Below are 55,894 nucleotides of genomic sequence, written 5' to 3'. Positions count from 1 at the left end.
CTCGCGCGCCTGGTGCGCCAGTTCGTCGTCTTCCGAACGGCCTGCGCCCGTGTCGAAGCGCGGCAGGATCGGCTTGTGCGTCTTGACCAGGAAGGCGCAGCGGCGGGCGATCTGAATGGTGTTGTCGCAGGCCTCGGGCAGGTCCGCGAACAGTTCGCGCATCGCCTCGGCCGACTTGAACCAGTGCTCGCCGGTGACGCGGCGGCGGTCCTCCTGGCCCGTGAAGGCGCCGTCGGAGATGCAGAGCAAGGCGTCGTGCGACTTCGCCTGGGCCGCCTTGGCGTAATAGACGTCATTGGTCGCGACCAACGGCGCGTCGTTGGCGTAGGCCCATTCAACCAACCCGCCCTCGGCCACCGTCTCGCTGGACAGGCCGTGGCGTTGCAGTTCGACATAGAAGCGGTCGCCGAAGACGCGCTTCATTTCCGCCAGGGCTACGGCGGCCTCGACCGGCTTTTTCTGTACGAACAGGGGGTCGATCGGACCGTCCGGGCCGCCGGACAGCAGGATTAGCCCCTCCGACTTATCCACAACCTGTCCCCAGGGCACGCCCGGCTCAGCCATCTCGCCTGCATCCAGATAGGCGGCGGACGACAAGGCGCACAGGTTGAGCCAGCCCTGCTCGTTCTGGGCGATCAGCACGACCGTCGGCGTCTTGGCCCAGCGCTGAACGACCTGCCCGCCGATATCGAGCACCGGCAGGGCGCAGGCGACGATGGGCTGGACGCCCGCATCCTTGGTCGTCTGGCTGAACTCAAGGGCGCCGAACAGATTGGCGCGGTCCGCCACACCCACCGCCGGCATTCCAGCATCGGCGGCCATCTTGCCGATCTTGCCGGCCTTGATCGCCCCTTCCAGCAGCGAATAGGCGCTGCGGACCCGCAGGTGGACAAAGCCCTGACTGTTCACCGCATCCGCCAATCGAAAACCCCGCATCGCAGCGCCCGATCACACGGGCGCATCGTCATCATGCAGGGAGTCGCGCTTCAATGGGGCGCGGTCATGTCACCAGGAAGGCCGCCTGCCAGACCATCCAGACGAAGCCGCCGCAGGACGCAAGCGACAGCAGATCCCTCACCCAACGCGTCATTGATTTTATCCCCAGATCAAATGTTGCCCATTTGTTCTAGGTTGCCTCTTTGTTCTCGTCAACCTCAATTCGCGAGGAAGCCGAGCCGGGTCAGCGCCGAGGCCAGCGCGGCCGAGTTGGGCGACTGCGTCTTGCGCAGCAGGCTGGCGCGAAAGAACTCGACCGTGCGCGGGCTCAGCTCCAGGTTCTGGGCAATCTGCTTGGTGGTCAGCCCCTCGACCAGCATCTCAGCGACCTGACGCTCGCGGCGGGTGAAGGTCAGTTCCTCACGCGCCGGCGTGGACGCCAAGGCCTCCGCCCCGCGACGCAGGGCGCGCACCAACTCATCGATCGTCGCGGGCTTGGGCAGAACATCGTCCACGCCCAGGCGCATGGCGTCCACCGTCGTCCGCACGTCCACGAAGGCGCTGACGACGATAACGGCATGTCGGTTCAGGGCGCAGAAGGCGGCCACCAGATCCAACCCTTCGACACCCGGCATCTTCAGGTCGGCGACAAGGCAGGTCGGATCTGCGTCGGACGCCCACATCAAGGCGTCGAGCGGTTCATGAAAACCGACGGCGGAGAACCCCGCCTCACGCACCGCCAAAAGGGTCAGCTCCAGCAGCGCCCGATCATCATCAATGATGGCGATTTCAGCGATAGCGCGCCCAACCCTTTCCGCATCTTGTTCATTTCGACCGCCGTCCACGCCATCACGCATCATGTCGTTGAAACTACGCAAGGCTTAGCGCGGGAAAAACCTCGTAGTCCCACGCAGTTGATCCCGTGTGAGCATACGCAGAACGATATTTCAGTTACGCTGAGGCGAACATGGAGGCTCGCTGTGTTGCAAAGCGCCGTATTCCTGACCCAGCCTCCGTCAGGATTCGCGCAAGGCGCACGGTGACCGGCCCTGATCGACATGCGACGCGACCAAGCCCGGTCATTGGGGCTCGCCGGCGTGGCCGCCAGCGTGGATGACGTCATCATCTACGCCATGGAAGGGTCGCCCGGCTCTCTTGACGGCTTCCTTCAACTGCTCGGCGCCAGTCCCTGCGAGACGGCGTCGACGGAGGCCTGGCGGCAAACGGTGCAGTTTCGTATCCACCGTGTCCTGGCGCTGTCTCAACCGCCGCTCAGGCCGGACGAGACAGCGGTCCTGCGTCGCGCGATCGACCCGGTTCATCCCCGATATGCCGACGTCCCGCCGCTGCTGGGCGCAGCTGCGCTGCATTGGACCATGATGCCCTATCGCACGCCGCTGCAGGCGACGACGCGGCTCATCGCCTCCTAGTAGGCGTGGCTTTCGGCCGCCCGCTGTTCCAGGTGGCCGTCCTTCAGGGCGAAGACGCGGTCCATGTGACCGGCCAACTCCATGTTGTGCGTGGCGATCAGGGCGGCGACGCCCGTGGTCTTGGCCAGTTCGCGCAGGGATTCGAACACCGCCTGGCTGGTGGCGGGGTCCAGGTTGCCGGTCGGCTCGTCCGCCAGCAGCAGGCGCGGGCTGTTGGCCAGGGCGCGGGCGATGGCGACGCGCTGCTGCTCGCCGCCCGACAGTTGCGCGGGCTGGTGCGTGACGCGCTGGCCCAGACCGAGCGCCGTCAGCTTCTCGGTCGCGCGACGCCGCGCCTCCCCTTCCCCTACGCCCGCGATACGCATGGGCAGGGCCACATTATCCAGAGCATCGAACTCCGGCAGCAGGTGGTGGAACTGATAGACGAAGCCGATGCGGTGCAGACGCAGGCGCGTGCGCGCCCGCTCGTCCAGGCCGCCGACGTCCTCGCCGTCGATCAGCACCTGGCCGCTGGTCGGCCGCTCCAGCAGACCCGCCGCGTGCAGCAGGCTGGACTTGCCCGACCCCGAAGGACCGATCAGGCCGACGACCTCGCCCGGCATGACCTCCAGATCGACGCCCTTCAGCACCGTCAGCCCGCCCTGGGCGGTCGGATAGGTCCGCGTCACCCCACGCAACGACAGGATGGCGCCGTTCGTCTCGGCGGCGACGGCGGGCTTCTTCTTCAGCAACCTATTCAAAGCGCAAGGCCTCCACCGGATCGATGCGCGACGCATTCCACGACGGCGGCAAGCTGGCCAGGCAGCTCATGAAGAAGGAGAAGACCGCGACCCAGGTCACGTCCCACGGGTCCACCTTGGCCGGAACGGAATCCAACATATAGACCTCGGCGTTGAACAGTTGGACGCCCAGCAGGCCCTCGAGGAAATGCTGGATCGCCCCGATGTTCCAGCAGAACAGCAGGCCCAGAACCAGGCCCGCGATGGTGCCGCCGATGCCGATGGCCGCGCCCGACATGAAGAAGATGCGCAGGATGGACGACTGGCTGGCGCCCACGGTGCGCAGGATGGCGATGTCGCGAGTCTTGTTCTTCACCAGCATGACGATGCCGCTGATGATGTTCATGGCGGCGATGGCGACCACCATGCCCAGGATGATGCTCATGGCCGTGCGCTCCACCTGAAGCGCGCCCCAGATCGCGGCCTGACGGTTGCGCCAGTCGGTGACGGCGTTGCCCGACCCGGCGGCGCGCTGAACGGGCGCCAGCAAGTTCTCGACCTTATCCGGCTCGGCTACCTTCATCTCGATGATGTCCCAGACGCCATCCTTGCCGAAGAAGAGCTGAGCCTGCTCCAGAGGCATGAAGATGAAGGCGCGATCGTAATCGGCCGCGCCTGACGTATAGATTCCGCCAACGATATAGGTCTTCTCCAGCCCGCCCAAATTGCCGAAGGCGCTGTCCGCGCCGGTCGGAGTGTAGAGCGAGATCGGATCCCCCTCGCGCAGCCCCGCTTCCTCCGCCAGGGTCTTGCCGATCAGGACGTGATCGCCGCCGTACTCGCCCTTGCCGAACCGTTCGCGCGCCCCCGGACTCAGGCTTTCAAAGACGAACTTCATCGAGGCCAAGTCCTGGGGCCTTACGCCGCGCACCATGCCGCCGGTCGCCAGATTGCCCGCGCGGAACATGGCGGGGCTTTCGGTCAAAGGCGTCACAGACACGACGCCCGGCACGTCGGCGATCCGCTTCAGCGCGGCGTCGCGATCGGGCGCATAGAGCACCGGCCCCTGCACATACATATGGCCGTTGAACGACAGGATCCGATCCATCAGCGTGCCGCGAAAGCCCGCCATGATGCTCATCACGCTGATCAGCACGGCGACGGCCAGCATGATGCCGATGAAGCTGATCATGGCGATCAGCGCCACCCCGCCCTGCTTGCGCTTGGCGCGCAGATAGCGGAGCGCCAGCCCGATCTCCCAGCTGGAGAACGGGCCGGCCGGCTTGGGCGCGGGCTGCGGGGCGGAAGCCGTCGCGGCGTCGGTCATTTCGTCAGCAGCTCCAAGGCGGCGTCCAGCGACAGGCTCTGCTTCTCGCCGGTGGCGCGGCGCTTCAGTTCAACCACGCCGTCAGCCAAACCCTTGGGCCCGATGGTCAGCTGCCACGGCACGCCGATCAGGTCGGCGGTGGCGAACTTGCCGCCCGGCCGCTCGTCCGTGTCGTCGTAGAGGACGTCCTTGCCCAGAGCTTCCAGCTTGGCCACGGCGTCTTCACACGCGGCCGAGACGGCTTCGTCGCTGGCGCGCAGGTTGATCACCGCCACGTCGAACGGTGCGACCGAGTCCGGCCAGATGATGCCGCCCTCGTCATGGCTGGCCTCGATGATGGCGCCCAGCAGGCGCGACACGCCGACGCCGTAGCTGCCCATGTGGACCTCGGTGTCCTGGCCGTTCGGCCCGGCGACCTTGGCCTTCATGGCGGCCGAGTATTTGGTGCCGAAGTAGAAGATGTGGCCGACCTCGATGCCGCGCGCCGACAGGCGGTCGCCCTCGGCGGTCTGGGTCTCGAACTGGGCCGCGTCGTGCATTTCCTCGGTCGCGGCGTAGAGGGCCGTGCGTTCGTTGAACACGCCCTCCAACTGCTCGACGCTGAGATTGTGGCCGGGCGCAGCCATCTCGACCAGCTTGCGGTCGCAGAAGACCTCGCTCTCGCCGGTCTCGGCCAGAACGATGAACTCGTGGCTCAGGTCGCCGCCGATCGGGCCGGTATCGGCGCGCATCGGCACCGCCTTCAGGCCCAGGCGGGCGAAGGTGTTCAGATAGGCGGCGAACATCCGCTTGTAGGCGATGCGGGCCGAGGCCTCGTCCAGATCGAAGGAATAGGCGTCCTTCATCAGGAACTCGCGACCGCGCATGACGCCGAAGCGCGGGCGGCGCTCGTCGCGAAACTTCCACTGGATGTGGAAGAGGTTCAGCGGCAGGGCCTTGTAGCTCTTCACATAGGCCCGGAAGATATCCGTGACCATTTCCTCGTTGGTCGGTCCGTACAGCAGCTCGCGCTCATGACGGTCGGTGATGCGCAGCATCTCCGGGCCATAGGCGTCGTAGCGGCCGCTCTCGCGCCACAGGTCCGCCAGTTGCAGCGTCGGCATCAGCAGCTCGACGGCGCCGGCTTTGACCTGCTCGTCGCGGACGATGTTCTCGATCTTGCGCAGCACCCGCAGGCCCAGCGGCAGCCAGGCGTAGATGCCGGCGGCCTCCTGCTTGATCATGCCCGCGCGCAGCATCAGCTGATGCGACACGATCTGGGCGTCGGAGGGGGCTTCTTTCAGGATCGGCAGGAAGTAGCGCGACAGGCGCATGGGAGGATTCTCGGCAAATTCAGTCAGGCCCGAGGTTTAACCGGGCGAAGGGGGCGAAAGCTAGAGCGCGTTGGCGTGGGTGATGTCGGGCACGGGGGTCCAGCCGATCCAGACGATGGCGACGATGATGAGCCAGACGATGATCGACACCCAGGTCGTGGTGATGAACTTCTTCTTGAGGTTGGGGTTCTTCGGCGCTCCCCACTGGGTGCCGTCCGTCGGCGGATCCTTGATCTGGTCCGACATGCCCAGCGGCAGAATCGCGAACAGCACGATCCACCACACCGTCAGAAAGGTGGCGACCAGGGTGAAGGGGCCAAGGGGCATCGTCTCTAAAGTCCGTTCATCGCAATCATCGTCGCGGCGCGATAAGGAGAGGCGCCGCAACAAGGACGCCCTGAATGCCACAGATTACGCTGGAACACTCCACCCATTTCGACGCGACCGACTGGCGCGCCCTGGCGCTGGAGATTCATCGCCTCTGTGTCGAGACGGTCGGCGCGACCCTTCCCGCCTGCAAGACGCGCATCGTGCGCTGCGGCCGCCTGATCATCGCTGACGGCGACCCGGATCAGGCCATGGTCCACTGCGACCTGCGCATCCTCAGCGGCCGCACCCAGGAACAGAAGACCGCCCTGGGCGAAGCCGTGCAGGCCGCCCTGTTGGCCGGCGTGTCCAGCTATGACGGCCCGCGGCAGGTGTCGGTCGAGATCGGGAATCTCGACCGGGATAACTATCGCAAGGTCACGCTGGGGAGTTGATTCCCTCTCCCTCCCCTTCATGGGGAGGGTGGTCGCGAAGCGACCGGGTGGGGAGGGCGAGGCGATCCTGGCCTCCGCGCCTGAACAGCCTTGCCGCCCCCACCCGGCTTCGCCCTATCGGGCTCAGCCACCCTCCCCATGAAGGGGGGGAGAAAGAGGCGCTCCTTATTCCTCCCCACTTTGTGGGGAGGGGGACCGCGAAGCGGTGGAGGGGCTTAGCGACAGCGGAACCAAGCAGCCCCTCCGTCTCGGGCGCTCACGCGCCCGATCCACCTCCCCATTTCATGGGGAGGAGAAGGCCTTACGGATGCGGTCGCCCGATCCCGTAGCGCGCGGCCCAGTACGGCAGGATAGCGTCGTCCTGCAGGAAGCGCGCGCCGGTCTCTTCGCTGACCTGGGCGTCGGGCCAGTCGAACTCGCCGTCCAGCACCAGCAGCGGGCAACTCTGGTTCGCCTCGCCCACTTCGGCGATCACGGCCGGGCGCGGGCGCGGGTGGTCCAGGTGGGTCACCGTCAGATGCTCGCGCAGGCGCGGATACAGGCCCAGCACCCCCTCGATCCGCGCGCCGGGCGGGCAGAACCACGGCCCGCCCTGATCGTCGAACCAGTCGGCGTTCAGAAGATACAGACGATCCGCCATCAGAGCCTCAGCACCACGGTTTCCACGATCGGACGACGATCCCAGATCTGCTGGCTGGCCTTCTTCAAGGTCCGGCTGACCGCCTGTTCGATGACGGCTTCGTCCTCCAGCGCCTCGCCCTTCAGGCCGCGCACCGTGTTCTCGACGCGCTCGGCCATGTCGTCCAGCACATCGCCCAGCGGACGGTCGGCGTCGCCCGGCAGGCCGATGCCGCGCACGTCGATGTCGCTGGCGATCCGACCGCGTTTGTCCAGGGCGAAGCTGACGATCAGGATGCCGTTGCTGGCGGCGTGCTTGCGCTCGCGCAGGGCCTCGCCAGCCTCTTCCACCAGCATGCCGCCGTCGACGAACAGACGGCCCGAGGGCACTTCGTCGATGATGGCGGCGGGTCCGGGCGCCAGGCGCACCATGTCGCCGTTGCGCGGCGTGACCGTCTCCGGCACCTGCATGTCCTTGGCCAGGTTGCCGTGCTCGATCAGGTGGCGACGCATGCCGTGGGTCGGCACGGCGATCTGCGGCCGGGCCCACTGATACATCTGGCGCAGTTCGTCGCGGCACGGGTGGCCCGAGACGTGGATGCCGGGGTGATCCTTCTCGGTGTAGATGCGGATTCCGCGCTCGGCCATCTTGTCCTGCAGACGGCCGATGGACAGTTCGTTGCCGGGGATGACGCGCGACGAGAAGATGCAGTGATCCCCCTCACCCAGCTTGATGAAGGGATGCGTCCCTTCGGCCACGCGCGACAGGGCGGCGCGCGCCTCGCCCTGGCTGCCCGTGCACAGGTACAGGATTTCGTCGGCCGGCCAGACCTTGGCCTCCTGCTCAGACAGGAAGGGCTTGATGTCGTTCAACATGCCGACCGACTTGGCGGCGGCGGTGATGCGGTGCATCGAGCGCCCGGCCAGGGCCACGCGGCGCCCAGCGGCCTCAGCAGCGCTGATGACGCTGTGCATCCGCGCGACGTTCGAGGCGAAGCAGCCCACGGCGACCCGGCCCTTCAGGCCCTGGATCAGCTCGGCCAGCTTGACCTTCACATCGCCCTCGGATCCGGCGACGCCGTCCACGAAGACGTTGGTGGAGTCGCACACCATCGCCAGGACGCCCTCGTCGCCCAGCTTCTGGATGAAGTCGACGTCGGTGCGCTCGCCCACGACCGGATCGTTGTCGATCTTCCAGTCGCCGGTGTGCAGCACCGTGCCCAGCGGCGTCTTGATGGCCAGGCCGTTCGGCTCGGCGATCGAGTGGGTGATGGTGACGTAGGTCACCTCGAACGGGCCCAGGTTCACCGTCGAACCCAGCGGCGCCTCGTGCAGTTCGACATCTTCATAGATGCCGGCGTCGCGCAGCTTCTCGCGGATCAGGAAGGCGGTGAAGGGCGTGGCGTACAGGGGTGCCTGGATGCGCGGCCACAGCCAGCCGAGGGCGCCGATGTGGTCCTCGTGCGCGTGCGTCAGCACGATGCCCAGGATGTTCTCGCCTTCCAGGAAGCTGGGGTCCGGCACGATGACGTCCACGCCGGGCGTGGACTGGTCGCCGAAGGTCACGCCGACATCGACGATGATCCATTTGCGGTCATGCGCCGGGCCGAAGCCATAGGCGTTCAGGTTCATACCGACCTCGTTCGAGCCGCCCAGCGGCAGGAAGACGAGTTCGTCGTTTTGATTTTGCTTTTTCATACGGCCTTACAGATGGGAGTTCCGCCGCCAGATTTCGAGTAGGCCGCGGATGGTCAGGTCCGGATCAAACCGGTCGATAGAGTCGGTTGCGCCCTCGAACAGGGAGGCGACGCCGCCGGTGCCGATGACCGTCATGGGCTTGCCCCACTCGGCCTTGATACGGTCCACCAGCCCTTCGATCAGGGCGATATAGCCCCAGAAGACGCCCGATTGCATGGAGGTGACGGTGTCGCGCCCGATCACGGTGTCGGGGCGCTGAATGGCGATGCGCGGCAGCTTGGCCGCCGCCTCGTGCAGAGCCTGAAGCGACAGGTTGATGCCGGGCGCGATCAGCCCGCCTTCGAAGGCCCCAGCCCCCTGCCCGTTCGCGCCGGACACGACGTCGAAGGTCGTGGCCGTGCCGCTGTCGATCAGCAACAGATCGCCCTCATAGACCTGAAGCGCGCCGATGGCGTTGACCAGACGGTCGGCCCCGGCCTCGCTGGGCTTATGGATGCGCACCTCGATGCCCAGTTCGACGTTCTCGCCGATCACCAGGGGTTCGACGTTCAGATAGCGCCGCGCCAGGTTGCGCAGGTTGAAGATCGACTGCGGCACCACGCTGGAGATGATGCAGCCGTCCATGTCGGCCATGGTCTGGCCCTGGCCGCGCATCTCGAACAACTGATGCAGCCAGACGGCGTATTCATCGGCCGTGCGCATGGGATCGGTGGCGGTGCGCCACTGGAAAATCCACTCTTCGCCATCGTGAACGGCGAACAGGGTGTTGGTGTTGCCTTGCTCGATCGCCAGCAGCATCAGGCGGCCTCTCCGAAGAAGACGTCGCCGGCGGAGATGACCCGCAGGCTTCCGTCCGGCAGTTTCAGACGCAGGGCGCCGTCGGCCTCGACGCCGTCGGCGATCCCGCTCAGGGTTTCATGGCTCAGCCGCGCCGTGCAGGGGCCGAACAGGCCCGGCGTGCGCGCGACCCAGGCGTCCAGCACGGGCTGAAAGCCCAGACGCGTCCAGCGTTCCAGCCAGGCGTCGAAGGTTTCGGCCAGCGCCCTCGCCCCCTCCTCCATCGACGGCGCGGCGGCCACGTCGTGACGCAGGTGCTCGGCGATGCAGGTGGTCGGGCGCTCGGTCCCTTCGGGCGCGTGGGACAGGTTCACGCCGACGCCCACAGCCAGCCACAGGCCGCCGGAAGGCGCAGGCCCGGATTCGATCAGGATGCCTGACGACTTGCGCCCGTCCAGCAGCACGTCATTGGGCCATTTGATGCTGACCAGCGCGGGTGGGACATAACGGTCCAGCAGATCGGCCACCGCCAGCGCGGCGGCGAAGGTCAGTTGCGCCGCCTCGGCCGGAGTGCGGTTCAGCGTCAGCAGCAGGGTCGTGGCCAGATTGCCCTCCCGGCTGTCCCAGGCGCGGCCGCGACGGCCCCGCCCGGCGGTTTGACGCCGAGCCGCGATCCACAGCGGCCCGGCCTCGCCCGCCTCGGCGCGACGGCGCGCCTCGGCGTTGGTGGAGTCGGTCTCTTCGAGGATCAGGACCGGAGCCGCCAAGGCCCCTTATCCGATCCCGACGCCCGCAGCAGCCGCGCGCGTCAGCGGCTCCAGCCAGGTCAGGGCGATCAGCAGCACAGGGAAGCTGAAGGCCGCAGCCGCCCAGCCGATCCACTGTGCGCCGGCCGGCGCCTTGTCGGTCGTCACGTCGAACTCAGGCGTGTCGAACCAGATCACCTTGATGATGCGCAGATAGTAGAAGGCCGCGACGACCGAGGCCACCAGACCCGCAGCGCCCGCCATCCAGTAGCCGGCATCGGCGGCGGCGCCGAAAACGTAGAACTTGCCCCAGAAGCCCGACATCGGCGGAATACCGACAGCCGACAGCGACAGGATCGTCAGGGCGACGGCCGTCACCGGACGGTCCTTCTTCAGACCGGCCAGATCGGCGATCTTGCGGATCGGACGACCATTGCGGCTCACCGACAGCAGGATGGCGAAGAAGCCGATCTGGTCCACGACATACAGGGTCATGAACATCAGGGTCGCCTGAACGCCGACCTGGGTGCCGGCCGCCACGCCCAGCAGGGCGTAGCCGATGTTGATGATGGACGAATAGGCGAGCAGGCGCTGGATGTCTTTCTGCATCAGGCCGCCGAAGGCGCCGACCGCGAAGCTGATCAGCGAGATCAGGATCAGCACCTGGGCCCACTGCGCATGGGCCAGGCCGAAGCCTTCGACCAGCACGCGGATGATCAGCACCATGGCCGCCACCTTGGGCGCGGTCGAGAACAGGGCCACGACCGGGGTCGGGGCGCCTTCATAGACGTCGGGCGTCCACATGTGGAACGGCGCGGCCGAAACCTTGAACGCCAGACCGCAGATCAGGAAGACCAGGCCGAAGATCAAGCCCGGACCGGGGTTGGCGGTGGCGAAGGCGGCGATGTCCTCGAACCGCATCGAACCGGCGAAACCGTAGATCAGGCTGGCGCCGTACAGCAGCAGACCCGACGACAGGGCGCCCAGGACGAAATACTTCAGGCCTGCTTCCGAGGCCTTCAGGTCGTCGCGGCGATAGGCGGCCAGGACGTAGAGGGCCAGCGAGTGCATCTCGATGCCGATGTAGAGCGAGATCAGGTCGCCCGACGACGCCATCATGCCCATGCCGACCGAAGCCAGCACGATCAGGATCGGATATTCGAACTTGGCGATGTTGTTGCGATGCATCCAGCCGTCGCCCAGCACCACGGCCACGGCGGCGGACAGGAAGATCACCGCCTTGCCGAAGACAGCCAGCGGATCAGCCACATAGGCCCCGTTGAAGGCCGAACCCAGCGGGCCGACGACGGCCAGAGCCGTCGCCGCCAGCAGCAGCAGCACCGACAGGCCCGAGACCAGGCGCGTCGACTTCTCGCCGGCGAAGGCGCCGAGCATGAGCAGCACCAGCCCGCCGACCGCAAGGGTCAGTTCCGGGGCGGCGAGTTGGAGAGCGGAGGACAGATCAGGCATTATGGTCTCACCCGCCGATCGCGGCGCGATAGGCGCTGGTCAGGGCTTCAACAGTCGGCCCGGTGTAGTCGAGAACGGCGTTGGGATAGAGGCCCAGCCAGATGGTGCCGACGACCAGGGGCACGAAGATCAGCAGTTCGCGCTTGTCGATGTCGGTGATGTTTTCCAGCGCCGGATTGGTGATCGGGCCGTACATGACGTTGCGGAACAGCGTCAGCGCATAGACCGCCGAGAAGATCACGCCCGAGGCCGCGATCAGGGCCGCCCAGGTCGAGACCTGATAGGCGCCCGTCATCGTCAGCACTTCGCCGATGAAGCCCGAGGTGCCCGGCAGGCCGACGTTGGCCATGGTGAACATCAGGAAGATGGCCGCATACCAGGGCATCCGCGCCGTCAGGCCGCCGTAGAAGGCGATCTCACGGGTGTGCATCCGGTCATAGACCACGCCGACGCACAAGAAGAGCGCGCCCGAGATCAGGCCGTGGCTCAGCATCTGGAAGACGGCGCCCTGAACGCCGGTGTCGTTGCCGGCGAAGATGCCCATGGTCACGAAGCCCATGTGGGCGACCGACGAATAGGCGATCAGCTTCTTGATGTCCGTCTGACGGAAGGCGACCAGCGAGGTGTAGACCACGGCGATCACAGACAACGTCAGCACCAGCGGCGTGAACATCTGCGACGCCAGCGGGAACATCGGAATGTTGAACAGGATGAAGCCGTAGCCGCCCAGCTTCAGCAGGATGCCGGCCAGGATGACCGAACCCGCCGTCGGCGCCTGAACGTGGGCGTCGGGCAGCCAGGTGTGCACCGGCCACATCGGCATCTTCACCGCGAAGGAGGCGAAGAAGGCCAGCCACAGCAGCGGCTGCACCGCCGGGTCGAAGGCGTACTGCTTCAGTTCCGGAATGCTGGTGGTGCCCGTCGTGTGGGCCATCCACAGCATGGCCAGCAGCATCAGGACCGATCCCAGCAGGGTGTACAGGAAGAACTTGTACGCTGCGTAGATGCGGTTGGCGCCGCCCCAGATGCCGATGATCAGATACATCGGCACCAGGGTGCCTTCGAAGAAGATGTAGAAGAGGAACAGGTCCAGCGAGGTGAACACCCCGATGACCATGGTCTCCAGGATCAGGAAGGCGATCATGTATTCGACGACGCGCGTCTCGATCGATTTCCAGCTGGCCACAATGCAGATCGGCAGCAGGAAGGCCGTCAGCAGGACGAACAGGATCGAGATCCCGTCCACGCCCAGGTGATAGCCGGCGCCCGCGAACCAGGCGTAGTTCTCGACGAACTGATAGGCCGGGTTCGACGGATCGAACTGCGCGACCAGCAGGACGGACACGGCCAGCACCACCATTGTGGTGATCAGGGCGATCCAGCGAGCGGCCGGGGCCGCGGCGTCCTGACCGCCCTTGTTCAGCAGGCGCGCGACCAGGATCGCGGCCGCGCCGAGAAGCGGCAGGAAGGTGACGATGCTCAGAATGTGAGGCACGAGGCTCAGGCTCCCCACGTGAAGATAGCGAAGGCAAGGAACGCAGCCACGCCGATCAGCATCACGAATGCATAGAAGTAGACGAAACCGGACTGGAACCGGGACAACCAGCCGCCCGACTTCAGCGAAGCCCAGGCCGCGCCGTTCGGGCCGAGGCCGTCGATGATCTTCACGTCGCCGATCTTCCAGAAGAAGTCGCCGATCGCCTTGGTCCCCTTCACGAAGACCGCGTCGTACAGCTCATCGAAGAACCACTTGTTGTAGAGGAAGGTCCACAGCGGGCCCTTGCGGTCGGCCCACTGCCTGGCGACGCCTTCCTTCAGGACGTAGACCCAGAAGGCGATGGCGGTGCCCAGCAGCGTCACGATCAGCGGCGCCCACTTCACCCAGGTCGGGACGTTGTGGCTTTCGTGCAGGACGTGGTTCGCGCTGCCGACGAAGATGGCGCCGCGCCAGAACTCAGCCTCATGATGGCCGATGAAGTGCGGGGCGAAGATCATGCCCGCAAACACCGCGCCGACCGACAGCACCAGCAGCGGCACGACCATGGCCAACGGGCTCTCATGCGGCTTCAGCGGACCATGGTGATGGTCGTCGTGCGCATGATCGTCATGGGCATGATGATCGTCATGAGCGTGGGCGTCCGCATGGTGCGCGCCCTCCTCTTCCTTCCACACAGGCTTGTTGTGGAAGGTCATGAACACCAGACGCCACGAGTAGTAAGCCGTCAGCAGGGCCGCCGAGATGCCGATGACGAAGGCGAACATGCCCGCGGCCGAGTGGCCGGTCGTCGCCGCCGCATAGGCGCTCTCGAGGATGGAGTCCTTGGAGTAGAAGCCGGCGAAGCCGCCGACGCCGGGCATGCCCAGGCCGGTGATGGCGATGGTGCCGATCATCATGGTCGCATAGGTGACGGGCAGCAGCTTCCACAGGCCGCCCATCTTCCGCATGTCCTGCTCGTGGTGCATGCCGTGGATCACCGAACCGGCGCCCAGGAACAACAGGGCCTTGAAGAAGGCGTGCGTGAACAGGTGGAACATGGCGGGCTGATAGGCGCCGACGCCCGCCGCGAAGAACATGTAGCCCAACTGCGAACAGGTCGAATAGGCGATCACCCGCTTGATGTCGTTCTGCATCATGCCGACGGTCGCGGCGAAGATGGCCGTGATGCCGCCGATGATGGCGATGAACTGCGACGCGACGGGCGCGTGCTCATACAGCGGCGACAGCAGGCAGACCATATAGACGCCCGCCGTGACCATGGTGGCCGCGTGGATCAGGGCCGACACGGGCGTCGGGCCTTCCATCGCGTCCGGCAGCCAGGTGTGCAGGAAGAACTGCGCCGACTTGCCCATCGCGCCGATGAACAGCAGCAGACCGGCCAGATCCAGCGCCGACCAGGTGTGGCCCAGGAATTCCCAGCCCGTCCCGGCCTTGCCCGCGATCAGCGGGAACAGCTTGGCGAACTCAATCGTGCCGAACATCCAGAACACGGTCATCATGCCGAGCAGGAAGCCGAAGTCGCCGACGCGGTTAACTACGAAGGCCTTGATCGAGGCCGCGGTGGCCGAGGGCTTCTTGAACCAGAAACCGATCAGCAGATAGGACGCCAGACCCACGCCTTCCCAGCCGAAGAACATCTGCAGGAAGTCGGCCGCCGTCACCAGCGCCAGCATCATGAAGGTGAACAGCGACAGATAGGCGAAGAAGCGAGGACGGCTGTCGTCCTCCTTCATGTAGCCCCAGGAATAGAGGTGAACCAGCGAGGACACCGACGTCACAACGATCAGCATGACAGCCGACATGGCGTCGACGCGGATCGACCAGTTCGACTGGAACTCGCCCACGTGGATAAACGGCGCCAGGTGCACGGTGAAGGCTTCCAGCCCGCCCCAGGTCCACTGGCTGAACACGATCCAGGAGACCGCGCACGAGAAGAACAGCAGGCCCGTGGTGACGGCCTGCGAGGCGACGTCGCCGATCCGGCGACCGAAGAAGCCGGCGATCATGGCCCCCAGCAGGGGGGCGAAGACGCCGAGAGTGACGAGAGTCTGGATAGTCACGGTTCCGATCAGCCCTTCATCACGGAGGCGTCGTCGACCGCGATGTCGCCGCGGTTACGGAAGAAGGTCACGAGAATGGCCAGGCCGACGGCGGCCTCGGCCGCGGCGACGGTCAGGACGAACATGGCCATCAGCTGACCCGACACGTCGTTCAGGTGAGTCGAGAAGGCCACGAAGTTGATGTTCACCGCGAGCAGGATCATCTCGACCGACATCAGGATGATGATGACGTTCTTGCGGTTCACGAAGATGCCGAAGACGCCGATGGTGAACAGCATGGCGGCGACCGCCAGATAATGCTGGAGCGAGATATCCATTACAGAAGCTCCTCGGGGGTGACGCCCTGGCCCGTGGTCACGGACTTGATCTCGACGGCCTTGGCGCGTTCGCGGTTGGCCTGGGCGGCCAGATCTTGGCGATGCACGCCCGGACGGTGGCGCAGGGTCAGGACGATGGCGCCGATCATGGCGATCAGCAGGACCACGCCCGCCGCCTGGAAGAAGTAGACGTAGTCCGTGTAGAGCACGCGGCCGATCGTCTCGATGTTGGTGACGTCAGGCCCGGCCGGAACCGGCGCGGTTGCGTCGCGGGCGGCCCCGCCCTGAACGACGGTGATCGACACCATGATCATCTCGGCCAGCAGCACGCCCGCCACGATGCCCGCCAGCGGCAGGTAGCGCGCGTAACCCTCGCGCAGCTTCACGAAGTCGACGTCCAGCATCATGACGACGAACAGGAACAGCACCGCCACGGCGCCGACGTAGACGACGACCAGCAGCATCGCCAGGAACTCGGCGCTCAGCAGTACGAACAGACCGGCCGCCGAGAAGAAGGTCAGGATCAGCCAGAGAACGGAGTGCACGGGATTGCGCGCGGTCACCACCAGCAGGGCGGAAACCACGGCGACCGTCGCGAGAAGATAGAAGGCCAGGCCTTGCAACATGTGCGGGACGACGCCCCTCTTCAAAACCAATGGCCCGAGGGGAAACCTCGGACCCTTCCAAAATCGGCCCCGGCCCGAAGGTCAGGGTCAGCGTGGCGGAATCGCCGCTCCGTTTAGCGATACGGAGCGTCGAGTTCCAGATTCTTCGCGATCAGACGCTCCCAGCGGTCGCCGTTGTCCAGCAGGCGCGCCTTGTCATAGAGCAGTTCTTCGCGCGTCTCGGTGGCGAACTCGCTGTTCGGTCCCTCGACGATGGCGTCCACCGGGCAGGCCTCTTGGCACAGGCCGCAGTAGATGCATTTGACCATGTCGATGTCGTAGCGCGTCGTGCGGCGGCTGCCGTCGGCGCGCGGTTCGGCCTCGATGGTGATGGCCTGGGCGGGGCAGATGGCCTCGCACAGCTTACAGGCGATGCAGCGTTCTTCGCCGTTCGGATAGCGGCGCAGCGCATGTTCGCCACGGAAGCGCGGCGACTGCGGGTTGCGCTCGAACGGATAGTTCACCGTCGCCTTCGGCTTCATCATGTACTTCATCGACAGGCCGACGGCGCCGAACACGTCGGTCAGCATCGCGCCCTTGGCCGCCTGAACGATACGGGTCAGCATTACGATTTCACTCCGGCGCACTCGCGTTCATAGCGGGCGCTTTCCTTGTCGAGGGTCTGGCAAAGGCGCTGGCGTTCCGCCTCGCGCCGTTCGATTTCCTGCACCTTGCGCTCCCACTGATAGACCGACACCGGGTCGGCCTCATAGGGCGCACAGGCCGACGCCAGCATGGGCGCGGCCAGGGCGAACATCAGGGCTGCGGCTTTCGTCTTCATCCACCGATCCGGCGTTCGCAGCCGTCCCTGTCGAAGCGCGGATCGTCCCGCGACAGACGTTGGCAATAGGCGCGCTTGTCCGCCTCCTCCGCCCGCTCGCGGTCCAGCCGCTCGAGACGCGCGGACGCGGTCTCGGGCGCAGCCGGATCCATCGGCTTGAAGGTGCAGGCCGACAGGCCGGCGGCGAGCGCCAGCGCGATCAGGACTGTGGCGCGAGCGCCCATCACGCCCCCACCGCGAAGACGCGCCACGCCGCCACGAAGACCACGGCGACCAGCGAGGCCGGCAGGAAGATCTTCCAGCCCAGACGCATCAGCTGGTCATAGCGGTAGCGGGGGACGAAGGCCTTCACCAGGGCGATCATGAAGAACCAGAAGACGACCTTGGTGATGAAGACCAGCAGATAGAACAGGTTGGCGACAAAGGCCGGGACGCTGTTCAGGAAGTCAGTCGGGAAGCCCGGATTCCACCCTCCGCAGAACAGCAGGGTGATCATGGCGCACATGAAGACGATGTTGGCGTATTCGCCGATCATGAACAGCAGGTAGGGGGTCGAGGAATATTCGACCTGATAACCGGCCACCAGCTCCGACTCCGCTTCCGGAAGGTCGAACGGCGGACGGTTGGTCTCGGCCAGGGCCGAGATGAAGAAGACGATGGTCATCGGCAGCATGACGATGATCGTCGGCAGGGTCTCAAGGCCACCGCCGAAGGCGTTCCAGTTCCAGAACCAGCCGGACTGCTGGGTCACGATCTGGGTCAGGTTCATCGTCCCGGCCAGCAGGATGACGTTGATGATGATGAGGCCCATCGAGACCTCATAGGACACCATCTGCGCCGCCGAACGCAGCGCCCCCAGGAACGGGTACTTCGAGTTCGAAGCCCAGCCGCCCATGATGATGCCGTAAACGCCCAGTGAGCTGATCGCCAGAATGTACAGGATGCCGACGTTCAGGTCCGCGACCACCCAGCCCGGCGCGAACGGGATCGCCGCCCACGCCACGAAGGCCAGCACGAAGCTGATCAGCGGGGCCAGGATGAAGACCACCTTGTCCGACCCGGCCGGAATGACGATCTCCTTCAGCACGAACTTGAAGAAGTCGGCGAAGGACTGCAGCAGGCCGAAGGGGCCGACCACGTTCGGACCCTTGCGCAGCTGAACGCCCGCCCAGATCTTGCGGTCGGCCAGCAGCAGGAAGGCCAGGGAGATCAGGATACCGACCACCACCAGCAGGATCCCGCCGACAGTGGCGAGGGTCCAACCCAGAGGCGTAGTCCAGAAGGAAGTCGCAGCGTCCATGATTTACTCCGCCGCCAGGGCGACCGGCGCCGTCCGCTCAGCGGACAGTTGGGCCATGGTTTCACTGGCGCGCGCGATCGGGTTGGTCAGATAGGGATCGGCGATGACGGAGACGAAGGCGACGTCGCCCAGGTCTCCCTTGGCGCCCAGCTTGGCGACGTCGAACGTCGCGGCCGGGGCCAGATAGTCGATGCGGCCGAAGGTCGGATGGTCGCCCATCAGCTTGGCGCGCAGTTGCTCAAGCGTGTCGAACGGCAGCTTGTGGCCGACGCGCTCGGACAGGGCGCGGATGATGGCCCAGTCGTCCTTGGCTTCGCCCTTCGGGAAGACCACGCGCTCGGCCATCTGCACCCGGCCTTCGGTGTTGACGTACAGGCCCGACTTCTCGGTGTAGGCCGCGCCCGGCAGGATCACGTCCGCGCCGTGCGCGCCGCGATCGCCGTGCGAGCCCAGATAGACGCGGAAGGCGCCCGATGCGTCCGCGTTCACCTCATCGGCGCCCAGCAGGAACAGCACGTCCAGCGCGCCCGGCTTCAGCATAGCGGCGACATCCAGACCGCCCTCGCCCGGCAGGAAGCCCATGTCCAGACCGCCGACGCGCGCGGCGGCGCTGTGCAGGACGTTGAAGCCGTTCCAGCCGTCCTTGACCACGCCGACCTTCTTGGCCAGCGCGCCCAGGGCGTTCAGCACGGACGGGCCGGTCTCGCCGGTCAGGGCGCCCGCGCCGATGATGATGGCGGGACGTTCGGCCTTGGTCAGGAAGTCGGTCGCGGCCTTGGGCAGCTTGCCCAGGGTCTTCGAACCGGCGCCCAGCCAGGCGTAGCCATAGGTCAGATCGGCTTGCGGCCCGATGACGCCGACCTCGACGCCGCCCTTCAGCCAGGTCTTGCGGATGCGCGCGTTCAGCAGCGGCGCTTCCGTGCGCGGATTGGCGCCGACGATCAGGATGGCGTCAGCGTTTTCAATGCCTTGCAGGCCAGAGTTGAACAACCAGCCCTCGCGAGCCTCGCCGCCCAGCGCTGCGCCGTCCTGACGGCAGTCCGTGTTGGCCGAACCCAGCGAACGGAACAGATCCAGCAGAGCCTTCATCGACTCGGCGTCCTGCAGGTCGCCGGCGATGGCGCCGATACGGTCGGCCGGGGCCGCCTTCAGCTTGTCGGCGACGGCGGTCAGCGCCTCGTCCCACGACGCCGGACGCAGCTTGCCGTTCTCACGCACCCACGGACGGTCTAGGCGACGCGCCTGCAGGCCGTCGACGGCGTAGCGGCTCTTGTCCGACAGCCATTCCTCGTTGATGCCCTCGTTCACGCGCGGCAGCACGCGCATGACCTCGGCGCCGCGGGAGTCGGCGCGGATGTTCGAACCGAGCGCATCCATCACGTCGATGGTCTCGGTCTTCTTCAGCTCCCACGGGCGGTAGTGATACTGCCACGGGCGGTGCGTCAGGGCGCCCACCGGGCACAGGTCGTTGACGTTGCCCGACAGTTCGCTGTCGATGTTCTTTTCCAGATAGGTCGTGATCTCGGCGCTTTCGCCGCGCGAGATCATGCCGATGTCCGGCACGCCCGCCACTTCGGTGATGAAGCGGACGCAACGGGTGCACTGGATGCAGCGCGTCATGAACGTCTTGACCGTCGGGCCCATGTTCTTTTCTTCAACCGCGCGCTTGTTCTCGCCGTAGCGCGAACCATCGCGGCCGTAGCCGACCGCCTGATCCTGCAGGTCGCATTCGCCGCCCTGGTCGCAGATCGGGCAGTCCAGCGGGTGGTTGATGAGCAGGAACTCCATCACCCCTTCGCGGGCCTTCTTGACCATCGGCGTGTCAGTAAAGATTTCCTGACCGTCGGCGGCCGGCAGCGCGCACGAAGCCTGCGGCTTCGGCGGTCCGGGCTTCACCTCGACCAGGCACATGCGGCAGTTGCCGGCGATGGACAGGCGCTCGTGGTAGCAGAAGCGCGGGATTTCCTGCCCGGCGCGCTCGGCGACCTGCAGCACGGTCATGCCCGGTTCGAACTCGACTTCAACGCCGTTGACTTTGGCGATGGGCATCAGCGGGCCTCACTCTCGGCGGCTTGACCCGCCTCGGACGAAAGAGAAACGGTCTGGGTCTGGCCGTCGCGCGACAGCGACACCGTGGAATCCTTGACCGAACAGTTGAAGGTGACACGGCCGCCATCGACCGGCGCGCGCCACGACACGGTGGAGGCCGCCGCGTCGAACGTCACGGCATCGTCGCCTTGGCCATACAGCGTCAGCACCGCTTGGCGGCAAGCCTGTTCGCCCTCGAGCGGCGCGGACGGCGCCGCCGCCCCCCGGATGAAGGCGTCCCCCACCTCGGATGGCAGCACATACGGTTCGCGCGTGTCTGCCCGCTCGCCGCAGGCGGCGAGAGCGATCAGGCAAAGAAGCACTGGAGCTGCGCGTTTCATGCGGTCAGTCCTGCGCCCATTCGATGGTGGAGATGGCGCCCGACTGGGTGCAGGCCGAAGGGCCCATCAGCACCGTCGTCGTCAGCAGAAGCATCGGAGATCGCATAGCCCTACTCCGCCGCGATCGCGTGGCCGGCGAAGTTCGCGCGGCGGCTGCGGTAGGTGTGGATGCGCTCTTCGATCTCATGACGGAAGTGCCGGATCAGGCCCTGAACGGGCCAGGCGGCGGCGTCGCCGAGGGCGCAGATGGTGTGGCCTTCGACCTGACCGGCCACGTCGAGCAGCAGGTCGATCTCGGACGGGTCGGCGTCGCCGATGGCCATGCGCTCCAGCACGCGCCACATCCAGCCGGTGCCTTCACGGCACGGCGTGCACTGGCCGCAGCTCTCGTGCTTGAAGAAGTAGCTGATGCGGGCGATCGCCTTCACGATGTCGGTGGACTCGTCCATGACGGTCACGCCGGCCGTACCCAGCGACGAACGCATTTCGCGCATGGAGTCGAAGTCCATCAGCGCGACTTCAGCCTGCTCGCGCGTGATGACCGGGCAGGACGCGCCGCCCGGAATGATGGCTTTCAGGTTGCCCCAACCGCCGCGCACGCCGCCGCCGTGATCCTCGATCAACTGGCGCAGCGGGATCGACATGGCCTCTTCGACCACGCAGGGCGTGTTCACGTGACCCGACAGGGACATCAGCTTGGTGCCGGTGTTGTTCGGGCGACCGAAGCCGGCGAACCAGTCTGCGCCACGGCGCAGGATGGTGCCGACCACGGCGATCGATTCCACGTTGTTCACGGTCGTCGGGCAGCCGTACAGACCGGCGCCCGCCGGGAACGGCGGCTTCAGGCGCGGCTGGCCCTTCTTGCCTTCCAGGCTTTCCAGCAGGGCCGTCTCTTCGCCGCAGATATAGGCGCCGGCGCCGTGGTGGATATAGACGTCGAAGTCCCAGCCGTGGACGTTGTTCTTGCCGATCAGCTTGGCCTCATAGGCCTGCTTGACGGCGGCTTCCATGCGCTCGCGCTCAAGGATGTATTCGCCGCGCAGGTAGATGTAGCAGGCGTGGGCCTGCATCGCGAAGGAGGCGATCATCGCGCCTTCGATCAGCAGTTGCGGATCATGACGCATGATCTCGCGGTCTTTACACGTCGCGGGCTCGGACTCATCGGCGTTGATGACCAGGTAGTGAGGGCGATCCTTCACTTCCTTGGGCATGAAGGACCACTTCAGGCCGGTCGAGAAACCGGCGCCGCCGCGTCCGCGCAGGCCCGAGTTCTTGACGTTGGTGATGATCCAGTCGCGGCCAAGGTCCAGCATGTCCTTGGTGGCGTTCCACGCGCCGCGCTGCTTCGCCCCCTCAAGGCCCCAGTCCTGGAGACCGTAGAGGTTGGTGAAGATCCGATCCTTGTCTTGGAGGATGCCGACCATGATCCCTTAAAGTCCTTCCGCCATGCGGCGCTTGTGGTGGCGGGTGCGCTGGAAGACGGCGTAGATCACCAGCACCCATCCGACGGCCAACAGGCCATAGGCCGCCACCGCGGCGTTTTCAGTCAGGCCGAAACGGCCTTCGCGCGCGAATATCACCAGAGCGGCCGCGACCACGATACAGGCCAGCCCCGCCCAGCGCGGACGCCAGCCGACGCGACGTAGCTCGGCCCGATAGGCCGCCCTGCCCGTTTCTGTTTCGAGGTCCGGCCGCGCCATCAGGCCGGAGCCTTTTCAGCGACAGGCTCCGAGTTCGGCAGCTTCTTGATCTTCTTGGCGGCCGAGCCGTCGTACAGCGACGGATCGGTCAGCGTCCGCGCGCCGCCTTCAGGCTCCGACGTGTGACGGCCGACATAGCTGCCCGCCTTCGGCGTCTTGCCGGCGGCGAAGTCGTCGATGATCTGCGCCATGTTCTCGGGCGTCAGGTCTTCGTAATAGAGGTCGTTGATCTGGGCCACCGGCGCGTTCGAGCAGGCGCCGATGCACTCGATCTCCTGCCAGGTGAAGCGGCCGTCGGCGGACAACTCGTCCTTGGGGCCGATCTTCTCGCGGCAGACGCGCATCAGGTCGTTGGAGCCACGCAGCATGCACTGCGTCGTGCCGCACACCTGGATCAGGGCGGCCGTACCGACCGGCGTCAGCTGGAACATGGTGTAGAAGGTCGCGACCTCCAGCACCCGGATATAGGCCATGCCCAACAGCTCGCCGACAGCGCGCAGCGAGGGCTCGGACACCCAGCCTTCCTGCTTCTGGACCAGCCACAGCACCGGGATCACCGCCGACTGGCGACGCGATTCCGGGTATTTCTTGATCCACCACTGAGCCTTGTCCATCGTCTCTTTCGAGAACTCGAAAGAGGCGGGTTGCTCCTTGGCCAGACGACGAACGCTCATCGGTCCACTTCTCCGAACACCATGTCGAGCGAGCCGAGGATGGCGGACACGTCCGCCAGCATGTGGCCGCGGTTCATCCAGTCCATCGCCTGCAGGTGACGGAAGCCGGGCGCCGACAGCTTGACGCGGTAGGGTTTGTTGGTGCCGTCCGACACCAGATAGACGCCGAACTCGCCCTTGGGCGCTTCGACGGCCGCATAGACCTCGCCTTCCGGGGTGCGGAAGCCTTCGGTGTAGAGCTTGAAGTGGTGGATCAGCGCTTCCATCGAACGCTTCATCTCACCGCGACGCGGCGGAGCAATCTTGTGGTCCTCGGTCAGGACCGGCTCGCCGGGGGAGTTGCGCAGCTTGTGGATGCACTGCTCCATGATGCGGACCGACTGACGCATCTCTTCGACGCGGACCAGGTAGCGGTCCCAGCAGTCGCCGTTCTTGCCGACGACGATGTCGAACTCCATGTCGGCGTAGCAGTCGTACGGCTGGGCCTTGCGAAGATCCCAGGCGATGTCCGAGCCGCGCAGCATGACGCCCGAGAAGCCCCAGGCCATGGCGTTTTCCTTGGACACCACGCCGATGTCGACGTTCCGCTGCTTGAAGATGCGGTTCTCGGTGACCAGGCTTTCGATGTCCGCCAGCTTGGCCGGGAACTCGGCGCACCAACGGCCGATGTCGTCGATCAGCTCGGGCGTCAGATCCTGGTGGACGCCGCCCGGACGGAAGTAGTTGGCGTGCAAGCGCGCACCGCAAGCCCGCTCGTAGAACACCATCAGCTTCTCGCGCTCTTCGTGGCCCCACAGCGGCGGGGTCAGGGCGCCCACGTCCATGGCCTGCATGGTCGCGTTCAGAAGGTGGTTCAGGATACGGCCCATCTCCGAGTACAGAACCCGGATCAGCTGGCCGCGATACGGCACGTCCAGACCCAGCAACCGCTCGATGGCGAGGCAGAAGGCGTGCTCCTGGTTCATCGGCGAGACGTAGTCCAGCCGGTCCAGGTAGGGGATGTTCTGGAGGTAGGTGCGCGCCTCCATCAGCTTCTCGGTGCCGCGGTGCAGCAGGCCGATGTGCGGATCAACGCGCGTGACCAGTTCGCCGTCCAGCTCCAGCACCAGACGCAGCACGCCGTGCGCGGCCGGGTGCTGCGGGCCGAAATTGATGGTGAACTTGCGGTCGTCCATCGCCCGCGCGTGCGGGGTCAGGCCGTCTTCATAGTCCTCGAACGGGTCGATGGCGGCGCCGAGCGGCGCGGGCATGTTCTTGACGTCGGCCATTACTGCGCTCCCGCCTTTTCATCGCCCGGCAGGACGGTCGGATAGTCGGCGCCTTCCCACGGAGACAGGAAGTCGAAGTTGCGGAATTCCTGCGTCAGTTTCACCGGCTCATAGACCACGCGCTTCTGCACTTCGTCGTAGCGCACCTCGACGTAGCCCGTCATCGGGAAGTCCTTGCGCAGCGGGTGCCCCTGGAAGCCGTAGTCGGTCAGGATACGGCGCATGTCCGGGTGATCCGAGAAGATCATGCCGTACATGTCGAAGGCTTCACGCTCGAACCAGCCGGCCGACGGATAGACCGACGACACGCTGGGGACCGGCTTGACCTCATCGGTCGACACCTTGACGCGAACACGCGCGGCGCGCGTCAGCGACAGCAGGTGATAGACGACCTCGAACCGCTCGGCGCGGTCGGGATAGTCGGCGCCGCAGACGTCCATGCACTGCTGGAAGCCGAACTGATCGCGCAGGGCCGTCATGACCTCGACGATCTTCTCGCGCGGGGCGATCAGGGTCAGCTCGCCATAGGCCACCACGGCCTCGACGCCCAGCGCCGCGACCATTTCCGTGCCCAAAGGCGTCAGGGCGGATTCGCGCTCCGCAACGCGCACCAGTTCGCTCATCGCTCGATGGTCCCCGTGCGGCGGATCTTCTTCTGCAGCTGCAGGATGCCGTACAGCAGGGCCTCGGCGGTCGGCGGGCAGCCCGGAACGTAAACGTCCACCGGCACCACGCGATCGCAGCCGCGCACGACGCTGTAGCTGTAGTGATAGTAGCCGCCGCCGTTGGCGCAGCTGCCCATCGAGATGACGTAGCGCGGGTCCGGCATCTGGTCGTAGACCTTGCGCAGGGCCGGAGCCATCTTGTTGGTCAGCGTCCCGGCGACGATCATCAGGTCCGACTGGCGCGGCGAACCGCGCGGCGCGGTGCCGAAACGCTCTAGGTCGAAGCGCGGCATCGACAGGTGGATCATCTCGACGGCGCAGCAGGCCAGACCGAACGACATCCACATCAGCGAGCCCGTACGGGCCCAGGTGATGACGTCATCCAGCGAGGTCGTCAGGAAGCCGCGCTCGCCCAGCTCCGTATTGACGGACTCGAAGAACTTGTCGTGGATCTTGGGATCATAGCCCTCGACGGTCGAACGCGAAGCCGAGCCCGCGGGGACCAGAGGACTGGAGGGGGCGATCACTGCCATTCCAGGGCTCCCTTCTTCCATTCGTAGATGAAGCCGACCGTCAGGACGCCCAGGAAGACCATCATCGACCAGAAGGCGAAGACCATGCCGCCGTGCGACAGGTCGAACATCGACACCGCCCACGGGAACAGGAAGGCGATTTCCAGGTCGAAGATGATGAAGAGGATCGACACCAGATAGAAGCGCACGTCGAACTTCATGCGCGCGTCGTCAAAGGCGTTGAAGCCGCACTCATAAGCCGAGAGCTTCTCGGTATCGGGGTTCTTGGGGGCCAGCACCCAGGCCGCCAGCATGAAGCCGGCGCCGAGCACGATGGCGATGCCCAGGAAAACGACGATCGGAAGATATTCTAGAAGAAATTCGTTCATTCGAGCTGCCTCGCCCGCCGGGAGGTAGGGGGCGGATTCGGGGCTTCTTAGACCCAACCTCGCCAGGGTTCAAACCCATGTCGGCAAAGGTTTTTTATTGCGAACGGTTCGCAGATTTTTGGGCGATTTGCCGCAGGCCGCGCGATTGCCTCTTATGCCGTTGATCCGCGAAATGCGTCACCGCCTCCAACATAGCCGAGAGCTTGCGTATGAACCTGGCCGCCCGCCTGCTGAACTCCATCGAACGCATCGGCAATCGGCTGCCAGATCCTGTCTTCCTATTCCTATGGCTGATCCTTGGCCTTGTGGCCCTCAGTCTGGTCGGCGCAGGGCTGGGCTGGTCGGCGGTCAACCCGGTGACGGGAGAGGTGCTGCAGGCGCAGAGCCTACTTTCCCCCGCCAACCTCGAACGGCTGTTCATCGGCATGCCGCGCACCCTGGCCGACTTCCCGCCGCTGGGGATCGTCATCACCATCATCTACGGCGCCTCGGTAGCCGAACGGACGGGCCTGTTCTCGACGGCCATCCGCGGCGCCCTGCTGAATGCGCCGCGCTTCATCCTGACGCCGATCGTGGTGGTGACGGGCATGGTGTCCCACCACGCCTCGGACGCCTCCTATGTCGTGGTGATTCCGCTGGCGGCCGTGATCTTCGCCGCGGCGGGCCGTCACCCCCTGGCCGGCCTGGCCGCCGGCTTCGCCGCTGTCTCAGGCGGCTATGCGGGCAATCTGTTCCCCGGCGCCAGCGACGCCCTGATCCTGGGCATCACCGAGCCCGCCGCCCACCTGATCGACCCCTCCTACGCCGTCAGCATCGCGGGCAACTGGTTCTTCATCGTCGGAGTGGTGATCGTCTTCACCCCCATCGTCTGGTTCCTGACCGACCGGGTGATCGAGCCGCGCCTGGGCCCCTGGGTACCGCATAACGCCGCCCCGATCGCCGCCGAGGAGAAGACGCCCCTCACAGCCGCCGAAAAGCGCGGCCTGGCCTGGGCGGGCCTGACCATCCTGGCCATGATCGCCGTCTGGGCGACCGTGACCTTCCTGCCCGGCTCGCCCTTCGTCGACGCCGACGCCGAACCGGCGCAACGCTACAACCCGCTGTATCGCTCTCTGGTCGCCTTCTTCGCCCTGACCTTCTTCATGGCGGGCGCGGCCTTCGGCGCAGGCTCCGGCTCGATCAAGACCCACCACGACCTGGTCCGCATGATGCGCGAGGGGATAAGCCAACTGGCCCCCTATATCGTCCTGGCCTTCTTCGCCGCCCACTTCGTCGCCATGTTCAACTGGTCGGGGCTGGGGCCGATCCTGGCGGTCAACGCCGCCGCCTCCCTGCGTGAACTGGCCCTGCCGACGCCGCTGCTGCTGATCGTGGTGGTGCTGGTGTCCTGCGTCTTCGACCTGTTCATCGGCTCGGCCTCGGCCAAGTGGTCGGCGCTCGCCCCCATCGTCGTGCCCATGTTCATGCTGCTGGGCATCAGCCCCGAGATGACGACCGCCGCCTATCGCATGGGCGATTCCGTCACCAACATCGCCACGCCGCTGATGAGCTACTTCCCGCTGATCCTGACCTTCGCCCAGCGTTGGGATCCCAGGTTCGGCTTGGGCTCGCTGATGGCGACCATGCTGCCCTACGCCGGAGCCTTCCTGGTCGCCGGTCTGATCATGGTGGCGACCTGGGTGGCTCTGGACCTGCCGCTGGGGCCGGGCGTGGGCGTGCACTATGAACCGCCGCCGCCCGCCACGGCGTCGCAACTACCTGCGGACGGCGGGATCGCCGGTCCCACAGCCCCGCCGCAAGCCGCCGCTACGCCCCCGGCAAGATGATTTGATTTATCCACAGCCGCGTCGCTTGACGTGCGACGCGGCCCCGCCTAAACGACGCCCCTCGCCGGGGCGCACAGTCGCTTCGGATGGGAACGCGGGTGTAGCTCAGTTGGTTAGAGTGCCGGCCTGTCACGCCGGAGGTCGCGGGTTCGAGCCCCGTCACTCGCGCCACTCCTCTCAGGGATCTGAGGGAGTGGCGCGCCGCCCTCCCCTCTCTCTTCCATGAAATCGAGATTGATCGCAGACGCCGCTTTCGCGCGTCTGTTCCGCCGTGTCCGGCCTTAAGCCCTCGGGACAAGCCCGAGGGCGATTCACAGGACGGCTAGTTGATCGGCAGCGCCTCTTGCGGCGTCACGAACTCCGCCTTTCCGGTCAGTTCGCCGTAGAGCATGGTCAGATCCTCGAACACCCGGCTCCAGGCGAACTGTTCCACCGCCTTGACCCGCGCCGCCTGACCCAGAGCCTCCACGTCACGCGCGAACAGGGCCTCGATCGCCTCGGCGTAATCGATTGGATCGGCCGAGGCGGCCAGTTGGCCCACACTCTCGTCCACCGTCTCGGCCACCCCGCCCGCGTTGACGCCCACCACGGCCCGGCCGCAGGCCATGGCCTCCAGCACGATCAGGCCGAACGGCTCCTTGTCGTTGGCGTGCACGAAGGCGTCGCAGCTGGCGATGATGCGGGCCACGGCGCGCGGATCCTTCTCATACGGCAGGGAGATGACCCGATCCTCGGGCGGCATCCCCGCCCCCGCGCCGACCAGCACCAGATGATAGGGCGCGCCCAGACGCTGCACCGCGTCGATCAGGACGCCGACGTTCTTTTCCTTGGCCGGACGCCCGGCGAAGCACAGCAGGCGGGCGTCGGCGCCCAGACCCAGCTTCTTCAACAGCCAGTCGCGATCCCGACGATCCGGATGGAAGGTGTCGACCTCGACGCCGAGCGGACGAATCACAATGCCGCCCACGCCCGCCTCTTCCAGGCGCTGGGCGATGAATCGGCTGGGCGAGACGACTCGATCGAATTGCGAGAACAGCTTGGCCCAACGCTTTTCGACCGGCTTCTTGGCCCATTCACCGAAATGCAGCGCCGCCAGCGCCGCTGGGTCCGAGTGGCAAAAGCCGACGACGGGGCAGCCGACCCTCTGGCCCGCCTCCAGCGCGCCCTGGCCCGGCGTATAGGGATCGCCCGCCTCGATCAGCGTGGGGTTGAGCGACGACACCCAGGCGCCCCAGCGGCGCACCGAACTGGGCCAGCGATAGCCGTCGCCGAACGGCAGCTTAGCGGCCTGCAACCGGACGATTCCGTCCAAGCTTGCCTTGTAGCCCGCCCCGGGCACCACCAGGCTGTGCGCCACATCCGGACGATGGTCCGCGAGCCAGGCCTTCTTGGACAACAGATAACGTTTCACCCCGCCCGAACGGGGCGCAAACAGCATGGTGGTGTCCACCAATCTCGGCCGCTCCCCAGCCGCAGAAGCCTTCAGCGCCCGGAGAGTCGCCGCCACTTCGTCGTCCAGGCCAGGAAACAGGCGCAGTTCGCTTTCCTGAACGTCGATGGGGCTGGCGCTCATGCCGGAAACCTTTTCGTTGAACTTCTTCACGCTAACGCCAAGGCTCCGACTTTGGATGCGGAACGTTGGAAATCAGCGCCCTGCAGATTTTCCGCCCTACATTCGTCGCCGAGAACGCTCAAGTGAGAAGCACGAAAGGTCCAGCTTTCACTGGCGTGAAACCCGTGTTTTCATCTGGCGTTCAGCTTCGTCCCCCTACGCCAGGCCTTGCATTCGCCCCAAATTCAAGAAACTTGGGGCGTGCGGGTGCGGACCCTGTTAGGAGGGGCGCCTCAATCCTTGCGCGTGCGACCACGAGGGGTTTCCTACGAATGCGTATTCTGCTCGCGACCGCTGTAGCGATCGCTCCCCTGATGGTTGCGGCCGGCGCTCAGGCCGAACAGGTCATCTCGAACGGCCGCACCACGCCGATCAGCACATCCACCGCCAACAATGGCGCGCGCGACGACGTGCGGATCGCCAACGGCGGCTCGATCACGGTAACGTCTGGTGCGGCGGTGACGCTGGATTCGAGCAACAGCGTCGATCTCGACGCCGGCTCCAAGATCGACATGCTGAAAGCCGCCGACGGCGCCACGGGCGTGCTGGTCAACGGCGGCAACACCGGCAACGTCACCATCGGCGGCGCCATCAACATCACTGACTCGATCGAGGAATATAAGGACGACGACAAGGACGGCGACCTGGATGGTCCCTTTGCGGATGGAACTGGTCGCTACGGCGTGCGAGTCGCCGGTTCGTCGCCGCTCGTCGGCAACATCACGATCGAGAATTCCGGTTCCATCCGGGTCGAGGGCAACAACTCCTACGGCCTGTCCGTTGAAGCGCCCCTCACCGGCAACATCATAAGCCAGGGCCAGATCACGGCCATCGGCAACAATACCTATGGCGTGCGAACCACGGGGGACGTCAGCGGCGATGTAACCTTGCTGGGCGCGGTCAGTGCTGTCGGTGAGAATGCGACCGGCGTAGCTATCGACGGAGCCGTCGGCGGCGGGGTCAAGATTCAAGGCGCCGTAACCGCTACCGGCTATCGCTATACCGTCCCGCCGCCTTCGAAACCGGCGACAGGCGAGCCGCGTGAAGGCCAGACCTATCTCGAAAACCTCGACGCGGACGACCTGCTGCAGGGCGGTCCCGCCGTGCGTATCGCAGGCGATGTAGGCAAGGGCGTCGTCTTCGACACCGCACCTTCGTATGGCTCCGGCGGCATCGATGGCGATGACGACGGCGACGGCGTCAAGAACGGTGATGAGGACGACGACGGCGACGGCAAAAAGAATCGCGAAGACACCGACCGTGACGGCGACGGCATTCTGGACGCCCAGGAAACGACGGCCAGCATCCGCTCCTTCGGCGGCGCGGCCGCCGTCCTCGTAGGATCCACGGACAGCGCCATCACCCTCGGCGAAGTCGGCACGGGCAATTCCGCCTATGGCCTCATCAACCGAGGCGCCATCGAGGCGTCGGGGGTCTATAAGGACGTGGACGCCAAGGCCGTGCAGATCGGCGGCACGGGGCAAGCCGTGAACATCGCCGGCGGCTTCCGCAACGAAGGAACTATCGGCTCGTCCGCCCTGTCAGCCAACAGCAGCACAGTGCTTGTCGGCAGCGGCGCGTCGCTTCCCACGATCATCAACACGGGCGCCATTCAGAGCGCCGTCACCAGTTCCGACGCAGACACCGCTACAGGCGTTCTGATTCAAAGCGGCGCCAATGTCGCTTCGCTCTCGAATTCGGGCACCCTCGCCGTCGGCGTTAACGGCTCCAAAGGCAACGCCGTGGCGATCCGCGACGAGTCGGGCACGCTGTCGTCGATCAACAACACCGGTCGGATCGTCGCCGCCATCACGCCCGAAAAGGATGTCGAGCGTACCGGCTCCGCCATCGCTGTAGACGTCAGCGCCAACATGACCGGCGTCAACCTTGTGCAGGACGGGACAGTAATCCCGGACCACAAACTGCCTGACGCAGACAAGGACGGTGTTCCGGACGCCAACGAACCAGCCATCATCGGCGACATCCGCCTCGGCTCAGGCGCAGACGTGCTGGACATCCGCAACGGTACGATCAACGGCGACATCTCCTTCGGTACGGGCGCCGACCGCCTGTCGATCAGCGGCGGCGCCGTCGTGACTGGCAAGCTGTCCAACGGCGACGGCCAGTTGGACATTGATATCTCCAAGGGCACGCTCGACGCCCGCCACACGGGCCAACTTCAAGTCAGCGACCTGAACGTCGGCGCTGACGGCAATCTGATCGTGACCTTGGATCCCGCCAACCAGGCTTCTGGCGGCTTCAAGGTCAGCGGCTCGGCCGATCTGGCCGACGGCGCCGGTCTCGGCGTGCGGTTCAACTCTCTGATCCAGGATCCGACCTCCTTCACCATTATCGAGGCCGGCGACCTGAACGTCGGCGACATCGACCAGGCCGCCTTGCAGTCCAACTCGCCCTACGCCTTCGTCGTCAGCGCGAACGTCGATGAGGCTGCAGGAAAGCTGACCGTCGATGCGCGCAAGCGCACGGCCGAAGAGGCTGGCATGATCAAGGCCGAAGCATCGGCCTATGACGTTCTGTACGCTGGCCTGGCTGACAATGAAGTCATCCGCGCCGCCATGCTGAACCAGACGGACCGCGACGGCTTCTTCAACATCTACCAGCAATTGCTGCCCGAACATTCGGGCGGCCCGCTGCTGTCCCTGGCCAGCGGCGTGGACGCCGTGACCCGCGCCCTGACCGGCCGTAACGCCGCCGCCGCGCCGGGCGAGACCAGCGCCTGGGTGCAGGAGATCAACTTCTACGCCGACAAGGACAAGACCGACACCTACGGCTTCCGTTCGGAAGGCTTCGGCCTCGCGGGCGGCGTCGAGCGCGGCACCAACATGGGCGCTTTCGGTCTGACGGCGGCCTTCACCTCGTCGGATCTGGAAGACCCGGAATCGGCGGCTGAGGAAGTGCTGTCAGCCAATCTGCTGGAACTCGGTCTCTACTGGCGCGCCCAGGGTCAGTACTGGACCACATGGGCCCGTGCCGCCGGCGGTTACGCTTCCTTCAGCGCCACGCGCAAGCTGGTCGCCGACGGCGTCAACCTGAAGAACGAATCCGACTGGAACGGCTTCACCCTCGCCGCAGCCGGGGGCGCCTCGTACGAACGCCACTTCGGCCGGGTGAACGTCCGTCCCGAAGTCTATGTCGAGTATTTCTCGCTGAGCGAAGACGCTCGCACCGAAGAAGGCGGCGGCGACGGTTTCGACCTGAAGATCGACGAGCGCGACGGCCATCTGTTCTCGGGCGTGGCCGCCGTCAACATCGGCTACGGATTCGGCAAAGACGGCTGGATTCGTCCGGAGCTGCGCGTCGGCTGGCGCCAGAACTTCTCTGTCGATGCAGGCAAGACCATCGCCCGCTTCGCCTCAGGCGGCGACTCCTTCACCCTGGATCCCGCCAGCATCGAGGGCGGCGGCCCGATCCTAGGCTTCCGTCTGAATGTCGGCAACGACCTGGGCATGCTGGCCATCACCGGCGACGCCGAGCTGTTGGAAGACTACGTCCGCTACACCCTGTTGCTGCGGGCCAGCTTCAAGTTCTGACTTTTCTTCGGAACCCGAATGAAAATGGGCCGCCGGATTCGTTCCGGCGGCCCTTTCCATGTCTTGTGGCGCACTCGGGCCTTTCTATGATCCCTCTCAACCAGAGGGGGTTTCAAATGAACAAGTTCGCCTGGGCGGCCTGCGCCCTGATCCTCAGCGCCCACGCGCCCGCGATGGCGCAAACCACCGCCCAAACGGCCGCCGCGCCCAGCCTGCCGACCGCCGACCGCGGCCTGTTCACCGCGCAAGATCTGTTCGGCATGGAGGTCGCCTCCGACGCCCAGATCAGCCCGGACGGGGGGCAGATCGCCTATGTCCGCCAGACGGCCGACATCATGACCGACCGGATGCGCCCGACCATCTGGTTGATCGACGTGAAAACCGGCCGCCATTCGCCCCTGATCGCCTCGGCCGGGTCGCACCGCCAGCCGCGCTGGTCGCCGGATGGTACGCGCCTGTCCTACATCTCCAGCGCCGAGGGCGGCGCGCCGCAGTTGTTCGTGCGCTGGATGGCGTCGGGCGAATCGGTCCGCGTCACCAACCTGCCCAACACCCCGTCCAGCGTCAGCTGGTCGCCCAACGGCGAGCAGTTGGCCTATTCCGTCCTGGTCCCCGGCGAGAAGCCCAAGATCGGATCGCCCCTGGCCAAGCCCGAGGGCGCCCAGTGGGCGCCGCCGCTGGAGATCATCGACAGCGTCTCCTACCGCTCCGACGGCCAGGGCTATCTGAAGCCCGGCTTCCGCCACGTCTTCGTCGTCGGGTCGCAGGGCGGCGGTGCGCGCCAACTGACGCACGGCGACTTCCACCACGGCGGCGGCCTGTCCTGGTCGGCCGATTCCCGCACCCTCTACCTCAGCGCCAACCGTCGCCCCGACTGGCAGCGCGAAGCCGCCGACAGCGAAGTCTTCGCCCTGGATGTCCAGACCGGCGGCCTGACCGCCCTGACCAGCCGCGCCGGGCCGGACAACGCCCCCGTCGCCTCGCCCGACGGCCGCCGCATCGCCTACCTGGGCTATGACGACAAGCGGATGGGCTATCACAACACCCGCCTCCATGTGATGGACGCCGACGGCTCGAACAGCCGCGTCCTGACCGAAAGCCTCGATCGCTCGGTCCAGTCTCCGGTGTGGAGCCGCGACGGCCGCTCGGTCTACGTCGCCTATGACGATCAGGGCCGCACCAAGGTCGCCCGCGTGTCGCTGGACGGCGCCGTCACAACCCTGATCGAGGATCTGACCGGCGACGACTTCGGCCGCCCCTATACCGGCGGCGGCTTCACCGTGGCCGACGACGGCGCCATCGCCTATACGCGCGGCGACTCCAGCCGCCCGGCCGACGTTCACGTCCTGAAAGGCGGCCGCAGCACCCAGCTGACCCGCCTGAACGCCGACTTCCTCAGCGCCCGCCGCCTGGGCGAGGTGCGCCGCATCCAGGTCGCCTCCTCCCACGATCAACGCGCGGTCGAAAGCTGGCTGACTCTCCCGGCCGACTATGTCGAGGGCCAGCGCTATCCCCTGGTGCTGGAGATCCACGGCGGCCCGTTCGCCGCCTACGGCCCGCACTTCGCCACCGACAACCAGTTGTTCGCCGCCGCGGGCTATGCCGTGCTGTCGGTCAACCCGCGCGGTTCGACCTCCTATGGGGACGAGTTCGCCAACCTGATCCACCACAACTATCCGTCGAACGACTATGACGACCTGATCAGCAGCGTCGACGCCATTATCGCTCAGGGGATCGCTGACCCGAACAAGCTGTTCGTCACCGGCGGCTCGGGCGGCGGCGTGCTGACCAGCTGGATCGTCGGCAAGACCGACCGCTTCAAGGCGGCCGTCGTCCAGAAGCCGGTCATCGACTGGGCCAGCTTCGTGCTGACGGCCGACAACCCGGCCTTCTTCGCCCGCTACTGGTTCGGCGAATATCCGTGGGAGAACCCGGAGGCCTACTGGCGCCGGTCGCCGCTGTCGCTGGTCGGCAACGTCAAGACCCCCACCATGGTCGTCGTCGGCGACGAGGACTATCGCACACCCGTCAGCGAGTCGGAGCAGTACTACACCGCCCTGCAGCTGCGCGGCGTGCCCACAGCCCTGGTGAAGATCCCCGGCGTCGGCCACAGCTTGGCCGTCCGCCCGTCCCAGAACGCCGCCCGCATGAACGCCTTGATCGAATGGTTCGCGCGCTACAAGGACGGCGCCCCGGCCGCTCCGGCGCAATAAGACCCGGCCCCGCGCCCGTCATGCGGCGGGCGCGGGGGTTCAGCGTGGCGTTAGTTGACTTTTAACCAGAACACTTACAGAACATCATCAACGGTTCACGCCTTGTTCTGGATTCTGCGCCATGCTCACGAAGAAACAGCACGAACTCCTGATGTTCATTCATGAGCGCATCCGGGAGACGGGCGTTTCGCCATCCTTCGACGAGATGAAGGAGGCGCTGGACCTGGCGTCCAAGTCGGGCATCCACCGCCTGATCACGGCGCTGGAGGAACGCGGCTTCATCCGCCGCCTCGCCCACCGCGCCCGCGCGCTGGAGGTGGTGAAGCTGCCGGAACAGGCGACGACCGCCGCCCCGGCCAATGGCCGCGCGCCCTTCAAGCCCGACGTGATCCAGGGCGGCGGCCTGAACCCGCGCCCCGCCGTCGCCGAGGCCGCCAACGACGTGCGCGACCTACCGCTGCTGGGCAAGATCGCCGCCGGCACTCCCATCGCCGCCATCCAGCACGAGCGCGAGCGCCTGCCCGTCCCCGAAGCCATGCTGGGCGCGGGCGAGCACTACCTGCTCGAGATCGAAGGCGACTCCATGATCGAGGCCGGCATCCTCGACGGCGACACAGTCATCATCAAACGGGTGGAGAACGCCTCTTCCGGCGAGATCGTCGTCGCCCTGGTCGAAGGCGAGGAAGCCACGCTGAAGCGCCTGCGCAAGAAGGGCCAGTCCATTGCCCTCGAGCCCGCGAACAGCGCCTATGAGACCCGCATCTTCGGCCCCGATCAGGTCGAGGTTCAAGGCAAGCTGGTCGGCCTGCTGCGCCGCTATCACTGAGGCCCTCCCCCATCCCGCTCATCCCGGCCGACGCCGGGATCCAGTGCCTTGGCTTCAAGCGGGTCGTCTGGAAGTTTGCCTGTCCTCTGGCCTCATCTGGCCAGCGATAGCGCGTGTATCCCGGCGTCCGCCGGGATGAGCGGTTAGGAGTGAGCCCCGCTCCACGGCCGCCGTCCCCGCACCTCCGCCGCCCACAGGGCGCGCCAGCCGCCCGCCCCATCGCGCCACAGCTCCACCGAACCGCCGCGCGCATGATCCGCGCCGTCCAGCACCAGCCGCCCCTCGCATGACGACGGCAGGACCGCGACCACGGCCCGCACGCTGACCACCTCGGCGCTGCGGCACATCTGATCCATCTGCGTCTCGCTAGGCGGCGCCTTGCCCCACCACAGCGCCAGCGCGCCTTCCTCGCCCTCCGGCGCGCAGAAGGACCGCTTGCAGGTCCACCCTTCGCCCGGCCGCCCGACCGCCTCCAGCCCCCGTCGGCGGGACCACAGATCACTGGCGAACTGGCGCACCGCAGGCCGCATCACGACCGCCTGCTCTCCCTGCCGATACGCCGCATTCGCCCCGCCGTCGCCGATCCAGACATCCGGCGGCGCCGGGCGCGGCCAGATCACCACCGCTGCCGCGAACGGCAGGCCCAGCCAGCGCCACCGTCCGCGCCACAGGCACATGAACAGTATGCCCATGAAAGCGACCGGCAGCGCCGCCGCCGGGGCGCTGGCGATCGCCTGAACCGCGCCGGGCAGACCCGCCGCCCAATGGCCGATCGCCAGCATGACATCCACCGACTTGCCCGCCAGCCACAGGAAGGGCGCGCCCAGGCCCAGCGGCTCCAACGCCGCGCCCAGCGCAAGCGCGGGCATCATGACGAAATCCGCCAACGGCGCCGTCGCCAGATTGGCGATCAGCCCATAGACGGCGGTGCGGTTGAAATGCTGCATGGCGAACGGTCCCGTCGCCATGCCCGCCACCAGGCTGGCGGCGCATGCCGCCAGCAGCCAACTGCCGAACCGCTGCACGGCGACGATGGGCCAGGGTGCGGCGAACTCTCGGATGCGGCGCGGCCAGACCTCGACCAGGGCGACCAGGGCCGCCGTCGCCGCGAACGACATCTGGAAGCCCGGCGTCACCACGGCCTCGGGCCGCAGCAACAGCACGACGAAGGCCGCCGCCGCCAGCGCCCGCATCGTCACCGCCTGCCGGTCGGCCAATACGGCCAGAAAGGCGATGGAGGCCGTGACCGCCGCCCGCTCGGCCGGCGGCGGCGACCCCGAGATCACCAAGTACGTCCCGACCGCGATCAGGCCTGCGATCGCCGCAACCTTCTTGCCCGAGACGCGCAACGCCAGCCACGGCCAGGCCGCGACCAGCAGACGCACGGCGAAGAAGACGAAGCCCCCCACGACCGCCATGTGCAGGCCCGAGATCGACAGGATGTGCGCCAGTCCCGAATCCCGCATGGCGTCCAGGTCCGGGCTCTGGATCCAGGTCTCGTGCCCCGTGGTCATGGCCGCCGCCACCCCGCCGGTCCGCTCGCCCAGGCGCGCCACGATCCGCTCGGCCAGGGCGTAGCGCACGGCGTTGACCTTCATCGCCATCCGCACCCGCCAGGGCGGCGGCGTCAGATCGGCGGCGCGCGTCGGCCCCAGGGCGAACAGCGTCCCGCCCATGCCCTGAAAATAGGCGTTGCGGCCGAAGTCATAGGCGCCGGGGCTGGCCGGCGGCGGCGGCGGGTTCAGAATGCCGAAGACGCGGATCGCCGCGCCGGGCGGCGGCGGCGTCCCCTTCACCGTGACCCGCAATCGCTCGGGCGTCGCCTCAGGCGCCAGTCCGCGCACCCGCACCGGCGCCACGACGACGCGGGCGCCGTTCTGGCCCGGCGAGTCCACGTCCGTAACCCAGCCCTCGAGCTGCGTAGGCTTCATGTCGACGGGTGCGATCGGCGCCGCCACGGCTACAGCCCTCAACTTGGCGACCGCCATGCCGCCGCAGAAACAGGCCAGCATCAGCAGAGCTAAAGTCCCCCAACGCGGCAGCCCTCGCACGCGTCCGACGATCCAGGCGCCCAGCAACACGACGGCGGCCGCCGCCAGCGGCCACGTCTCCGGTTCATCCTTCAGCGTGAAATAGGCGGCGCACCCTGCACCGAAACAGACGGACGACCACAGGGGCCAGCGATCCGCCTGCGCCCGCACGTCATGGCGAAGACTGTCAAATAACCGGGCCATAAGGGTTCGCTTCCCCACGGGCGGGCGTATAAGACCCTGCCCTATGGACCCTGCCTCTATGACCTCCCCTTCCTCGACCGTCGTCACCCGCTTCGCCCCCTCGCCCACAGGCTACCTGCATATCGGCGGGGCGAGAACTGCGTTATTCAACTGGCTGTACGCCAAGGGGCGCGGCGGCAAATTCCTGATCCGCATCGAGGACACCGACCGCGAACGTTCGACCGACGAAGCGGTGAAGGCCATCTTCGACGGTCTGTCCTGGCTCGAACTGTTCGGCGACGAAGAACCGGTCTTCCAGTTCGCTCGCGCCGACCGTCACCGCGATGTGGTCAATGAACTGCTGGCGACCGGCCACGCCTATCGCGACTTCCTGACCGCCGACGAGACGACGGCCCTGCGCGACCAGGCCAAGGCCGAGGGCCGCGACTTCGTCTCGCCCTGGCGCGACCGGGAGCCGAGCGTCGACGATTTGGCCAAGCCGCACACGGTGCGCTTCCGCCGCCCGCTGGATCAGGCCGTCGCGGTCGATGACGCCGTGCAGGGAACCGTGCGCTGGGACTCGGCGTCGCTGGACGACCTGGTCATCCTGCGCTCGGACGGGGCGCCGACCTATAACCTGGCCGTGGTGGTGGACGACCACGACATGGGCGTGACCCACGTCATCCGCGGCGACGATCACCTGAACAACGCCGCCCGTCAGAGCCTGATCTACGACGCCTTGGGCTGGACGCGGCCGACCTTCGCCCACATCCCCCTGATCCACGGCCCGGACGGCGCCAAGCTGTCCAAGCGCCACGGCGCCCAGGCGGTGCACGAATACGCCGACATGGGCTATCTGCCCGAGGCCATGCGCAACTATCTGGCCCGCCTGGGCTGGGCGCACGGCGACGATGAACTGTTCAGCGACGAGCAGGCGCTGGCCTGGTTCGACCTGACCGGCGTCAACAAGGCCCCCGCCCGCCTGGACTTCGACAAGCTGGCCCACGTCAACGCCCACTGGCTGCGTCTGGCGGACGACGATCGCCTGGCCAAGCTGACCCTGGACGCCCATCTGGCGCGCGGCCGCACGTTGCAGCCGGACGACGAGGAACGGCTTCTTCGCGCCATGCCCTTCGTCAAGGATCGCGCCAAGACCATCCCCGAACTGGCCGATCAGACGGCATTCGTGTTGCAGGTGCGTCCGCTCGCCTTAAACGAGAAATCGGCCGGTTTGCTGCAAGGCGAAGGCGGGCAGCATATTTCACGACTGCGTGAACGACTGGGTCTTTTCCAGAGCTGGGACGTCTTTGCTCTGGAAGCCGAGCTTAAGGTCTTCGCTGAAGAGGAAGGCGTAGGTTTCGGAAAAATCGGACCTTCCATGCGCGCCGCCTTGACGGGCGGCTCGACGTCGCCAGATATCGCACGCACTCTCTGCGCGCTCGGGCGCGACGAAAGTCTCGGACGCTTGGATGATGCGCTGCAACAGACTAAGTGATCACCCATAACCAACTCAGGCCGTCCGCCTCCCCGCGCGCCGGTCGAAAGAAGAACAAGGGGCCTAGATGACTGAACAAGCGAAACCCGCCGGCTCGGCGACCCTGTCCTATCAGGACAAGTCCATTGAGCTTCCCGTCCTCTCCGGCTCGACCGGCCCGGACGTCATCGACATCCGCAAGCTGTACGGCGGCACCGGCGCCTTCACCTTCGATCCCGGCTTCACCTCCACGGCGGCCTGCGAATCGGGCCTGACCTATATCGACGGCGATGAAGGCGTGCTGCTGCACCGCGGCTACCCCATCGACCAGTTGGCCTCCAAGTCCAACTTCCTGGAAGTCTGCCACCTGCTGCTGCACGGCGAACTGCCGAACGCCGCCCAGTTCGAAGAGTTCGAGCAGAGCGTCACGCGCCACACCATGCTGCACGCCCAGTTCGACCGCTTCTTCGAAGGCTTCCGCCGCGACGCACACCCGATGGCGATCATGGTCGGCACCGTCGGCGCCCTGTCGGCCTTCTATCACGACAGCCTGGACATCCATGATCCGGTCCAGCGCAACATCTCGGCCATCCGCCTGATCGCCAAGATGCCGACGATCGCGGCCCGTGCGTACAAGTACCATATCGGCCAGCCGTTCATCTCGCCGCGCAACGACCTGTCGTACGCCGAGAACTTCCTGCGCATGTGCTTCGCCGTGCCGGCCGAGGACTATCACGTCGATCCGGCCCTGGTGCGCGCCATGGACCGAATCTTCATCCTGCACGCCGACCACGAGCAGAACGCCTCGACCTCGACCGTCCGCCTGGCCGGCTCGTCGGGCGCCAACCCCTTCGCCTGTATCGCCGCCGGCATCGCCTGCCTGTGGGGCCCGTCGCACGGCGGCGCCAACGAAGAGGCGCTGAACATGCTGAAGGAAATCGGCACCCCGGACCGCATTCCTGAATTCATTCAGGGTGTTAAGGACAAGCGCTACAAGCTGATGGGCTTCGGCCACCGCGTGTACAAGAACTACGACCCGCGCGCGAAGGTCATGCAGCAGTCGGCCTATGAAGTGCTGGCCGCCACGGGCCGCGAGAACGACCCGCTGTTCCAGGTCGCCAAGGAGCTGGAAGCCGTCGCCCTGAAGGACGAGTACTTCACCTCGCGCAAGCTGTTCCCGAACGTCGACTTCTATTCGGGCATCACCCTGTCGGCCATGGGCTTCCCGACCACCATGTTCACCGTGCTGTTCGCCCTGGCGCGCACCGTGGGCTGGATCGCCCAGTGGCAGGAAATGATGGCCGATCCGTCGCAGAAGATCGGCCGCCCGCGTCAGCTGTACACCGGCCCGACCGAACGCGACTACGTGCCGCTGGCCCAACGCGGCTAAGACCGCGCACAGCGCGAAATGCAGAAACGCCGGGGCGCAAGCTCCGGCGTTTTTTCTTGACCGAATTGGAGGCTGAGTGCTGGCGATTGCCTCCCCCTCATCTCGACGTCCACCGGGATGAGCGGGACTGAAAGTGTGCGGCCGACACATAGCGTGAACTCAGCTTTTTTCTTTGGCGTCCAGACGCGTCGTTTCCTGTTCCGTCAGAGGTCGTCTCATCCAAGCGAACACGGCAGAACGAGTTCGAAAGCGGCTCCTTTTGAGGCGGACTTCAACACCAGGTCCGCATGATTGGCTCGTAGAAGCGAACGGGCGATCGACAGTCCCAGACCTGCGCCGCCTTCGCTTCGGCGGGTCGTGAAAAAAGGCTCGAAGATACGCCCGGCGTCCCCCTCGGCCACGCCGGGTCCGTCGTCCGCTACCCGCAGGCAGACCTGTTCGTCCTCGACACGAGCGGTAATCGCGACCTCGCCCGCCCCGACCTGGCGGCTGTTCTCCAGCAGAATCGTCAAGGCCATCTCCAGACTGGCCTCGGGTACGGCGACACGGGGCAAGTCGTCCGGAAGATCAATGACGATCCTCAAACGGTTTCGAAGAGCATCCGCGATCCTAGCCGCCGCCAGCCGAACATCCACCGCCGCCCCCGCTTCTGGCTTCGCCATGTCGGCCCGCGCCAGGTCCAGCAATCGCGTCACTAGGTCCGACAGACGCCGCGCATCAGCGTCGATGTTGTCGAGGAAGCGTCGGCGCTGCTCCGCCTCCATGTCGTCGCCGTGGTCCTGAAGCAGTTCGACGGCGCCCTGGATGCCTGTCAGCGGCGTTTTGAATTCATGACTGACGGCGGCGGCGAAGTCGCGCAGATAGCGTGAGCGACGATCGACTGCCTCAGCCATACGGCCGAAGTCCTGATAGAGGTCGCGAATCTCGACCGCCGCCGTCGCGGGCGGAGGCGGCACCGCCCCCCCGCCATGCGTCACGTCCCGGGCGACGCGACGCAGCGCCTCGATCGGTCGCGCGATGCCGCGCGAGACCACGACCGCCAGCACGCTGAGCAAGCCGAGGACCGCGATGACCCCGAACAGAATCTTGCCTCGGTCCTGATAAATCCCCTTGAACAAGGCGCGCGGCGATCGCGAAGCCAGAACCACGCCTTCAACCCGACCATTCACCACCACCGGCCGCGCGTGATGGATACGCAGTCCCGAAGCTCGACTGAGCCATTCCATCTGATATCGCGGCAGATAGGCGTCGTTACGACGCAACACGGTCGCTGAGGCGCCGGAAAGGGCGGTCCTCACCTCGGGTAGATCGCCCCATGATCCGCCTCGCCCCAGTCCTCTCACCACGACGCCGTTTCGGTCCAGAAGCGCGACGGAAGCCAGGGTGATCCGGCTGGTCTCCTCCATAATCGGCGCCATGTGCGCCGCGGCGACCACCGCCGCTTGATCCGGGGGTCCAAGGGCGCGACGAACGGATGGACGTGGCGGCAGGACCGGATCGGAACGCAGGTCGATGTCCGCTGGTTCGGGTCGGTAATACCCCGGCTCCGACCGCTGGACCTCTGTCGAGGCGACGTTAAGGGCGCCCGGCCACAACGCCTCGGCCGCGGCAGACAGGGCGGCGGTCTGCGCGATCAGTTCAGCCTCCGTCTGGCGGACCAGGGTATTCTCATAGACGCGCAGGAAGATCGCACTGATCCCCGGCAGGACCGCCGCAAAGAACAGCACCGACAGCAGGATGGTGCGCAGGCGCATGGCCGGCCAATGCTCACGAACGAACGTTCGAACTCGCCGGACAACGTCGCCGATCACGCCGAACCGCCGCGACAGGGCCCCATCTGATAGCCTACTCCCGCACGCGTCTCGATCACGTCAGCGGCGCCTAGCGCGGCGAACTTGGCGCGCAGGTTGCGGACGTGGCTGTCAATGGTCCGGTCCGTCAAGGCGAAGCCCGGCCCGTGAATGCGATCAATGATGGCGTCGCGCGTGAAGACCATCCGCGGCGCCGAAGCCAGCATCTTGACGATGCCGAACTCGGTCAGAGTCAGCGAGACCTCCAGATCATCCCAACGCGTACGCCAGCCGTCCGTATCCAGCGACAGACGTCCGATCCGCACCCCGCCGGGCGGAGGCGGAGGCGGCGAGAGGTTCACCCGTCTCAGAATGGCGGCGACGCGAGCGACCACCTCCCTTGGACTGAACGGCTTGACCACATAGTCATCGGCGCCCAGCTCAATACCCAGGATGCGGTCGATCTCGTCGTCGCGCGACGACAGGAAGAGAACAGGAAGCGGTCCTTGCGCGCGAATACGGCGGCAAACCTCGATCCCGTCCATACGCGGCATGTTGATGTCGAGGATCACCAGGTCCGGCGACCGTTCTGCTATGGCGGCCAGCGCCGCCTCTCCATCTCCGGCCTCACGCGTGGCCAGCCCCGCCTTGCCGAGGGCGAAAGTCAGAAGGTCGCGGATATGCGGGTCGTCGTCAACGACCAGAACTGTGCGCTGCATAATGGCCATGTTCAGGCTCCGGCTTCAGAGGTCAACGGTGCGACCACAGGCGCAGGCGGCGGCAAGAGCGTTCCGGCGCAATCGCGAACGCCGGGGACCGGCGCCGTCAACGGCCGATTTGCGGTTAAGCGCGCCACACGGTCCAGCCGCCGCGCATCCCGCCAGCGCCAGCCGCGCCATTGGGCCTGCTGGGCTTGCATCGCCTCCAGTTGCCGAACGCGCACCGAAGCGACACGGTCCCTGAGCGTCGGGTCCGACAGACGCAGCTCCAGTTCGACCAGCGGCGCCAGAGCTGCACCGTTCAGACTGTCCAGATAACAGAGATCCAGTCCCGCCCCCTGCCCGTCGATTTCACGAGCATGGCGCACGTTCCAGGTCGCGGCGATCGCTCCCAGGTCAACCACGCTGACGATCGCCAGAACGGCCAGCCCGACGCCGACATTGACGTTGATCAGCCAGCTCGCGCTCTTGTTCCGCAACAGACGCCAGCAGATAAGACCCAGGCCGACGCCCACAAGCGCCATCCAGATCATGGCAGCGATGCGGAAACGGGTCAGTGAATAGACCTCTATATAGTCCGCCGTTCGCAAGAGACTGGACGCCACCAGCAACAAGTTCTGCCCGACCCAGAGCATGACCAGTCCGCGGATCAGCGGTCTCGACGCGGTCTCTGATCCCGGCCGTAGGAAGACCAGGACGAACAGGCCCGCCAGCAAGGCTGTCACGATCAGCGGATAGGCGCCGCGGTGGGCGTACTCGGCCAGGGACACGCCCTTGGGTAAAGGCGCTCCGCTCCACAGGAAAGTCAGATCCAGCCCGTTCTGCACCGCGAACAGCACGTTGAAGACCACCAAAGACAGGGTGACGGACGTCGCAGCGCCGCCCGGAACGACCCGCCCCTCAAGCGACGGCAAGGCGATCAAGCGACGCCTCCAGCGCGGCCGCAGAATTCCCCCGACCGCCACCAAGACCGCGCCCCAGAAAATAGCGCGAGCCGCCATCTCATGTGTCAGAGAGGGCAGCCGCAGCCGAGTCATCAAATCGCCAATCAGGGGGTTGGCGCTGGCGAATAGGCCCAGAAAAACCACGCCGCCCAAAACAGGTAAAATCAGCAGACGCGCCATGCTCGGCAGGTTGGCGGCGCGCCCACGCCTACGGTTGACGCGGTTCAATCGGATCAAATCGATCCACGGGCCTGCTACAGACACGGCGGCGTGGACGAGCAGTCTTTGGCTCCAGCGCCAAGCGTTCTCGCCGTGGCGGACACGCGTCGATTGCACGGCGACCATCAGAGCCAGCCCGAACAACACCCACGTCAGTAATGCCGGCCGATCAATCATCACAAGAGCCAGCACAGCCGCAAGGCCCGCCGCAACCAGCCCGCGTCGATCCCTGTTCCAGCCTTTGCGAAACAGCAGCGCCGCCCCCAGCCACAGCAAGGCAAACACGCCGAGCGTCGCGCCCGGTCTCTGCATGAAGAACAGAAAGTCAGCCGTCGCGACGAGTAAGACTCCTGCGCCGACCTTCGGCCAGAAGGATGATCGATTTAGCGAGAGGGACACGGGCGAACAGGCCTCCTTTTCAGAAGGAGTCTTGTCGTCGTTCTGCATCAAGCCCTGATGGCCGGGCCGTCAACGATCCAGGCAGAACACGTGCAGAAAGCGTGCAGAGGACGGGCGAGGTCACGTGCACATCCGGCACGTGATGCCAAACAGGTATCACAAACAAACAAATCGGCATTTTAGATCATGACGCACGCCTCCTAAGGTCCATCGGAACACGAAGTGCGGAGACGACAGGGTGCAGGGATCAGCGATTGAACGGGTGGAGACGATCGTCCTCGACGTGCCGACCATCCGGCCGCACGTCCTGTCGGTCGCTACCATGCAGTCGCAGACCGTGGTCCTGGTGCGCCTGCGCTGCGCCGACGGGATCGAGGGGATCGGCGAAGGCACCACCATCGGCGGACTGACCTACGGCGGCGAAAGCCCCGAAGGCATCAAGCTGGCCATCGACGCCTATTTCGCGCCGCTGCTGATCGGCGCCGACACCACCCGCCCGGCCGTGATCATGGAGCGGCTGCGCCGCTCGATCATCGACAACCGTTTCGCCAAGAACGCCGTCGAAACCGCCCTGCTGGACATTCAGGGCAAGCGGCTGGGCGTGCCGGTCGGCGAACTGCTGGGCGGGCGCATCCGCGACCGTCTACCGGTGCTGTGGACCCTGGCCAGCGGCGACACCGCCCAGGACATCGCGGAGGCCGAGGCCATGCTGGCGTCGGGCCGCCACGCCGCCTTCAAGCTGAAGATCGGCAAGCGCCCGGTGCAGGACGACGTCGCCCACGTCACGGCGATCAAGCGCGCCCTGGGCGACCGCGCCAGCATCCGCGTCGACGTCAACCAGGCCTGGAGCGAGGCCGCCGCCAAGCGCGCCCTGCCCCTGTTGGCCGAAGCGGGCGTCGATCTGGTCGAGCAGCCGATCCGCGCCCATGCGACGGCGGGCATGGCCCGGCTGACGGCCATGGGCCTGATCCCCATCATGGCCGACGAAGCCCTGCACGGTCCCGAGAGCGGCTACGCCCTAGCCTGCGGTCAGGCGGCCGACGTCTTCGCCCTGAAGATCGCCCAGGCCGGCGGCCTGACCGAGGCCAAGCGCCTGGCCGGAATCGCCCAGGCCGCGGGCGTCGCCCTTTACGGCGGCACCATGCTGGAAGGGCCGGTCGGCACCATCGCCTCGGCCCAGGTGTTCGCCACCCTGCCCGAGATGGAGTTCGGCACCGAACTGTTCGGCCCCCTGCTGCTGACCGAGGAACTGTTGGTCGAGCCGCTGCACTACGCCAACGGCTGCCTGATCGTGCCCAGCGGGCCGGGCCTCGGCGTTCAGCTGAACGAGGACGCCATTGCGGCGCTCCGCCGCGACCGAGATTCCCGGACCTCGGTGATCACGCCCAAACTGGTTGCGGGGTAAGACGATGCTGTTTCATGTGACCATGGATGTGCGCATTCCGCACGACGCCGACCCGGCGAAGATCGACAGGCTGAAGGCCGAGGAAAAGGCCCGCGCCCAAGATCTGCAGCGTCAGGGAATCTGGCGTCACCTGTGGCGCGTCGCGGGGCGATACAGCAACGTCAGCATCTTCGACGTCGCCGACGCCCAGACGCTGCATGACCTGCTCAGCACCCTGCCGCTGTTTCCCTACATGGACGTCCAGGTCACCGCCCTGTGCCGCCATCCGTCATCGATCCACGAGGACGATCGCTAAGAGCCCCCAAGGGCCAAGTACAATGGAGAGGAAGAAGACATGACCGAAGATTTCGTCGCCACGCCCGAGATTCAGCAGCTTCTCGACCGCGCCAGCGGCATGACCGTCGAGGGCGGTGATCCCCGGCTGAAGTCCATCACCCGCGACGTGGTCGAGGCCTTGATGCGCGTCATCGTCAAGCATGACGTCAGCGAGGACGAATTCTGGGGCGCGATCAAATTCTTCCAGGACGGCGCCCAGGAGTTCGGCCTGATCGTGCCGGGTTCGGGTCTTGAGCATTTCATGGACCTGTTCCTCGACGCCAAGGACGCCGAGGCGGGCCGCACCGGCGGCACCCCGCGCACCATCGAAGGCCCCCTCTATGTCGAGGGCGCGCCGCTGGTCGAGGGCGACAGCGTCAACCTGACCGACGACGCCGACGACACCGACACCCTGTATATGACCGGCAACATCGTCGGCCCCGACGGCGAGGCGCCCGCCGATGCCATCCTCCACGTCTGGCACGCCAATTCGAAGGGCTTCTATTCCCACTTCGATCCGACCGGCGAACAGACGCCGTTCAACAACCGCCGCCGCATCAAGATCGGCGCGGACGGCCGCTACTACTTCAGCTCCAAGATCCCCAGCGGCTATTCGGTGCCGCCGAACGGCGCGACCGACCGGATGCTGAAGGCCATCGGCCGCCACGGCAACCGCCCGGCCCACGTCCACTTCTTCGTCGAGGCGCCCGGCTATCGTTCGCTGACGACCCAGATCAACTTCGGCGACGATCCGTTCGCGGCCGACGACTTCGCCTTCGCCACCCGCGACGGCCTGCTGCCGGTGCCGCAGCGTCAGGGCGACAGCGCCTATGTCGCCTTCGACTTCACCCTGCAGCGCGCCGCTGAAAAGACCGACGAAAGCCTGTCCGGCCGCGCCCGCGCGGCGGCCTGATCGAAAGACCTGCGGTTCGTGTCCAAGATTTTCGCTTCTCCCCGCGCCGCGCTCGAGGGCCTGTTGTTCGACGGCATGACCATCATGTCCGGCGGCTTCGGGCTCTCGGGCAACCCCGAGAGCCTGATCCCCGAGATCCGGGCTTCCGGGGTCGGCGGGCTGACCGTCATCTCCAACAATGCGGGCGCCGACGGCTTCGGCCTGTGGATGCTGCTGGAGAGCCGTCAGGTGAAGAAGATGATCTCCAGCTACGTCGGCGAGAACAAGCTGTTCGAGCAGCAGTATCTGTCCGGCGAGCTGGAGCTTGAACTGAACCCGCAGGGCACCCTGGCCGAACGCATCCGGGCGGGGGGCGCGGGCATCCCCGCCTTCTATACCCGCACCGGCGTCGGCACCGTCGTCGCCGAGGGCAAGCCCGTCGAGACCTTCGAGGGCGATGACTATGTGCGCGAGACCTGGCTGCGCGCCGACCTGTCCATCATCAAGGCCTGGCGGGCCGATCCGGCCGGGAACCTGATGTTCCGCAAGACGGCGCGCAACTTCAATCCGAACATGGCGACCGCCGGAAAGACCACCGTGGTCGAGGTCGAGGAGATCGTCCCCGAAGGCGCCCTCGATCCCGACGCCATCCACACGCCCGGCATCTATGTCGACCGCATCGTCCTCTCGACCATCAATGAAAAGCGCATCGAGAGGCTGACGACCCGGCCGCGCGAGGAGGCCTTGTCATGAACTGGACCCGTGACGAGATGGCCGCCCGCGCCGGTCAGGAATTGCGCGACGGCTACTATGTAAACCTGGGCATCGGCATCCCGACGCTGGTCGCCAACCATGTGCCCGCAGGCGTCCGGGTCACGCTGCAAAGCGAGAACGGCCTGCTGGGCATCGGTCCCTTCCCGTACGAGGGCGAGGCGGACCCCGACCTGATCAACGCCGGCAAGCAGACCGTGACGGTGCTGCCGACCTCCAGCTTCTTTTCCTCGGCCGACAGCTTCGCCATGATCCGGGGCGGCCATATCGACATGGCCGTGCTGGGGGCGATGGAGGTCGCCGCCAACGGCGATCTGGCCAACTGGACCATCCCCGGCAAGATGGTGAAGGGTATGGGCGGGGCGATGGATCTGGTCGCCGGGGTCAAGCGCATCGTCGTCGTGATGGATCACGTCGCCAAGGACGGCTCGCCCAAGATTCTGGAGCAATGCGCCCTGCCCCTGACCGGTCGGAAGGTCGTGGATCTGATCATCACCGATCTGGGCGTCATCGCCGTGGATCGCAAACAGGGCGGCCTGACGCTGATCGAGACCGCGCCCGGCGTGACGGTCGAGGAGATCACGGCCAAGACCGGCGCCCCGCTGGCCATCGCGGCGGCGGCGGCATGAGCGCCCCCACGCAAGCCTTCATCTGCGACGCCGTCCGCACGCCCGTCGGGCGGCTGAACGGCGGACTGTCGGCGGTGCGCGCCGACGATCTGGCGACGATCCCGCTGCGGGCGCTGGCCGAGCGCAACCCTGCGCTGGACTGGAGCGCCGTCGAGGACGTCATCCTGGGCTGCGCCAATCAATCGGGCGAGGACAACCGCAACGTCGCGCGCATGGCCGTGCTGCTGGCGGGCCTGCCCGAGACCGTGCCGGGATCGACGATCAACCGCCTGTGCGGCTCGGGCCTCAACGCCGTGGGGCTGGCGGCTCAGGCCATCCGCGCGGGCGAGGCCGAGCTGATGATCGCGGGCGGCGCCGAGAGCATGACCCGCGCCCCCTATGTGATGGGCAAGGCCGCGACCGCCTTCGACCGCGCCCAGACGATCGAAGACACGACGATGGGCTGGCGCTTCATTAACCCGGCCCTGCGCGCCGCCTATGGCGTGGACACCATGCCCCAGACGGCCGAGAACGTGGCCGAACAGTGGGCGATCACCCGCGAGGCGCAGGACGCCTTCGCCCTGGACAGCCAGACCAAGGCCGCCGCCGCCCTCGCCTCGGGCCGGTTCGACGCCGAGATCACGCCCGTCTCCGTGCCGCAACGGCGCGGCGACCCCGTCGTCTGCGCCGTGGACGAGCATCCGCGCGCCACCTCCCTCGACGCCCTCGCCAAATTGAAGCCGGTCGTGCGGCCGGAGGGCACGGTGACAGCGGGTAACGCCTCGGGCCTCAATGACGGAGCCGCCGCGATGATCGTCGCCTCCGAGGCCGCCGCCCGCGCCCACGGCCTGACCCCGCGCGCCCGCGTCCTGGCCATGGCGGCCTCTGGCGTGGCGCCGCGCATCATGGGCGTCGGCCCGGTCGAGACGGCGCGCAAACTGTTCGCCCGCACCGGCCTGAGCATGGCCGACATGGACGTCATCGAACTGAACGAAGCCTTCGCCGCACAGGCGCTAGCCGTGTTACAGGAACTTGAGGTCGATCCGCGCGATCCCCGCTTGAACCCCAACGGCGGCGCCATCGCCCTGGGCCATCCCTTGGGCATGTCGGGCGCCCGCATCGTCATGACGGCGGTGGAGCAGCTTCATCGTACCGGCGGCCGCTACGCCCTGTGCACCATGTGCATCGGCGTCGGTCAGGGCATCGGCATGATCGTGGAGCGGGTATGAGCGAGCAACACGTCACGCTCGGCGACGGCTGCCGTCTGGCCTATCGCTTCGACGGCCCGGAAGACGCGCCCGTGCTGCTGCTGTCCAATTCTCTGGGCACCCGCATGGAGATGTGGGACGCCCAGATGGCCGCCTTCGCCGCACGGTTCCGGGTGCTGCGCTATGACAGCCGGGGGCACGGCGCCTCGGACGCGCCTGCGGGCGCCTACGGTCTCGATCGGCTGGGCCGCGACGTGGTGGAGTTGCTCGACGCGCTTGGCCTAGAGCGCGTCGCCTTCTGCGGCCTGTCGCTGGGCGGCATGGTCGGTCAGTGGCTGGGGGTGCGCGCGCCCGAACGGCTGGAGCGGCTGGTGCTGGCCAACACCTCGGCCTTCATGGGTCCGCCCTCGGCGTGGGATGCGCGCATCGCCAGCGCCCTATCGCAGGGGATGGCGCTGCTGGCGGCGGCCTCGGTCGCGCGCTGGTTCACGCCGGTCTTCGCCGCCCACGCGCCCGATCCGGTCGCCGTCATCGAAGCCGGACTGCTGGCCACCTCGCCGCAGGGTTACGCCGGGTGCTGCGCCGCCATCCGCGACATGGACTTAAGACGGCTGGGCGGGTTGATTACCACGCCGACGCTGGTCATCTCGGGCGCGGCCGATCCGGCCACCCCGCCCGACCACGCCGCCGCCCTGGTGAAGGCCATCCCCGAGGCCCAGTTGAAGGTGCTGGACGGCGCCCACCTGTCGAACGTCGAACAGCCCGACCTCTTCGCCGGCGCCGTACTCAGCTTCCTCTCGGCCTGATCTGACTGCGGGTGCGTTCACGCACCAGGGCGCAGAAGCCGCCCAGCACCGAGGATCGGTTGTCGCGCAGATAGGCCAGGCTCAGCTGCGTCTCCTGTTCCTCGCCCAGCAGGGGGCGATAGGCGACGCCGTGCAATTGAGCCTCCGAGGTCGATTCCGGCACGAGCGACACCCCTGCCCCCACCGAAACCAGCGACAGGGCCGTCTGGATCTCCAGCGTCTCCTGCGCGATCTCGGGGGTGAAGCCCTCGGCCCGGCACAGGTCCAGCACATGGTCGGCGAAGCTGGGTCGGGGCTGGCGCGGGTAAAGAATGAAGGGCCGCACCGCCAGATCGGCCAGGGCGATGTGGCTCTGTTCGGCCAGCACGTCGGTGTCGGGCAAAGCCACGATCAGCGGTTCGCGCTGGACCACCTCGCTGACGATGTCGGGATCCTGAATGCCGGGTCGGGCGAAGGCCACGTCGATGGAGCGGTCGCGCAGCGCCACCCTCAACTCGGCCGTGTTCATGGCGTGCAGCACCAGTTCAACCTCAGGATACTGTTCGCGATAGGCGTTGAAGACGCCCGGCAGGATCGAAAAGGTCGCCGAGCCGACGAAGCCCACCTGGATCACCCCGACCAAGCCCTCGGCCGCGCGGCGCGCCACGCGCACGGCGTCGGCCACCCGCGCCTGAATGTCGCGGGCGCGCGGCAGCAGGGCCTCGCCCGCCGGGGTCAGCTGGATGACGCTGCGGCTACGGTCGAACAACAGGGCGCCGATGGCGTTCTCAAGGCTGGCGATCTGACGGCTGAGGGCGGGCTGGGCGATGAAGAGGCGTTCGGCCGCCCGGCCGAAGTGCAGTTCTTCGGCCACGGCAAGAAAATAGCGCAGACGCCGCACATCGACGCCCGAAAGGACGGCGCGCGGCAGAGGTTCCGGCATCGGCGAGCGTTTCATTCCAACATCAGAGCCTGACGCCCGACCGCAAGGCAATAACCAAAAGGCATCAGACTCTGCCCTTTTTGTATTGGCCCATTATCAGACCCTCCGACAGTCTTCGTTTCAGGGACAAGCAACGAGCCGCGAAAAGCGGCCCAACCCAGGAAACGAACATGACAGCGGCGCCCAGCCCGATCACGCGATCCTGCCCGGTTCCGGGCAGCCGACCCAAGCTCCAGACCGTCGTCCGCCATGTGACGGACAACGGCATCGTGGAGTTCGACTTCATCTACGGCGACCCGGACCTGAGCGTCGAACTGGTTCTGCCGATCGCCGCCTTCAAGGAGTTCTGCTTTGAGAACGGCTGCCTGGTGACCGCCGCCGATCCCGCCGCCAGCCACGCCGTGCTGCGCCTCGTCAAGGACGGCCCCGCCGTCGCCCCCGTGTCTGTTGGAGCGTCACAATGAACATCGACCTCAAGGCCGAGGCGATCACGCCGCGGCGTCACACCTTCTCGCACATCGCGCGACGGTTCGGCGTCGACAAGCCCGCCTCGCGCTATGACGAGGCCACCTATGACGTGCAGCCGATGGTCAACTTCCACTATCGGCCGACCTATTCGCCCGAATTCGAGCTGTACGACCCGCGTCGCACGCGCATCGTGATGAAGGATTGGTACGTCTTCCGCGACCCGCGCCAGTTCTACTACGCCTCCTACAACATCAGCCGCGCGGCCATGCAGCAGTCGTTCGACGACGCGGTGAACTTCGTCGAGAAGCGCGACCTGATCGCTGGCGTCGATCCGGCCTGGCGCGACCTGTTCGCCGCCTATCTGCTGCCGCTGCGCCACGTCGAGTGGGCGGCGAACATGAACTGCCAACTGATGGCCGACTGGGGCTTCGGGACGCAGATCACCTCGGCGGCCGCCTTCTGCGGGGCCGACCGACTGGGCATCGCCCAGGTCATCTCGCGCATCGGCCTGCTGCTGGGTCAGGGCACGGAAAGCGCCCTGGCCGAAGCCAAGACCCAATGGCTGGAGGCCGATGTCTGGCAGCCGATGCGACGCCTGGCCGAGGATCAGATGGTGGTCCACGACTGGTTCGAGCTGTATGTCGCCCAACTGATCGTGCTGGACGGCTATATCTATCCGCTGGTCACCGGCGCCTTCGACCGCGCCGGCGCCGCGCACAACGGCGCGCCCTTGTCGATGATGACCGGCTTCCTCGGCGACTGGTTCGCCGACAACAGCCGCTGGACCGACGCCGTGGTCAAGGTAGCGGCGGCTGAATCGGACGCCAACCGCATCGTCCTGGGCGAGTGGTTCGAGCGCTGGTCCGCCCGCGCCGAAGAGGCCGTCCGCCCGATCGCCGCCATGGTGCTGGGCGCTGAGGGCGACGCGGCCGTGGACGCCGTCGGCGCGCGTCTGCGCGAACGGATGGTCGGCCTGAACGCCCTGGAAGCCCGGGAGATGGCGGCATGATCAAGCCCGTTTCCATCAGCATTCAAAACACTCAGGACGGATTCGCCATCGTCGAAGCCATCCTGGCCGACAACCCCGAGGCCCAGAGCACCCCCTTGCCGGCCATGACCAAGATCGACTGCCCCGGTCGGCTGGAGATCCGCGCCGAAAGCGTTTCCGAACGCCTGGGCCGCGACTGGGATCCTCAGGAAATCCACCTCAGCGTCATCTCCCTGTCCGGTTCGGTGGACGAGGACGACGGCTCTCTGATCATCTTCTGGAGATAGGCATGACCCCGCGCAAAATGAGCCTGAAGCAGAAATACGGCGCCTATACGCGAGGTCTGGACTGGAAACCGACCTATCAGAGCGCCGACGACATCTTCCCCTTCGCCAAATATGAAGGGATCAAGATCCACGACTGGGACGCCTGGGAAGACCCCTTCAAGCTGACCATGGACGCCTATTGGAAGTTCCAGGCGGAGAAGGAGCGCAAGCTCTACGCCGTCATCGACTCCATGGCCCAGAACAACGGCCAGCTGGGCATCACCGACGCCCGCTATCTGAACGCGGTCAAGCTGTTCATCCAGGGCGTGACGCCGCTGGAGTATCAGGCGCACCGCCACTTCGCCCACCTGGCGCGGCACCTGCCGGGCGCCGGCCTGCGCGTGGCGGCGCAGATGCAGTCGATCGACGAACTGCGTCACTGCCAGACGCAGATCCACACCATCAGCCACTACAACAAGTATTTCGACGGCATCCATGACTTCGCCCACATGCATGACCGCCTGTGGTACCTGTCGGTGCCCAAGTCCTTCTTCGACGATGCGACCAGCGCCGGGCCGTTCGAATTCCTGACCTCGATCAGCTTCGCCTTCGAATACGTCCTGACCAATCTGCTGTTCGTGCCCTTCATGTCGGGCGCGGCCTATAACGGCGACATGGCGACGGTGACGTTCGGCTTCTCGGCCCAGTCTGACGAGAGCCGCCACATGACGCTGGGCCTCGAAGCCGTCCGCTTCCTGCTGGAACAGGACGAGGCCAATGTGCCGATCGTCCAGGGCTGGATCGACAAGTGGTTCTGGCGCGGCTACCGCCTGCTGTCGCTGGTCGGCATGATGATGGACTACATGCTGCCCAAGAAGGTCATGTCCTGGGGCGAGGCGTGGGAGACCTATTATGAGCAGGCGGGCGGCGCCCTGTTCGCCGACCTGGCCCGCTACGGCATCCGCGAGCCGAAATACGCCGACGTCGCCAAGGCCGAAAAGGGCCACATGACGCACCAGGCGTGGGGCATCTTCTACAACTACACCCACGCCGCCGCCATGCACACCTGGGACATCGACGAGGCCCACATGGCCTGGCTGCGCGAGAAGTATCCCGACACCTTCGCCCAGCACTATGAGCCGCGTTATCGCAAGTGGCGCGAACAGGCCGAGGAAGGAAAGCGCTTCTACAACGACGGCCTGCCCCAGCTGTGTCAGGTCTGCCAGATCCCGATGGCCTTCACCGAGGTCGGCGATCCGAACACCATCAGCTTCCGCGTCTCAGAACACGGCGGCGACAAGTTCCACACCTGTTCGGACGGCTGCAAGGACATCTTCGACCACGAGCCGGAGAAGTACGCCCAGGCTTGGCTGCCGGTGCACCAGATCTTCCAGGGCGCCTGCGGCGGGGCGACCCTGCCCGAGGTGCTGGACTGGTATCACATCAACCAGGGCGCCGATAACATGGACTACGCCGGATCCCCCGAAGAAGAGCAGTGGAACCGCTGGATGGAGGGGCGCCGCCCCGTCGTCCCGGTCGCGGCGGAATAAGGAGGACAGCTCATGGCCACCGCAAGCCTGCACCCCGGTTACACCGGCCCCGTCCGCGACCGCGTCGAGAACTTCAATGGCGCCCAGCTGGTCTATGTCCACTGGGAGGAGCATCTGAACTTCTGCTCGGCGATCACCCTGCCGCTGCCGCCGCAGACGCCCTTCGCCGCCCTGACCGGCGAGATCCTGCCGTCGCTCTACGCGGTGGATCCGGAATGGGCCGAGGTCGACCTGTCCAAGGCCCGCTGGATGCTGGACGGCGCCGACTGGACGCCCGATCCGGCCCGATCGCTGGCCGATCAGGGCGTCGGCCACAAGTCGCTGATCCGCTTCTGGACCGGCCTTTCCGCCACGGCCTGAGGATACGCCGATGCCGACCCTGACCATCGAGCCGATCGGCGAGACCATCGAGGTCGCGCCCGGTCAGACCCTGCTGGACGCCTGCCTTCGGGCCGGCGTCTGGCTG

55 protein-coding genes and 1 tRNA gene (2 of these 56 running past the window's edge) are annotated in these 55,894 nt (G+C 66.3%); 22 read left to right on the top strand and 34 right to left on the bottom strand.

The annotated features are described in order from the left end of the window. Both dnaE and AC3A3G_RS04380 read right to left on the bottom strand, forming a co-directional pair. Nucleotides 1-921: the start of a DNA polymerase III subunit alpha gene (gene dnaE / locus AC3A3G_RS04385; protein WP_487487697.1), read on the bottom strand. It extends 2,535 nt beyond the left edge of the window; 921 of the gene's 3,456 nt are visible here — the first part of the coding sequence; the start codon lies at nt 919-921; its stop codon lies beyond the left edge, outside the window. 233 nt (nt 922-1,154) lie between these two features. Further along, nucleotides 1,155-1,814: a response regulator gene (locus AC3A3G_RS04380; protein WP_200165418.1), complete on the bottom strand. Its 660-nt coding sequence runs from the start codon at nt 1,812-1,814 to the stop codon at nt 1,155-1,157. Nucleotides 1,815-1,994: 180 nt separating this feature from the next. On the opposite strand from AC3A3G_RS04380, the gene AC3A3G_RS04375 reads away from it, so the two are divergent. Continuing rightward, complete coding sequence (locus AC3A3G_RS04375; protein WP_200165531.1) at nt 1,995-2,366, top strand: hypothetical protein; 372 nt, start codon at nt 1,995-1,997, stop codon at nt 2,364-2,366. Here AC3A3G_RS04375 and AC3A3G_RS04370 read toward each other — a convergent pair. From AC3A3G_RS04370 to AC3A3G_RS04355, 4 genes are read right to left on the bottom strand one after another with little or no spacing between them, the layout of a single operon-like run. Further along, the gene (locus tag AC3A3G_RS04370; protein ID WP_292060719.1) at nt 2,363-3,106 is read right to left on the bottom strand and encodes an ABC transporter ATP-binding protein; all 744 of its coding nucleotides are present in this window, start codon (nt 3,104-3,106) and stop codon (nt 2,363-2,365) included. The genes AC3A3G_RS04375 and AC3A3G_RS04370 overlap by 4 nt on opposite strands. After that, a complete protein-coding gene (locus AC3A3G_RS04365; protein WP_200215718.1) occupies nt 3,099-4,412 on the bottom strand; it encodes a lipoprotein-releasing ABC transporter permease subunit in 1,314 nt (437 codons plus the stop codon). The genes AC3A3G_RS04370 and AC3A3G_RS04365 overlap by 8 nt, the downstream gene beginning before the upstream one ends. Beyond that, a complete protein-coding gene (gene proS / locus AC3A3G_RS04360) occupies nt 4,409-5,725 on the bottom strand; it encodes a proline--tRNA ligase (RefSeq protein ID WP_487487635.1) in 1,317 nt (438 codons plus the stop codon). Before proS ends, AC3A3G_RS04365 begins: the two co-directional genes overlap by 4 nt. Before the next feature lie 60 nt (nt 5,726-5,785). Beyond that, complete coding sequence (locus tag AC3A3G_RS04355; RefSeq protein WP_087141628.1) at nt 5,786-6,052, bottom strand: DUF1467 family protein; 267 nt, start codon at nt 6,050-6,052, stop codon at nt 5,786-5,788. A gap of 74 nt (nt 6,053-6,126) precedes the next feature. Between AC3A3G_RS04355 and AC3A3G_RS04350 the strand changes: the two genes are divergently transcribed. Beyond that, nucleotides 6,127-6,486 (top strand): 5-carboxymethyl-2-hydroxymuconate Delta-isomerase, encoded by a 360-nt coding sequence (locus AC3A3G_RS04350; protein WP_487487634.1) that lies wholly within the window; start codon nt 6,127-6,129, stop codon nt 6,484-6,486. Between the two features lie 301 nt (nt 6,487-6,787). Here AC3A3G_RS04350 and AC3A3G_RS04345 read toward each other — a convergent pair whose 3' ends face one another. From AC3A3G_RS04345 to AC3A3G_RS04240, 22 genes are all read right to left on the bottom strand, one after another. Then, nucleotides 6,788-7,126 carry a DUF3088 family protein gene (locus AC3A3G_RS04345; RefSeq protein ID WP_125900152.1) on the bottom strand — a complete coding sequence of 113 codons (339 nt, stop codon included), beginning with the start codon at nt 7,124-7,126 and terminating at the stop codon, nt 6,788-6,790. Continuing rightward, nucleotides 7,126-8,802, bottom strand: a complete 1,677-nt coding sequence (locus tag AC3A3G_RS04340) for a ribonuclease J (RefSeq protein ID WP_200165429.1) — start codon at nt 8,800-8,802, stop codon at nt 7,126-7,128. The genes AC3A3G_RS04345 and AC3A3G_RS04340 overlap by 1 nt, the downstream gene beginning before the upstream one ends. A 6-nt stretch (nt 8,803-8,808) precedes the next feature. Then, a complete protein-coding gene (locus AC3A3G_RS04335) occupies nt 8,809-9,603 on the bottom strand; it encodes a type III pantothenate kinase (protein WP_040345174.1) in 795 nt (264 codons plus the stop codon). Further along, entirely contained in the window at nt 9,600-10,346 is a 747-nt protein-coding gene (locus tag AC3A3G_RS04330) for a biotin--[acetyl-CoA-carboxylase] ligase (RefSeq protein WP_487487633.1), read from the bottom strand. The genes AC3A3G_RS04335 and AC3A3G_RS04330 overlap by 4 nt, the downstream gene beginning before the upstream one ends. A gap of 6 nt (nt 10,347-10,352) precedes the next feature. Continuing rightward, on the bottom strand, nt 10,353-11,795 hold the full coding sequence (gene nuoN / locus AC3A3G_RS04325; RefSeq protein WP_487487632.1) for an NADH-quinone oxidoreductase subunit NuoN: 1,443 nt from the start codon (nt 11,793-11,795) through the stop codon (nt 10,353-10,355). A gap of 7 nt (nt 11,796-11,802) precedes the next feature. Continuing rightward, a complete protein-coding gene (locus AC3A3G_RS04320) occupies nt 11,803-13,290 on the bottom strand; it encodes an NADH-quinone oxidoreductase subunit M (RefSeq protein WP_487487631.1) in 1,488 nt (495 codons plus the stop codon). Nucleotides 13,291-13,295: 5 nt separating this feature from the next. Next, complete coding sequence (gene nuoL / locus AC3A3G_RS04315; RefSeq protein WP_487487696.1) at nt 13,296-15,347, bottom strand: NADH-quinone oxidoreductase subunit L; 2,052 nt, start codon at nt 15,345-15,347, stop codon at nt 13,296-13,298. A 14-nt stretch (nt 15,348-15,361) separates the two neighbouring features. After that, nucleotides 15,362-15,670 carry an NADH-quinone oxidoreductase subunit NuoK gene (gene nuoK / locus AC3A3G_RS04310; protein ID WP_003164596.1) on the bottom strand — a complete coding sequence of 103 codons (309 nt, stop codon included), beginning with the start codon at nt 15,668-15,670 and terminating at the stop codon, nt 15,362-15,364. Next, complete coding sequence (locus AC3A3G_RS04305; RefSeq protein WP_088411531.1) at nt 15,670-16,296, bottom strand: NADH-quinone oxidoreductase subunit J; 627 nt, start codon at nt 16,294-16,296, stop codon at nt 15,670-15,672. The genes nuoK and AC3A3G_RS04305 overlap by 1 nt, the downstream gene beginning before the upstream one ends. Before the next feature lie 113 nt (nt 16,297-16,409). Further along, nucleotides 16,410-16,901 carry an NADH-quinone oxidoreductase subunit NuoI gene (nuoI, locus tag AC3A3G_RS04300; protein WP_040345161.1) on the bottom strand — a complete coding sequence of 164 codons (492 nt, stop codon included), beginning with the start codon at nt 16,899-16,901 and terminating at the stop codon, nt 16,410-16,412. Continuing rightward, the gene (locus AC3A3G_RS04295; RefSeq protein WP_040345160.1) at nt 16,901-17,116 is read right to left on the bottom strand and encodes a hypothetical protein; all 216 of its coding nucleotides are present in this window, start codon (nt 17,114-17,116) and stop codon (nt 16,901-16,903) included. The genes nuoI and AC3A3G_RS04295 overlap by 1 nt, the downstream gene beginning before the upstream one ends. After that, nucleotides 17,113-17,340: a hypothetical protein gene (locus tag AC3A3G_RS04290; protein ID WP_312204083.1), complete on the bottom strand. Its 228-nt coding sequence runs from the start codon at nt 17,338-17,340 to the stop codon at nt 17,113-17,115. Before AC3A3G_RS04290 ends, AC3A3G_RS04295 begins: the two co-directional genes overlap by 4 nt. After that, a complete protein-coding gene (gene nuoH, locus AC3A3G_RS04285; protein ID WP_200165435.1) occupies nt 17,340-18,416 on the bottom strand; it encodes an NADH-quinone oxidoreductase subunit NuoH in 1,077 nt (358 codons plus the stop codon). Before nuoH ends, AC3A3G_RS04290 begins: the two co-directional genes overlap by 1 nt. A gap of 3 nt (nt 18,417-18,419) precedes the next feature. Further along, nucleotides 18,420-20,465 carry an NADH-quinone oxidoreductase subunit NuoG gene (nuoG, locus tag AC3A3G_RS04280; protein ID WP_125900144.1) on the bottom strand — a complete coding sequence of 682 codons (2,046 nt, stop codon included), beginning with the start codon at nt 20,463-20,465 and terminating at the stop codon, nt 18,420-18,422. Then, nucleotides 20,465-20,845: a hypothetical protein gene (locus AC3A3G_RS04275; RefSeq protein WP_487487630.1), complete on the bottom strand. Its 381-nt coding sequence runs from the start codon at nt 20,843-20,845 to the stop codon at nt 20,465-20,467. Before AC3A3G_RS04275 ends, nuoG begins: the two co-directional genes overlap by 1 nt. A gap of 110 nt (nt 20,846-20,955) precedes the next feature. Further along, nucleotides 20,956-22,269, bottom strand: coding sequence for an NADH-quinone oxidoreductase subunit NuoF (nuoF, locus tag AC3A3G_RS04270; RefSeq protein ID WP_125900143.1), 1,314 nt, complete (start codon nt 22,267-22,269; stop codon nt 20,956-20,958). Nucleotides 22,270-22,275: 6 nt separating this feature from the next. Continuing rightward, nucleotides 22,276-22,545: a DUF3611 family protein gene (locus AC3A3G_RS04265; protein WP_200165441.1), complete on the bottom strand. Its 270-nt coding sequence runs from the start codon at nt 22,543-22,545 to the stop codon at nt 22,276-22,278. Then, nucleotides 22,545-23,219 (bottom strand): NADH-quinone oxidoreductase subunit NuoE, encoded by a 675-nt coding sequence (gene nuoE / locus AC3A3G_RS04260; protein ID WP_200165443.1) that lies wholly within the window; start codon nt 23,217-23,219, stop codon nt 22,545-22,547. Before nuoE ends, AC3A3G_RS04265 begins: the two co-directional genes overlap by 1 nt. Next, complete coding sequence (locus AC3A3G_RS04255) at nt 23,216-24,469, bottom strand: NADH-quinone oxidoreductase subunit D (RefSeq protein WP_411914332.1); 1,254 nt, start codon at nt 24,467-24,469, stop codon at nt 23,216-23,218. The genes nuoE and AC3A3G_RS04255 overlap by 4 nt, the downstream gene beginning before the upstream one ends. A gap of 17 nt (nt 24,470-24,486) precedes the next feature. Continuing rightward, complete coding sequence (locus AC3A3G_RS04250) at nt 24,487-25,110, bottom strand: NADH-quinone oxidoreductase subunit C (RefSeq protein ID WP_200165445.1); 624 nt, start codon at nt 25,108-25,110, stop codon at nt 24,487-24,489. Beyond that, entirely contained in the window at nt 25,107-25,706 is a 600-nt protein-coding gene (locus AC3A3G_RS04245) for a NuoB/complex I 20 kDa subunit family protein (protein WP_200215727.1), read from the bottom strand. The genes AC3A3G_RS04250 and AC3A3G_RS04245 overlap by 4 nt, the downstream gene beginning before the upstream one ends. Next, nucleotides 25,676-26,053 carry an NADH-quinone oxidoreductase subunit A gene (locus AC3A3G_RS04240; protein WP_003164585.1) on the bottom strand — a complete coding sequence of 126 codons (378 nt, stop codon included), beginning with the start codon at nt 26,051-26,053 and terminating at the stop codon, nt 25,676-25,678. Before AC3A3G_RS04240 ends, AC3A3G_RS04245 begins: the two co-directional genes overlap by 31 nt. 209 nt (nt 26,054-26,262) lie before the next feature. Here AC3A3G_RS04240 and AC3A3G_RS04235 point away from each other — a divergent pair, with 209 nt between their 5' ends. Both AC3A3G_RS04235 and AC3A3G_RS04230 read left to right on the top strand, forming a co-directional pair. Further along, a complete protein-coding gene (locus AC3A3G_RS04235) occupies nt 26,263-27,879 on the top strand; it encodes an AbgT family transporter (protein ID WP_200215729.1) in 1,617 nt (538 codons plus the stop codon). 94 nt (nt 27,880-27,973) lie between these two features. Continuing rightward, nucleotides 27,974-28,050 (top strand) — tRNA-Asp (locus AC3A3G_RS04230). A 151-nt stretch (nt 28,051-28,201) separates the two neighbouring features. Here AC3A3G_RS04230 and AC3A3G_RS04225 read toward each other — a convergent pair. Then, nucleotides 28,202-29,452, bottom strand: coding sequence for a glycosyltransferase (locus AC3A3G_RS04225; RefSeq protein WP_200215760.1), 1,251 nt, complete (start codon nt 29,450-29,452; stop codon nt 28,202-28,204). A gap of 311 nt (nt 29,453-29,763) precedes the next feature. On the opposite strand from AC3A3G_RS04225, the gene AC3A3G_RS04220 reads away from it, so the two are divergent. From AC3A3G_RS04220 to lexA, 3 genes are all read left to right on the top strand, one after another. Continuing rightward, nucleotides 29,764-33,042, top strand: coding sequence for an autotransporter outer membrane beta-barrel domain-containing protein (locus tag AC3A3G_RS04220; protein ID WP_200165449.1), 3,279 nt, complete (start codon nt 29,764-29,766; stop codon nt 33,040-33,042). 116 nt (nt 33,043-33,158) lie between these two features. Further along, complete coding sequence (locus tag AC3A3G_RS04215; RefSeq protein ID WP_487487629.1) at nt 33,159-35,255, top strand: S9 family peptidase; 2,097 nt, start codon at nt 33,159-33,161, stop codon at nt 35,253-35,255. A gap of 121 nt (nt 35,256-35,376) precedes the next feature. Further along, complete coding sequence (gene lexA, locus AC3A3G_RS04210; RefSeq protein WP_200165453.1) at nt 35,377-36,081, top strand: transcriptional repressor LexA; 705 nt, start codon at nt 35,377-35,379, stop codon at nt 36,079-36,081. A gap of 143 nt (nt 36,082-36,224) precedes the next feature. Here lexA and AC3A3G_RS04205 read toward each other — a convergent pair whose 3' ends face one another. Beyond that, nucleotides 36,225-38,315 (bottom strand): ComEC/Rec2 family competence protein, encoded by a 2,091-nt coding sequence (locus tag AC3A3G_RS04205; protein ID WP_200215737.1) that lies wholly within the window; start codon nt 38,313-38,315, stop codon nt 36,225-36,227. A gap of 58 nt (nt 38,316-38,373) precedes the next feature. Here AC3A3G_RS04205 and gltX point away from each other — a divergent pair, with 58 nt between their 5' ends. Further along, on the top strand, nt 38,374-39,789 hold the full coding sequence (gltX, locus tag AC3A3G_RS04200) for a glutamate--tRNA ligase (RefSeq protein WP_200165457.1): 1,416 nt from the start codon (nt 38,374-38,376) through the stop codon (nt 39,787-39,789). 67 nt (nt 39,790-39,856) lie between these two features. Further along, nucleotides 39,857-41,158, top strand: a complete 1,302-nt coding sequence (gltA, locus tag AC3A3G_RS04195) for a citrate synthase (RefSeq protein WP_200165459.1) — start codon at nt 39,857-39,859, stop codon at nt 41,156-41,158. A gap of 215 nt (nt 41,159-41,373) precedes the next feature. Here the strand turns inward: gltA and AC3A3G_RS04190 are convergent, their stop codons facing one another. From AC3A3G_RS04190 to AC3A3G_RS04180, 3 genes are read right to left on the bottom strand one after another with little or no spacing between them, the layout of a single operon-like run. After that, nucleotides 41,374-42,912, bottom strand: a complete 1,539-nt coding sequence (locus AC3A3G_RS04190; protein WP_200215739.1) for a sensor histidine kinase — start codon at nt 42,910-42,912, stop codon at nt 41,374-41,376. A 53-nt stretch (nt 42,913-42,965) separates the two neighbouring features. Next, nucleotides 42,966-43,676, bottom strand: a complete 711-nt coding sequence (locus AC3A3G_RS04185; protein WP_200165463.1) for a response regulator transcription factor — start codon at nt 43,674-43,676, stop codon at nt 42,966-42,968. Nucleotides 43,677-43,678: 2 nt separating this feature from the next. Beyond that, nucleotides 43,679-45,277, bottom strand: coding sequence for a DUF4153 domain-containing protein (locus AC3A3G_RS04180; protein WP_487487628.1), 1,599 nt, complete (start codon nt 45,275-45,277; stop codon nt 43,679-43,681). Between the two features lie 190 nt (nt 45,278-45,467). Between AC3A3G_RS04180 and AC3A3G_RS04175 the strand changes: the two genes are divergently transcribed. The 7 genes from AC3A3G_RS04175 to pcaD are packed head-to-tail and all read left to right on the top strand — an operon-like array spanning nt 45,468 to nt 51,234. Next, the gene (locus AC3A3G_RS04175) at nt 45,468-46,634 is read left to right on the top strand and encodes a muconate/chloromuconate family cycloisomerase (RefSeq protein ID WP_487487627.1); all 1,167 of its coding nucleotides are present in this window, start codon (nt 45,468-45,470) and stop codon (nt 46,632-46,634) included. A 4-nt stretch (nt 46,635-46,638) separates the two neighbouring features. Next, on the top strand, nt 46,639-46,929 hold the full coding sequence (catC, locus tag AC3A3G_RS04170; protein ID WP_200165468.1) for a muconolactone Delta-isomerase: 291 nt from the start codon (nt 46,639-46,641) through the stop codon (nt 46,927-46,929). Nucleotides 46,930-46,968: 39 nt separating this feature from the next. After that, entirely contained in the window at nt 46,969-47,862 is an 894-nt protein-coding gene (locus tag AC3A3G_RS04165) for a dioxygenase family protein (RefSeq protein WP_487487626.1), read from the top strand. A 9-nt stretch (nt 47,863-47,871) separates the two neighbouring features. Continuing rightward, the gene (locus tag AC3A3G_RS04160; RefSeq protein ID WP_487487695.1) at nt 47,872-48,594 is read left to right on the top strand and encodes a CoA transferase subunit A; all 723 of its coding nucleotides are present in this window, start codon (nt 47,872-47,874) and stop codon (nt 48,592-48,594) included. Further along, nucleotides 48,591-49,241, top strand: coding sequence for a 3-oxoacid CoA-transferase subunit B (locus AC3A3G_RS04155; protein ID WP_200165471.1), 651 nt, complete (start codon nt 48,591-48,593; stop codon nt 49,239-49,241). The genes AC3A3G_RS04160 and AC3A3G_RS04155 overlap by 4 nt, the downstream gene beginning before the upstream one ends. Continuing rightward, a complete protein-coding gene (gene pcaF, locus AC3A3G_RS04150; RefSeq protein WP_368924820.1) occupies nt 49,238-50,449 on the top strand; it encodes a 3-oxoadipyl-CoA thiolase in 1,212 nt (403 codons plus the stop codon). Before AC3A3G_RS04155 ends, pcaF begins: the two co-directional genes overlap by 4 nt. After that, the gene (pcaD, locus tag AC3A3G_RS04145) at nt 50,446-51,234 is read left to right on the top strand and encodes a 3-oxoadipate enol-lactonase (protein WP_368924821.1); all 789 of its coding nucleotides are present in this window, start codon (nt 50,446-50,448) and stop codon (nt 51,232-51,234) included. The genes pcaF and pcaD overlap by 4 nt, the downstream gene beginning before the upstream one ends. On the opposite strand, the gene AC3A3G_RS04140 is transcribed toward pcaD, so the two are convergent. Then, the gene (locus AC3A3G_RS04140; protein WP_368924822.1) at nt 51,215-52,171 is read right to left on the bottom strand and encodes a LysR family transcriptional regulator; all 957 of its coding nucleotides are present in this window, start codon (nt 52,169-52,171) and stop codon (nt 51,215-51,217) included. The genes pcaD and AC3A3G_RS04140 overlap by 20 nt on opposite strands. A gap of 155 nt (nt 52,172-52,326) precedes the next feature. Between AC3A3G_RS04140 and AC3A3G_RS04135 the strand changes: the two genes are divergently transcribed. The 6 genes in view from AC3A3G_RS04135 to AC3A3G_RS04110 are tightly spaced (at most 12 nt apart) and all read left to right on the top strand, a layout consistent with a single transcriptional unit that may run on beyond the window. Then, the gene (locus AC3A3G_RS04135) at nt 52,327-52,620 is read left to right on the top strand and encodes a phenol hydroxylase subunit (protein WP_368924823.1); all 294 of its coding nucleotides are present in this window, start codon (nt 52,327-52,329) and stop codon (nt 52,618-52,620) included. Beyond that, entirely contained in the window at nt 52,617-53,633 is a 1,017-nt protein-coding gene (locus AC3A3G_RS04130) for a ferritin family protein (RefSeq protein ID WP_368924824.1), read from the top strand. Before AC3A3G_RS04135 ends, AC3A3G_RS04130 begins: the two co-directional genes overlap by 4 nt. Beyond that, nucleotides 53,630-53,899: an MmoB/DmpM family protein gene (locus tag AC3A3G_RS04125; protein ID WP_200165483.1), complete on the top strand. Its 270-nt coding sequence runs from the start codon at nt 53,630-53,632 to the stop codon at nt 53,897-53,899. Before AC3A3G_RS04130 ends, AC3A3G_RS04125 begins: the two co-directional genes overlap by 4 nt. Nucleotides 53,900-53,901: 2 nt before the next feature. After that, entirely contained in the window at nt 53,902-55,428 is a 1,527-nt protein-coding gene (locus AC3A3G_RS04120; protein ID WP_289647617.1) for an aromatic/alkene/methane monooxygenase hydroxylase/oxygenase subunit alpha, read from the top strand. Between the two features lie 12 nt (nt 55,429-55,440). Continuing rightward, complete coding sequence (locus tag AC3A3G_RS04115; protein ID WP_412877438.1) at nt 55,441-55,788, top strand: phenol hydroxylase subunit P4; 348 nt, start codon at nt 55,441-55,443, stop codon at nt 55,786-55,788. Nucleotides 55,789-55,798: 10 nt separating this feature from the next. After that, a protein-coding gene (locus AC3A3G_RS04110) for a 2Fe-2S iron-sulfur cluster-binding protein (RefSeq protein ID WP_487487625.1) crosses the window boundary here: on the top strand, nt 55,799-55,894 show its start. The gene runs 963 nt beyond the window's last position; the window shows 96 of its 1,059 coding nt (coding positions 1-96); the start codon lies at nt 55,799-55,801; its stop codon lies off the right edge, out of view.

It is taken from the genome of Brevundimonas sp. Soil_N_31 (assembly GCF_057655995.1).
The sequence above is the reverse complement of the archived record's forward strand: the minus strand, read 5'-3'. Positions and strand labels throughout refer to the sequence as shown.

Excerpts from the sequence above, each read along its gene's own strand:
- AC3A3G_RS04265 (WP_200165441.1), bottom strand. The coding sequence starts at position 22,545 with ATGGCGCGGCCGGACCTCGAAACAGAAACGGGCAGGGCGGCCTATCGG.
- AC3A3G_RS04185 (WP_200165463.1), bottom strand. The coding sequence starts at position 43,676 with ATGGCCATTATGCAGCGCACAGTTCTGGTCGTTGACGACGACCCGCAT.
- pcaF (WP_368924820.1), top strand. The coding sequence starts at position 49,238 with ATGAGCGCCCCCACGCAAGCCTTCATCTGCGACGCCGTCCGCACGCCC.
- nuoK (WP_003164596.1), bottom strand. The coding sequence starts at position 15,670 with ATGGATATCTCGCTCCAGCATTATCTGGCGGTCGCCGCCATGCTGTTC.
- AC3A3G_RS04205 (WP_200215737.1), bottom strand. The coding sequence starts at position 38,315 with ATGGCCCGGTTATTTGACAGTCTTCGCCATGACGTGCGGGCGCAGGCG.
- pcaD (WP_368924821.1), top strand. The coding sequence starts at position 50,446 with ATGAGCGAGCAACACGTCACGCTCGGCGACGGCTGCCGTCTGGCCTAT.
- nuoH (WP_200165435.1), bottom strand. The coding sequence starts at position 18,416 with ATGGACGCTGCGACTTCCTTCTGGACTACGCCTCTGGGTTGGACCCTC.
- AC3A3G_RS04290 (WP_312204083.1), bottom strand. The coding sequence starts at position 17,340 with ATGGGCGCTCGCGCCACAGTCCTGATCGCGCTGGCGCTCGCCGCCGGC.
- nuoG (WP_125900144.1), bottom strand. The coding sequence starts at position 20,465 with ATGCCCATCGCCAAAGTCAACGGCGTTGAAGTCGAGTTCGAACCGGGC.
- AC3A3G_RS04115 (WP_412877438.1), top strand. The coding sequence starts at position 55,441 with ATGGCCACCGCAAGCCTGCACCCCGGTTACACCGGCCCCGTCCGCGAC.
- nuoF (WP_125900143.1), bottom strand. The coding sequence starts at position 22,269 with ATGGTCGGCATCCTCCAAGACAAGGATCGGATCTTCACCAACCTCTAC.
- AC3A3G_RS04345 (WP_125900152.1), bottom strand. The coding sequence starts at position 7,126 with ATGGCGGATCGTCTGTATCTTCTGAACGCCGACTGGTTCGACGATCAG.
- AC3A3G_RS04130 (WP_368924824.1), top strand. The coding sequence starts at position 52,617 with ATGAACATCGACCTCAAGGCCGAGGCGATCACGCCGCGGCGTCACACC.
- AC3A3G_RS04125 (WP_200165483.1), top strand. The coding sequence starts at position 53,630 with ATGATCAAGCCCGTTTCCATCAGCATTCAAAACACTCAGGACGGATTC.
- AC3A3G_RS04365 (WP_200215718.1), bottom strand. The coding sequence starts at position 4,412 with ATGACCGACGCCGCGACGGCTTCCGCCCCGCAGCCCGCGCCCAAGCCG.
- AC3A3G_RS04135 (WP_368924823.1), top strand. The coding sequence starts at position 52,327 with ATGACAGCGGCGCCCAGCCCGATCACGCGATCCTGCCCGGTTCCGGGC.
- gltA (WP_200165459.1), top strand. The coding sequence starts at position 39,857 with ATGACTGAACAAGCGAAACCCGCCGGCTCGGCGACCCTGTCCTATCAG.
- AC3A3G_RS04220 (WP_200165449.1), top strand. The coding sequence starts at position 29,764 with ATGCGTATTCTGCTCGCGACCGCTGTAGCGATCGCTCCCCTGATGGTT.
- AC3A3G_RS04225 (WP_200215760.1), bottom strand. The coding sequence starts at position 29,452 with ATGAGCGCCAGCCCCATCGACGTTCAGGAAAGCGAACTGCGCCTGTTT.
- AC3A3G_RS04165 (WP_487487626.1), top strand. The coding sequence starts at position 46,969 with ATGACCGAAGATTTCGTCGCCACGCCCGAGATTCAGCAGCTTCTCGAC.
- catC (WP_200165468.1), top strand. The coding sequence starts at position 46,639 with ATGCTGTTTCATGTGACCATGGATGTGCGCATTCCGCACGACGCCGAC.
- AC3A3G_RS04245 (WP_200215727.1), bottom strand. The coding sequence starts at position 25,706 with ATGGAAGAAGGGAGCCCTGGAATGGCAGTGATCGCCCCCTCCAGTCCT.
- AC3A3G_RS04275 (WP_487487630.1), bottom strand. The coding sequence starts at position 20,845 with ATGAAACGCGCAGCTCCAGTGCTTCTTTGCCTGATCGCTCTCGCCGCC.
- AC3A3G_RS04190 (WP_200215739.1), bottom strand. The coding sequence starts at position 42,912 with ATGCGCCTGCGCACCATCCTGCTGTCGGTGCTGTTCTTTGCGGCGGTC.
- AC3A3G_RS04155 (WP_200165471.1), top strand. The coding sequence starts at position 48,591 with ATGAACTGGACCCGTGACGAGATGGCCGCCCGCGCCGGTCAGGAATTG.
- AC3A3G_RS04250 (WP_200165445.1), bottom strand. The coding sequence starts at position 25,110 with ATGAGCGAACTGGTGCGCGTTGCGGAGCGCGAATCCGCCCTGACGCCT.
- AC3A3G_RS04350 (WP_487487634.1), top strand. The coding sequence starts at position 6,127 with ATGCCACAGATTACGCTGGAACACTCCACCCATTTCGACGCGACCGAC.
- AC3A3G_RS04180 (WP_487487628.1), bottom strand. The coding sequence starts at position 45,277 with ATGCAGAACGACGACAAGACTCCTTCTGAAAAGGAGGCCTGTTCGCCC.
- proS (WP_487487635.1), bottom strand. The coding sequence starts at position 5,725 with ATGCGCCTGTCGCGCTACTTCCTGCCGATCCTGAAAGAAGCCCCCTCC.
- AC3A3G_RS04255 (WP_411914332.1), bottom strand. The coding sequence starts at position 24,469 with ATGCCCGCGCCGCTCGGCGCCGCCATCGACCCGTTCGAGGACTATGAA.
- AC3A3G_RS04340 (WP_200165429.1), bottom strand. The coding sequence starts at position 8,802 with ATGAAAAAGCAAAATCAAAACGACGAACTCGTCTTCCTGCCGCTGGGC.
- AC3A3G_RS04305 (WP_088411531.1), bottom strand. The coding sequence starts at position 16,296 with ATGTTGCAAGGCCTGGCCTTCTATCTTCTCGCGACGGTCGCCGTGGTT.
- AC3A3G_RS04120 (WP_289647617.1), top strand. The coding sequence starts at position 53,902 with ATGACCCCGCGCAAAATGAGCCTGAAGCAGAAATACGGCGCCTATACG.
- AC3A3G_RS04140 (WP_368924822.1), bottom strand. The coding sequence starts at position 52,171 with ATGAAACGCTCGCCGATGCCGGAACCTCTGCCGCGCGCCGTCCTTTCG.
- AC3A3G_RS04235 (WP_200215729.1), top strand. The coding sequence starts at position 26,263 with ATGAACCTGGCCGCCCGCCTGCTGAACTCCATCGAACGCATCGGCAAT.
- AC3A3G_RS04375 (WP_200165531.1), top strand. The coding sequence starts at position 1,995 with ATGCGACGCGACCAAGCCCGGTCATTGGGGCTCGCCGGCGTGGCCGCC.
- nuoN (WP_487487632.1), bottom strand. The coding sequence starts at position 11,795 with ATGCCTGATCTGTCCTCCGCTCTCCAACTCGCCGCCCCGGAACTGACC.
- nuoE (WP_200165443.1), bottom strand. The coding sequence starts at position 23,219 with ATGAGCGTTCGTCGTCTGGCCAAGGAGCAACCCGCCTCTTTCGAGTTC.
- AC3A3G_RS04240 (WP_003164585.1), bottom strand. The coding sequence starts at position 26,053 with ATGAACGAATTTCTTCTAGAATATCTTCCGATCGTCGTTTTCCTGGGC.
- nuoI (WP_040345161.1), bottom strand. The coding sequence starts at position 16,901 with ATGCTGACCCGTATCGTTCAGGCGGCCAAGGGCGCGATGCTGACCGAC.
- lexA (WP_200165453.1), top strand. The coding sequence starts at position 35,377 with ATGCTCACGAAGAAACAGCACGAACTCCTGATGTTCATTCATGAGCGC.
- gltX (WP_200165457.1), top strand. The coding sequence starts at position 38,374 with ATGACCTCCCCTTCCTCGACCGTCGTCACCCGCTTCGCCCCCTCGCCC.
- AC3A3G_RS04355 (WP_087141628.1), bottom strand. The coding sequence starts at position 6,052 with ATGCCCCTTGGCCCCTTCACCCTGGTCGCCACCTTTCTGACGGTGTGG.
- AC3A3G_RS04295 (WP_040345160.1), bottom strand. The coding sequence starts at position 17,116 with ATGAAGACGAAAGCCGCAGCCCTGATGTTCGCCCTGGCCGCGCCCATG.
- AC3A3G_RS04215 (WP_487487629.1), top strand. The coding sequence starts at position 33,159 with ATGAACAAGTTCGCCTGGGCGGCCTGCGCCCTGATCCTCAGCGCCCAC.